Source organism: Eubacterium sp. AF17-7 (assembly GCF_003461285.1).
In the GTDB taxonomy this organism is placed as follows: domain Bacteria; phylum Bacillota; class Clostridia; order Lachnospirales; family Lachnospiraceae; genus Eubacterium_U; species Eubacterium_U album.
This window is the reverse complement of the sequence record NZ_QTWU01000011.1, coordinates 1-57671: the sequence shown is the minus strand read 5'-3', so window position 1 is coordinate 57671 and position 57671 is coordinate 1. Positions and strand designations below refer to the sequence as shown.

The 57671-nt window shown below is 32.1% G+C and carries 45 protein-coding genes and 2 tRNA genes (1 of these 47 running past the window's edge); 40 read left to right on the top strand and 7 right to left on the bottom strand.

What is annotated here, in order from left to right:
- On the bottom strand, nucleotides 1–635 hold the 5' portion of the coding sequence (gene rfbA / locus DWW96_RS09935; protein ID WP_117910291.1) for a glucose-1-phosphate thymidylyltransferase RfbA. Its footprint begins 262 nt before the window's first position; only the first 635 of its 897 coding nucleotides appear in the window; it begins with the start codon at nucleotides 633–635; its stop codon lies off the left edge, out of view.
- Between the two features lie 544 nt (nucleotides 636–1179).
- Nucleotides 1180–2361, bottom strand: coding sequence for a methyltransferase domain-containing protein (locus DWW96_RS09930; RefSeq protein WP_117910290.1), 1182 nt, complete (start codon nucleotides 2359–2361; stop codon nucleotides 1180–1182).
- 656 nt (nucleotides 2362–3017) lie between these two features.
- On the opposite strand from DWW96_RS09930, the gene DWW96_RS09925 reads away from it, so the two are divergent.
- Both DWW96_RS09925 and DWW96_RS09920 read left to right on the top strand, forming a co-directional pair.
- The gene (locus DWW96_RS09925) at nucleotides 3018–4154 is read left to right on the top strand and encodes a hypothetical protein (protein ID WP_117910289.1); all 1137 of its coding nucleotides are present in this window, start codon (nucleotides 3018–3020) and stop codon (nucleotides 4152–4154) included.
- Between the two features lie 43 nt (nucleotides 4155–4197).
- The gene (locus tag DWW96_RS09920; protein ID WP_117910288.1) at nucleotides 4198–5484 is read left to right on the top strand and encodes a glycosyltransferase; all 1287 of its coding nucleotides are present in this window, start codon (nucleotides 4198–4200) and stop codon (nucleotides 5482–5484) included.
- Between the two features lie 222 nt (nucleotides 5485–5706).
- On the opposite strand, the gene DWW96_RS09915 is transcribed toward DWW96_RS09920, so the two are convergent.
- Nucleotides 5707–6156 carry an Lrp/AsnC family transcriptional regulator gene (locus DWW96_RS09915; protein WP_022088922.1) on the bottom strand — a complete coding sequence of 150 codons (450 nt, stop codon included), beginning with the start codon at nucleotides 6154–6156 and terminating at the stop codon, nucleotides 5707–5709.
- Nucleotides 6157–6682: 526 nt separating this feature from the next.
- Between DWW96_RS09915 and DWW96_RS09910 the strand changes: the two genes are divergently transcribed.
- From DWW96_RS09910 to DWW96_RS09870, 9 genes are all read left to right on the top strand, one after another.
- Complete coding sequence (locus DWW96_RS09910; protein WP_117910287.1) at nucleotides 6683–8710, top strand: sodium-translocating pyrophosphatase; 2028 nt, start codon at nucleotides 6683–6685, stop codon at nucleotides 8708–8710.
- A gap of 364 nt (nucleotides 8711–9074) precedes the next feature.
- Nucleotides 9075–10205 carry a glycosyl hydrolase family 18 protein gene (locus DWW96_RS09905; RefSeq protein WP_117910286.1) on the top strand — a complete coding sequence of 377 codons (1131 nt, stop codon included), beginning with the start codon at nucleotides 9075–9077 and terminating at the stop codon, nucleotides 10203–10205.
- Between the two features lie 208 nt (nucleotides 10206–10413).
- Nucleotides 10414–11514 (top strand): hypothetical protein, encoded by a 1101-nt coding sequence (locus DWW96_RS09900; RefSeq protein WP_117910285.1) that lies wholly within the window; start codon nucleotides 10414–10416, stop codon nucleotides 11512–11514.
- Between the two features lie 74 nt (nucleotides 11515–11588).
- Nucleotides 11589–12584 (top strand): ornithine carbamoyltransferase, encoded by a 996-nt coding sequence (gene argF / locus DWW96_RS09895; RefSeq protein WP_117910284.1) that lies wholly within the window; start codon nucleotides 11589–11591, stop codon nucleotides 12582–12584.
- 111 nt (nucleotides 12585–12695) lie between these two features.
- Complete coding sequence (locus DWW96_RS09890) at nucleotides 12696–13841, top strand: exonuclease SbcCD subunit D (RefSeq protein ID WP_117910283.1); 1146 nt, start codon at nucleotides 12696–12698, stop codon at nucleotides 13839–13841.
- Nucleotides 13828–16614: an SMC family ATPase gene (locus tag DWW96_RS09885; RefSeq protein ID WP_117910282.1), complete on the top strand. Its 2787-nt coding sequence runs from the start codon at nucleotides 13828–13830 to the stop codon at nucleotides 16612–16614. The genes DWW96_RS09890 and DWW96_RS09885 overlap by 14 nt, the downstream gene beginning before the upstream one ends.
- Nucleotides 16615–16709: 95 nt before the next feature.
- On the top strand, nucleotides 16710–17363 hold the full coding sequence (locus DWW96_RS09880; RefSeq protein ID WP_117910281.1) for a DUF624 domain-containing protein: 654 nt from the start codon (nucleotides 16710–16712) through the stop codon (nucleotides 17361–17363).
- A gap of 86 nt (nucleotides 17364–17449) precedes the next feature.
- The gene (locus tag DWW96_RS09875; protein ID WP_117910280.1) at nucleotides 17450–19726 is read left to right on the top strand and encodes an EAL domain-containing protein; all 2277 of its coding nucleotides are present in this window, start codon (nucleotides 17450–17452) and stop codon (nucleotides 19724–19726) included.
- 334 nt (nucleotides 19727–20060) lie between these two features.
- Nucleotides 20061–21110 carry an aldose epimerase family protein gene (locus DWW96_RS09870; RefSeq protein WP_117910279.1) on the top strand — a complete coding sequence of 350 codons (1050 nt, stop codon included), beginning with the start codon at nucleotides 20061–20063 and terminating at the stop codon, nucleotides 21108–21110.
- 64 nt (nucleotides 21111–21174) lie between these two features.
- On the opposite strand, the gene galT is transcribed toward DWW96_RS09870, so the two are convergent.
- The 3 genes from galT to DWW96_RS09855 all read right to left on the bottom strand — a co-directional run bounded on the left by galT (nucleotide 21175) and on the right by DWW96_RS09855 (nucleotide 25027).
- The gene (gene galT / locus DWW96_RS09865; protein ID WP_117910278.1) at nucleotides 21175–22665 is read right to left on the bottom strand and encodes a UDP-glucose--hexose-1-phosphate uridylyltransferase; all 1491 of its coding nucleotides are present in this window, start codon (nucleotides 22663–22665) and stop codon (nucleotides 21175–21177) included.
- Between the two features lie 98 nt (nucleotides 22666–22763).
- Nucleotides 22764–23753, bottom strand: coding sequence for a UDP-glucose 4-epimerase GalE (gene galE, locus DWW96_RS09860; protein ID WP_022088911.1), 990 nt, complete (start codon nucleotides 23751–23753; stop codon nucleotides 22764–22766).
- A complete protein-coding gene (locus DWW96_RS09855; protein WP_117910277.1) occupies nucleotides 23750–25027 on the bottom strand; it encodes a galactokinase family protein in 1278 nt (425 codons plus the stop codon). Before DWW96_RS09855 ends, galE begins: the two co-directional genes overlap by 4 nt.
- A gap of 377 nt (nucleotides 25028–25404) precedes the next feature.
- Between DWW96_RS09855 and DWW96_RS09850 the strand changes: the two genes are divergently transcribed.
- The 21 genes from DWW96_RS09850 to DWW96_RS09750 all read left to right on the top strand — a co-directional run bounded on the left by DWW96_RS09850 (nucleotide 25405) and on the right by DWW96_RS09750 (nucleotide 47787).
- Nucleotides 25405–26412: a LacI family DNA-binding transcriptional regulator gene (locus DWW96_RS09850; protein ID WP_117910276.1), complete on the top strand. Its 1008-nt coding sequence runs from the start codon at nucleotides 25405–25407 to the stop codon at nucleotides 26410–26412.
- 12 nt (nucleotides 26413–26424) lie between these two features.
- Nucleotides 26425–27354, top strand: a complete 930-nt coding sequence (locus DWW96_RS09845) for a glycosyltransferase (RefSeq protein WP_022088908.1) — start codon at nucleotides 26425–26427, stop codon at nucleotides 27352–27354.
- 255 nt (nucleotides 27355–27609) lie between these two features.
- The gene (locus DWW96_RS09840; protein ID WP_117910275.1) at nucleotides 27610–29235 is read left to right on the top strand and encodes a glycosyltransferase; all 1626 of its coding nucleotides are present in this window, start codon (nucleotides 27610–27612) and stop codon (nucleotides 29233–29235) included.
- 104 nt (nucleotides 29236–29339) lie between these two features.
- Nucleotides 29340–30551: a hypothetical protein gene (locus DWW96_RS09835; protein WP_117910274.1), complete on the top strand. Its 1212-nt coding sequence runs from the start codon at nucleotides 29340–29342 to the stop codon at nucleotides 30549–30551.
- Between the two features lie 2 nt (nucleotides 30552–30553).
- Nucleotides 30554–31288: a hypothetical protein gene (locus DWW96_RS09830; RefSeq protein ID WP_022088905.1), complete on the top strand. Its 735-nt coding sequence runs from the start codon at nucleotides 30554–30556 to the stop codon at nucleotides 31286–31288.
- Nucleotides 31266–33158, top strand: coding sequence for a DUF2142 domain-containing protein (locus DWW96_RS09825; protein ID WP_158562684.1), 1893 nt, complete (start codon nucleotides 31266–31268; stop codon nucleotides 33156–33158). Before DWW96_RS09830 ends, DWW96_RS09825 begins: the two co-directional genes overlap by 23 nt.
- Nucleotides 33159–33214: 56 nt before the next feature.
- On the top strand, nucleotides 33215–34186 hold the full coding sequence (locus DWW96_RS09820; RefSeq protein ID WP_022088903.1) for a glycosyltransferase family 2 protein: 972 nt from the start codon (nucleotides 33215–33217) through the stop codon (nucleotides 34184–34186).
- A 157-nt stretch (nucleotides 34187–34343) separates the two neighbouring features.
- Nucleotides 34344–35126, top strand: a complete 783-nt coding sequence (locus DWW96_RS09815; RefSeq protein ID WP_022088902.1) for a glycosyltransferase — start codon at nucleotides 34344–34346, stop codon at nucleotides 35124–35126.
- A gap of 84 nt (nucleotides 35127–35210) precedes the next feature.
- A complete protein-coding gene (locus DWW96_RS09810; RefSeq protein ID WP_022088901.1) occupies nucleotides 35211–35708 on the top strand; it encodes an SseB family protein in 498 nt (165 codons plus the stop codon).
- A gap of 171 nt (nucleotides 35709–35879) precedes the next feature.
- On the top strand, nucleotides 35880–36173 hold the full coding sequence (locus tag DWW96_RS09805) for a hypothetical protein (RefSeq protein ID WP_022088900.1): 294 nt from the start codon (nucleotides 35880–35882) through the stop codon (nucleotides 36171–36173).
- A 129-nt stretch (nucleotides 36174–36302) separates the two neighbouring features.
- Nucleotides 36303–36851, top strand: a complete 549-nt coding sequence (gene spoVT / locus DWW96_RS09800; RefSeq protein WP_022088899.1) for a stage V sporulation protein T — start codon at nucleotides 36303–36305, stop codon at nucleotides 36849–36851.
- 265 nt (nucleotides 36852–37116) lie between these two features.
- Entirely contained in the window at nucleotides 37117–37389 is a 273-nt protein-coding gene (locus DWW96_RS09795; protein WP_022088898.1) for an HU family DNA-binding protein, read from the top strand.
- A gap of 234 nt (nucleotides 37390–37623) precedes the next feature.
- Nucleotides 37624–37866, top strand: a complete 243-nt coding sequence (locus tag DWW96_RS09790) for an RNA-binding S4 domain-containing protein (RefSeq protein ID WP_022088897.1) — start codon at nucleotides 37624–37626, stop codon at nucleotides 37864–37866.
- 210 nt (nucleotides 37867–38076) lie between these two features.
- Nucleotides 38077–38361, top strand: a complete 285-nt coding sequence (yabP, locus tag DWW96_RS09785) for a sporulation protein YabP (RefSeq protein WP_243003062.1) — start codon at nucleotides 38077–38079, stop codon at nucleotides 38359–38361.
- Nucleotides 38358–38825 (top strand): spore cortex biosynthesis protein YabQ, encoded by a 468-nt coding sequence (gene yabQ, locus DWW96_RS09780; RefSeq protein WP_117910271.1) that lies wholly within the window; start codon nucleotides 38358–38360, stop codon nucleotides 38823–38825. The genes yabP and yabQ overlap by 4 nt, the downstream gene beginning before the upstream one ends.
- Nucleotides 38762–39160, top strand: a complete 399-nt coding sequence (locus tag DWW96_RS09775; protein WP_117910270.1) for a septum formation initiator family protein — start codon at nucleotides 38762–38764, stop codon at nucleotides 39158–39160. Before yabQ ends, DWW96_RS09775 begins: the two co-directional genes overlap by 64 nt.
- A 490-nt stretch (nucleotides 39161–39650) precedes the next feature.
- Nucleotides 39651–41354 (top strand): SpoIIE family protein phosphatase, encoded by a 1704-nt coding sequence (locus DWW96_RS09770; RefSeq protein ID WP_117910269.1) that lies wholly within the window; start codon nucleotides 39651–39653, stop codon nucleotides 41352–41354.
- Between the two features lie 62 nt (nucleotides 41355–41416).
- The gene (gene tilS / locus DWW96_RS09765) at nucleotides 41417–42862 is read left to right on the top strand and encodes a tRNA lysidine(34) synthetase TilS (protein WP_117910268.1); all 1446 of its coding nucleotides are present in this window, start codon (nucleotides 41417–41419) and stop codon (nucleotides 42860–42862) included.
- A gap of 20 nt (nucleotides 42863–42882) precedes the next feature.
- Complete coding sequence (hpt, locus tag DWW96_RS09760) at nucleotides 42883–43404, top strand: hypoxanthine phosphoribosyltransferase (RefSeq protein ID WP_022088891.1); 522 nt, start codon at nucleotides 42883–42885, stop codon at nucleotides 43402–43404.
- Nucleotides 43405–43498: 94 nt separating this feature from the next.
- The gene (gene ftsH, locus DWW96_RS09755; protein ID WP_278286582.1) at nucleotides 43499–45307 is read left to right on the top strand and encodes an ATP-dependent zinc metalloprotease FtsH; all 1809 of its coding nucleotides are present in this window, start codon (nucleotides 43499–43501) and stop codon (nucleotides 45305–45307) included.
- A gap of 455 nt (nucleotides 45308–45762) precedes the next feature.
- The gene (locus tag DWW96_RS09750) at nucleotides 45763–47787 is read left to right on the top strand and encodes a glycoside hydrolase family 13 protein (RefSeq protein WP_117910266.1); all 2025 of its coding nucleotides are present in this window, start codon (nucleotides 45763–45765) and stop codon (nucleotides 47785–47787) included.
- A 474-nt stretch (nucleotides 47788–48261) separates the two neighbouring features.
- On the opposite strand, the gene DWW96_RS09745 is transcribed toward DWW96_RS09750, so the two are convergent.
- A complete protein-coding gene (locus DWW96_RS09745; protein WP_117910265.1) occupies nucleotides 48262–49104 on the bottom strand; it encodes a class B sortase in 843 nt (280 codons plus the stop codon).
- Nucleotides 49105–49285: 181 nt separating this feature from the next.
- On the opposite strand from DWW96_RS09745, the gene DWW96_RS09740 reads away from it, so the two are divergent.
- The 8 genes from DWW96_RS09740 to DWW96_RS09705 all read left to right on the top strand — a co-directional run bounded on the left by DWW96_RS09740 (nucleotide 49286) and on the right by DWW96_RS09705 (nucleotide 57445).
- Nucleotides 49286–49367 (top strand) — tRNA-Tyr (locus DWW96_RS09740).
- 19 nt (nucleotides 49368–49386) lie between these two features.
- A tRNA-Leu gene (locus tag DWW96_RS09735) sits at nucleotides 49387–49470 on the top strand.
- 437 nt (nucleotides 49471–49907) lie between these two features.
- A complete protein-coding gene (locus DWW96_RS09730; RefSeq protein WP_158562682.1) occupies nucleotides 49908–51662 on the top strand; it encodes a histidine kinase in 1755 nt (584 codons plus the stop codon).
- 92 nt (nucleotides 51663–51754) lie between these two features.
- Nucleotides 51755–53305 (top strand): response regulator, encoded by a 1551-nt coding sequence (locus tag DWW96_RS09725; RefSeq protein ID WP_117910263.1) that lies wholly within the window; start codon nucleotides 51755–51757, stop codon nucleotides 53303–53305.
- Between the two features lie 119 nt (nucleotides 53306–53424).
- The gene (locus DWW96_RS09720) at nucleotides 53425–54738 is read left to right on the top strand and encodes an extracellular solute-binding protein (RefSeq protein WP_243003061.1); all 1314 of its coding nucleotides are present in this window, start codon (nucleotides 53425–53427) and stop codon (nucleotides 54736–54738) included.
- Nucleotides 54739–54758: 20 nt separating this feature from the next.
- Nucleotides 54759–55643, top strand: a complete 885-nt coding sequence (locus DWW96_RS09715; RefSeq protein ID WP_117910262.1) for a sugar ABC transporter permease — start codon at nucleotides 54759–54761, stop codon at nucleotides 55641–55643.
- Between the two features lie 9 nt (nucleotides 55644–55652).
- Nucleotides 55653–56483 carry a carbohydrate ABC transporter permease gene (locus DWW96_RS09710; protein ID WP_117910261.1) on the top strand — a complete coding sequence of 277 codons (831 nt, stop codon included), beginning with the start codon at nucleotides 55653–55655 and terminating at the stop codon, nucleotides 56481–56483.
- Nucleotides 56484–57001: 518 nt separating this feature from the next.
- Nucleotides 57002–57445 (top strand): Rrf2 family transcriptional regulator, encoded by a 444-nt coding sequence (locus DWW96_RS09705; protein WP_117910260.1) that lies wholly within the window; start codon nucleotides 57002–57004, stop codon nucleotides 57443–57445.
- The last annotated feature ends 226 nt before the right edge of the window (nucleotides 57446–57671 follow it).

The following is a 57671-nucleotide window of genomic DNA, read 5'->3' as shown; positions in this document are numbered from 1 at the left end:
TCGTTGTTTTCTAAGTAGATTCTATTCAAATCAGTGATTTCTAATTCACCTCTAGCACTTGGCTTAAGGTTTTTAGCATATTCAACAACCTTATTATCATAGAAATAAAGACCTGTAACGCAGTAGTTACTCTTTGGCTGTGCAGGCTTTTCTTCTATAGAAATAGCCTTACCTTCTTTGTCAAATTCTACGATACCAAATCTTTCAGGATCGTCAACATAGTAACCAAATACTGTTGCACCTTTTCCACTTTCTGCATTTTCAACAGCAGCTTTTAAACGCTTCTTAAGTCCGTGACCTGCAAAAATGTTATCACCAAGAACCATGGCAACACAATCATCACCAATAAATTCTTCACCGATTACAAATGCCTGAGCAAGTCCGTCCGGGCTAGGCTGAACCTTATAAGAAAGGTTAACACCAAACTGATGTCCGTCGCCAAGTAATTCCTGGAAACGAGGAGTATCCTGTGGTGTAGAAATGATTAAAATATCACGAATGCCTGCATTCATTAAAACTGACATTGGATAATAAATCATAGGTTTGTCATAAATAGGAAGTAACTGTTTAGAAGTTACCATTGTGAGAGGGTAAAGACGTGTGCCTGAACCACCTGCTAAAATAATACCTTTCATAGTATATCTCCTTTGTTTAATCAAATTTTGCTTAAGTAGAATTTGATGATGATAAAATTATCGTAGCAATATCCGGTTGCACGATTTTTGCAACAATATTAGTTGATAAAATTTATCAATTCAACAATATTAGTTCGCACGATTTTAAATATCATAAAACATTCTACTTTGAAAGCAATAAAACTGTCTGACTCAAATGTTAAGTATATAATAAAAGGTGACGTAACGTCACCTTCAAGTATTTTTTTCAATTTTTTTGAAATTTAATAAAAAATTCATATTTAATTGCACTATTTTATGCAAATTTGATACATATGGTGCGATATTTTAGATTCTTGAAGCTATTATTTGCTAAGATTGTTCACTTATACCATAAGTAACAGTTATCTTTTACATTTTATTGAGTCTTATATCAGATTTCATAATTAAGGAAAAGAAATTTTATGCTTAGGGGTACAAAGTTGTACCCTTGTAAAACCTTAAGTTAACTTTAGGGTACAGAGTTGTACCCTAACTTATTTTTGTTTTTGCTAAATGCCATCATTTATTTCACGCAAACAAATATTCCGGCTTCTTTAGTGATATGGAAAGGTGTTTTTGTTCTCTGCTCGACAAAATCTTTGAATTCCTGATATTTGCTGAGAATATATTCATTCTGGTTTCCGTGACAGGACAAAATATATTCCATCAATGGCTCAGCCTGGTCAACCTCAAGGTAATCTTCGTAAGGCTTCATTTGAATAGAGTTAAAATGAAGTTTAAGAAAATCTTCACCATTATCAAGACCAAATTTTTCATAAAGTTTATTTGATGACAAATTTATACGGTTGTCAAAAGATTTGACAAGTTTGTCAATCTCACACATATGCTTATTTCCGTAAGTGCTACATATGAAACGACCGCCTTTCTTTAGAACTCTGTTGACTTCAGAGAGAGCAGTATCAATATTTTCACAGTAGAAAAGCACATGATTAGCAATTACAAGGTCAAATTCTTCATCTTTATATGGAATATTTTCGCAGTCAAATGTTCCAAAAGAAAATCGTGTGTCAGCAAGTCCGATAGCACGTCTGGTATCACGAATCATTCCCTGAGAAATATCAGAAAGATAAATGTTAATGTCAGAAGGTACTTTGTCCATATTTTGGGACCAAAGGGCTCCGCTTCCACAACCGATTTCTAAAACCTTCATGCACGGCTGAATGTTGTAATTGTCATAAAGCCAGTTAAACCAATGCTGCTCATTATGAGAGTATAAATTGTGCAAATTAATTCTTGCAGAAATATTAGAAGCATTCTGATACTGTGTTTTTATGGAATTTTCTGCATTTGTCAAATGAATAAGCTCTAACATCTGGCTCCAGTCAACATGATGTTCCTTTGTTAAGGCAGTTGTTGTGTCTTTAATCGCCTTCTCCACCATCTGCATTTGCTCGATTCTATCCTGAACAAGTTTAAGCTGCATATTCAATGAATTGAGAAGCATTTGCGAATTACTGTCGTCGATTGTGATTTCTCTGATGTCATCCAAAGAAAAACCAAGGTATTTGAGCAAAAGGATTTGCTGTAATCTAACCAAATCCTCATGAGAATAAAATCTTGCTCCGTAATCAGTAATATAAGTTGGTTTTAAAATATTCTGTTTATCGTAATAACGTATTGTTCTCACGGAAACATGTGCCATTTTGGCAAATTCCCCTGATGAATATAAATCATCTTTCTGCATAACAAAATCCTCTCGTTACCATATGTGTTATCAAAAATTTAATCTTGTGTAATCGTAACACAATTAGTAAAAAAACGCTATATTACACAGCAGTACAAAGCAAAATATACATCAAAATATAATTGGTAAAACGACATATTGCATAGCATTATAAAGCAAAATACACATCAAAATTTAATTAGTAAAAAAAACGCCATATTGTACAATGGTGCAACGTAAAAATTGTGCTTATTAATATTTGATATAATACCTTTAAAATAGTATAATTAAAGTATTATTTAACGTGTTAATTTTCTAAGTCTGTATTGAGAGTACAGATAGGAAAAATAAAATTTAAGGAAAGGATAAAATTATAAAAACGACCAAATGAATTATTTAGGTCAGATTACAAAATGAGATAAAATTATAGAAAAAATTTAGAAACGGATTAAAAAAATAAAAAGGATTAAAAAGAAAACTAAAGTAATATTAAATTTGAATTTAAGAACAAAATGAAAAACTAAAATATAAATTTATAGGAAAGACAAATAAAATAATTTTATGATTTGCAGTATGGCATAAAGTAACAAATTTATGACTGATAGTATGAAAATAACAAATACGGCAATTATGCAGGGAAAAATTACGGAAAATTTGTTGAAAAGAGGGATGTAGAGATGTTCGGGTATAAACAATTATTAAATTGTATATTTGCATCTGATGATGGAGGTGGAAGGTACCTCGTTTTTAATCAGAACGAAAATACATGGATTCTTCCGGCAGATAAATTGAAATTGGCGATTGAAATGTGTCAGCCTTATTCTAAGAAGGATCAGAAAAGAAGAGATTTAATTTTAACGGTAAAGGATGTTGGATTTGCGCTTCGCAAAATGGGAGTTGAGACAGTTAACTTATTGTTACAGCCACAGTTAAAAGAATATATAGACGGATTAGTTGGAACGGAAAATTATTATGTTGCAGCTTATATGGGAGATATTTCGTCTGAATTAAACCAAAAAGTTACGCTACAGATTTTTACGAATGAGAAGATATTGTGCTATTTGAGAATTTCTAATTCTTCTGAAGTTATTAATGTGATGAAGCACGAGATAGATATGATTGACTTTTTGCATGAAAAAGAAGTTGCAAACATTCCTGAAATAATAGATGCGTCTATTATTGGGGATTTGCATATTTTTGCACAAAAAAGCGAGAAGAAACTTTCAGAAAAAGTTAAACTTGAATTTGATGATAGGCATATGAAGTGTCTTAAAGACATTATGGACAAAACAAAGATATTATGTAAATATGAGGAGACAGATTTATATAGATTAATTCAGAAATTAAAATCCGAAATAAAGACAAAGTTCCCGAAAAATGAGGGAATGATATTACAGCATTCAATTAGAATTATAGAAAACCAGCTTAAAGAAACAGAGGATTATTATGCGGTTAGTCACGGTGATTTTTCGCCTTGGAACATTTATTATAATAGCAAAAAAGAAGTGTGCATGTATGACTTTGAGTATGCGCATTATGAGATGCCTGAATACGTAGATGCATTTCATTATTTAACCAAAATGTCTTTATACGGTTTGCAGAATGATGGCGACAAGACGATTGCCGTGTATGACAAATATAAAAAATTATTGTCACAGTACATAGATAAAGATACTGATTTTGTGTATTTATGTTATTTGATTGGCATAATCAGTTCTTATAGTACAAATGCGGCAGAAAAGTTTAGCATTTATGCATACAAATATTTAGATTGGATAGCAATTGTTTCTTATTTAAATAGTAGATTAGACTAATTGGGTTGAAAAATTAATTACAAATTATGAAAAGGAGAAAATAATGGGAGATAAGAATATTTTACTATTATTAGATAGGATGGAATTTTGTGCCCTAAATTCCACTGTATTAAGTTATGTCAAAAATATGGATAGGAATAAATTCCATTTTGATATATTAGTTGCAGCAAATCAATTAGGAAGTATGGAGAAGCAGTTTAGCAATGAAGGATGCAATGTATTTTGTTTATGTGCGAGTACTTCCGATAGAAAATTTAAAACTAAATTTGCAGAATTCATCCAGAAAAGAAATAAATACGATGTTGTACATTCTTTTTTGAAAAATGGAATGGTCGCTTTAGCTGTGGCAAAAGAAAATGAAATACCGGTAAGGATTATTAACTGTAGTGAAAATGACGTCGCTCATAATAGAAAAAATAATAAAAATGATGAAATCACACACATAGTCACAACAGGAAATAACAATCAATCGGATAATACAGCTGCATCCGGTAAAAAGAATGCTGATACGAATGAAATTAATTTGGATAATAATGGAAGTAAAAGTGTTAATCGGGAAATATCCGGAGTAGACCATGTTAACACAAATGCAGCAGTGACAAATGAAATCGATGAAGGTAATGAAGGCATAATGGTGCCGAATGAAAATAAAGAGGAAATTGTTTCTGTGAATAAGGCAGTTGATGTAATTGAATATGAGTTTAATTTAGATACTGCAAAAGAGTTTAGAAGTTCTCTTGGAATAGATGACAACCAGATTGTTTTTTTGCATATTGGAAATATAAGTGACCAATTTAATCAGGAATTTTCTATAGAAATATTTCGTGAATTAAGAGAAGTTAAAAATGCATGTCTTTTATTTATAGGTAATGAAGATAATAAGAAGGAAATAAATGAAATCAAATTCTTTAAAAAGTATGCTTCGAGATATGGATTTGAAGAAAGGTTGTATTTTCTTGGATCTATGGAAAACCTTGATAAAGCTTTATCGGCATCAGATATTATTCTGGCTCCATGGAAAAAGACAGCATTGTCAACAGCACTTTTGGCGGCACAGGCAAGTGGCGCTAAAATATTTGCATCAGATGTTTTAAGTGAAAAGATTAATGTTACGGATACAGTGCATTTTTTATCATTAAAAAAACCGGCACGTGCATGGGCGTGTGAGATTATGAATTTTATATTTAATGAAGATAAAAGAATTATAAGCACAAATAATCAGATAGAAAGCCGTAGGCATCTATCAGAGCATAATTGCAATATAATTTTAAGAAATGGATATGATATTATTGATAATCTAAAGAAGATAAATAGAATTTATGAACTATGAGACTAAAGTGGGATTTCTGAAATGTGTGATTAGAATAGGATCTCTGTAATTCGAGACTAAAGCAGGATTTCTGAAATGTAATTAAAAAATACGGCTGAATTTCAAAATAAAATTCAGCCGTATTTTTTGGAGATTCATAATAACTAAATCTCATATTACTATTAAAAAATCTAAAGCATCTAAGCTTTTATATTATCATTCTATAGCGATTAGTATTAAAAATTAGTCTGAAAGAGGAATTCCTCTGTGAGGTACAGATGTTGAGAAAACAATCTGAGTCTTTGTGCTTCCAAACTTCTGAAGTTCGCCGATAAAATGGTCAAGTTCTTCAGTGCTTTTAAACATTACTTCAATAAGCATTGCGTATTCTCCTGTTACGCAATTACATTCAATAACGTTATCACAGCTCTTTATGTATGGGTAGAAGTCTTTCTTCTGTCCCGGTTTTACTTCCAAATTAATAAATGCCTTAATATGATATCCTAATTCAGCAGGATTGATTATTGCATTGTAGCCTGTTATAATTCCGGCTTTCTCAAGACGTTCAATTCTTGCAGAAACTGCCGGGGATGAAAGAAACACCTGACTGGCTATTGCCTTAAGGGGGGTACGGGCATTTTCGTGAAGCAGTCTGATAATTTGTTCATCAATGTGATCAAGTTCATGTCTCATAGTAGTTCTCCTTTAATTTCATATTATTTTTCAGCCTGTTATTAATAAAGTTAAGTTTAAACTTTATTTTAACACAGATATTATAACACACACTTTATAAAAATTACAAAGGAAAATTTACTAAATAAAGAAAAAAGGAAGAAAAAGTTCATAAAAAAAGATCTAATAAAAAATAACTTAAAATAAAACAAATTGAAAAACTTTTTTAAGTAAAAATTTATGATGGAAATAAAACATATTTAATTAAGAAAGAAAACGTTCAAAAAAACTTTTGCACTTTTATTAGTGAAAAATTTATTGTGAAAAAATTAACAAAATACTTGATAAGTTTGAAATAAAATGATAATCTATTGAAATATTAATGGGGATTTGAAATAAAGTTTATTTTCTTAAATAAAAATTGCATATAAGTTAAATAAAACAAGTAAAAATACGATATAGTTAATTTTGTTAAATACTGGAAATGATAAACTTTATTAGCCTCAAAATTATTAAAAGAAAAATTGAAAACAGGAGGAAATTTGAAATGGAGAATTTGGTTTATTTAGCTCCAATAGCAGGTATTATTGCTTTAATTTTTGCAACATACAAAGCAGTAGTTATTGGAAAAGCTAAACCTGGAAATGAAAGAATGGTAGAAATTTCAGACGCCATTGCAGAAGGTGCTAAAGCATTTTTATATTCAGAATATAAGGTTTTAGTTATTTTTGCGGCAGTGCTTTTTATAGTTATTGGTTTTGGAGTTAGCTGGCTTACAGCCGTTTGTTTCTTAGTTGGAGCAGCTTTCTCAACTTTAGCAGGTTATTTTGGAATGACAGTTGCTACTAAGGCAAATGTTAGAACTGCAAATGCAGCTAAGGAAAGTGGTATGAATAAGGCTCTTTCAATTGCGTTCTCAGGTGGTGCAGTTATGGGCCTTTGTGTTGTAGGTCTTGGTATTGTAGGTCTTAGCGTTATTTTCATCGTACTTAATGCTACAACAGGAATTACTTCAGATTCAGTTAGTATTCTTACAGGATTTAGTTTAGGTGCTTCTTCAATCGCTCTTTTTGCAAGAGTTGGTGGTGGTATCTATACAAAGGCAGCAGACGTTGGTGCTGACCTTGTTGGTAAAGTTGAAGCAGGTATTCCTGAAGATGATCCAAGAAACCCGGCCGTTATCGCTGATAACGTAGGTGACAATGTAGGTGACGTTGCAGGTATGGGTGCTGACTTATTTGAAAGTTATGTTGGTGCTTTAGTTTCAGCAGTTACATTAGGTATTGTTACAACATTGGGAGACGCTACATCATTTATGACAGCTCTTTTCCCACTTGTTATTGCAGCAATCGGTATTCTTGCTTCTGTAATCGCAACTTTCTTTGTTAGAGGTAAAGAAGGGTCTGATCCTCAGAAGGCTTTAAATGCAGGTGAATATACAGCTACAGTTTTAGTAATTATTGCATCAGCAATTTTAAGCAAAGTTTTTTTCGGTGGATTTGATGCATTTATCGCAATTATTTCAGGTCTTATCGTTGGTACTATTATTGGTAAAGTTACAGAAATGTATACTTCAGAAAAATATAAGAGTGTTAAAGAAATCGCTGAAAGCTCTCAGACAGGTTCAGCAACAAATATTATCAGCGGTTTATCAGTTGGTATGAAATCAACATTTATTCCTATCATCATCGTTGCAATCGGTATTTTAGTTGCTTTCCATTTTGCTGGAATGTATGGTATCGCTCTTGCAGCAGTTGGTATGCTTTCAACAACAGGTATGACAATCGCAGTTGATGCTTATGGCCCAATCGCTGATAATGCAGGTGGTATTGCAGAAATGTCAGAACTTGATGAAAGTGTTAGAGATATTACAGATAAATTAGATGCAGTTGGTAACACAACAGCAGCAATTGGTAAAGGTTTTGCCATCGGTTCAGCAGCTCTTACAGCATTATCATTATTTGTTTCATTTGCTGAAACAGCAGGCATTACAAAAGAAGGAATCAACATCCTTGATGCTCCTGTAGTTGCAGGTTTATTCATCGGTGGCATGCTTCCATTTATGTTCTCTGCTTTAACAATGTCTTCAGTCGGTAAGGCAGCTAACAAGATGATTGAAGAAGTTCGTCGTCAGTTCAAAGAAAAACCGGGAATCCTTAAAGGAACAGAAAAACCTGACTACAAGACATGTGTTGGTATTTCAACACAGGCAGCTTTACATGAAATGATTATTCCTGGTGTTATGGCAGTAGTTGCTCCATTATTAATCGGATTCGTACTCGGTGTAGAAGCTCTTGGTGGTATGCTTGCAGGTGCACTTGTAAGTGGTGTTATGATGGCTATCTTCATGGCAAACGCAGGTGGTGCTTGGGATAACGCTAAGAAGTATATCGAAGGTGGTTTCGCAGGCGGAAAAGGAAGCGATGCTCATAAGGCAGCAGTTGTTGGTGATACAGTAGGTGATCCATTCAAGGATACATCAGGACCATCAATCAATATCTTAATCAAATTAATGACAATTGTTTCACTTGTATTTGCAGCAGTAATTGCTCAGTACGGCGGAATCTTATTCTAATTGAAGGTAATTAATAGAGTTAAACTGAAATTATGTCATAGACTAAATGACAGTTAATCGGATATCAGATAAAATATAAATAAATTAGGTTACAAACTATTATTAGTTTTAACAATACATTATTTTCTATAGGGAAAATCTTATAACTTTAGTATTACGAAAAAACAGAGGATGCGAGTTTATAACTTCGCATCCTCTGTTTTTTAGGGCTTAGACATGTGAAACAAAATAAAATATCCATTTCTCCTAAAAGTTGATACCTAATATATAGAAAATTAAATGGCAGTTTGCACCTTGTAGAAAGTGACACAAATATACTAAACAACATAAATTAGTATAAGTGGAATTTAGAAAGAGGTACCGTATGCAGATATATGTTGTGGAACCACTGGATACAGTTGATAGCATTGCAAATAAATTTGGAACACCGGTAGAAGAAATAATATTTGCAAATCAGCTTATTTATCCGTATAAATTAGCAGTTGGGCAGGCTCTTTTAGTTGAATTTCGACCAAATCAGTATAGAACAAGAAGAGTAATAAATGGCTATGCGTATCCTTTTATAAGTAATTATGTGTTGAGAGTAACTTTGCCGTATTTGTCAGGATTATATATTTTTTCGTATGGATTTACTAAGGAAGGGGAAGTTGTGTCTCCGGCTTTAGATGACCAGTGGATGATAAATGAAGCCTATGAAAATGATACCAAGCCTGTACTTACGCTTACTCCATTTGATGAAAATGGAGTATTTAGCAATAATTTGATTACAGCTCTAGTTAATAATGAGCAGGCAATTGAAAACCTGATAGGCAATTTGATTTATTTAATGAATGAAAAGGGCTTTGCAGGGCTTGATATAGATTTTGAATATATTTATAAAGAAGACAGAGATGCCTTCACAAGTTTTGTTGCAGAATGTACAAGACGAATGAATGAGTATGGAATTTGGGTGTCAGTGGCACTTGCACCAAAGACGTCATCTGACCAGAAAGGTTTGCTATATGAAGGAAAAGATTATGGTGGACTTGGTGCTGCCGCAAATTCAGTCCTTTTGATGACATACGAATGGGGTTATACTTATAGTTCACCAATGGCGGTGGCGCCTATTAATAAAGTCAGACAGGTAATTGAATATGCACTTTCACAAATTCCTGAGGCAAAAATCGATATGGGAATACCAAACTATGGCTATGATTGGACTTTGCCATATGAGAAAGGTGTGACTAAAGCTAAGACAATTGGAAATGTTGAGGCAATTCAACTAGCAATTAATAATGGCGCTACAGTACAATATGATAATGTGGCACAAACTCCATTTTTTAATTACACAATCGGAAATGAAATACATGAGGTATGGTTTGAAGATGTAAGGAGCATAAATGCAAAATTAAATTTAATTGATGAATACAATCTTAGGGGGGCAGCTTATTGGCAGATAATGAGATTGTTTAGGGCAAACTGGCTGCTTGTTGAAAGTAAGTTTGAGGTAAAATAAAAACTAAAATAGTAGTCTTTTTTTGTTTGCTACAGATATTAATACGTAGTATAATCTTTTTTATTAGTGAAAATTATTATGCTCTTAAAAATGAGATTAAGTAATAGGGCAGATGATTCCTTATTTAATGCAGGCAAAAAAATAGTTGTTTAATATAAGGAATGGTATTTTTTAATAATTAAGCGGAAAGGAAATACAGTTTAAAGAGATGAATGTGTTTATTAATTGTCTGGTATTCTTTTTTATTTATGCTTTTCTTGGATGGTGCGTTGAAGTTTCGTTTGTTGCAATTACAAGGGGAAAAGTAGTAAACAGAGGATTTTTGAATGGACCTGTTTGCCCGATTTATGGAGTTGGGATGGTTGGAATCCTATATGCACTAGAACCACTTAAGGATAATGCGATTGTGTTATTTATAGGTGGTGTGGTAATTTGTTCAGCACTAGAATTATTTACCGGCTGGATTTTGGATAAAATATTCCGTATGAGATGGTGGGATTATTCAGAAAATAGATTTAATATAGGTGGTTATATTTGCCTGGAGTTTAGTATAATGTGGGGCCTTGGAAGTATGATTATGGTCAATATGATTCATCCAATGATTTATGGTGTTATAAGTAAGATTCCGCCTATGGTGATATATGTTTTACTAGTAATATTTGCGGTAGCTTTTATTATTGATATACTTGTAACTGTTAAGGAAATTGTAGGATTTAAGAAGAGTCTTGGACAGCTTGAAAAGATTGCTGATGGGCTTAAAGATATTGGAGATCAACTTAAAGATGTGGTTGGAAATTCAGCAATTACAGTTTCTGAAAAGACAGAAGAAGGCAAAGAAAAACTTATTGAAGCAACAGCTGAAAGCCGTGAAAAACTGGCAGAGGCGACAGCAAGTAGTCGTGAAAAGATTGCAGAAGCGACAGCAAGCAGCCGTGAAAAAATCGCAGAAGCGACAGCAAGCAGCCGTGAGAAGTTGGCGGAGGCAACTGCTGGAAGCAGAGAAAAAATTGCAGAAGCTACGGCAAATGGAAAGGAAAAAATTGCAGAAGCAACAGCAAGTAGTCGTGAAAAAATTGCAGAAGCAACAGTTAACAGCCGTGAGAAAATTGCGAGTGCATATGAGACAAGCATTGTTGAATTAAAGAAACAGAAATTAGAAATGGAAGCTAAATATGCAGCTATGCTTCTTAAAGCACAGAAATTAGGAAAAAGACAGGTTAAAGCGTTTCCAAAACTTAGAGTTAGCGGCTCGACAGTTAGTGTCAGAGAAAGACTTACTGATTTAGGAAACAAGTTTGCTAGGAAATAACTTGCTGATATTATAAATATTCAATATAAAAACATAACAAAAATAATACAAAGACATAACATTAGGAGGAGAACATGAACATTAAAGGACAGTCATTTTTAAAATTATTGGATTTTACACCAAAACAGATTGGGGAATTTATTGATTTGGCAGCGCAGTTAAAGGCAAAAAAGAAAGCCGGAGAGCTCGTTGATGTATTAAAAGGAAAGAATATAGCAATTATATTTGAAAAAACAAGTACAAGAACAAGATGCTCTTTTGAAGTTGCAGCTCATGATTTAGGAATGGGAGTTACATATTTAGACCCAACAGGTTCACAGATTGGTAAGAAAGAAAGCATTAAAGATACTGCAAGAGTATTAGGAAGAATGTTTGACGGTATCGAATATAGAGGATTTGAGCAGGAAATTGTTGAACAGCTGTCAGAGTATGCAGGAGTTCCTGTATGGAATGGGCTTACAAATGAATTTCATCCAACACAGATTTTAGCAGATTTTCTTACATTAAAAGAAAAATTTGGAAAATTAGAAGGACTTAAATTTGTATACATGGGCGATGCACGTTATAACATGGGAAATTCGCTCATGGTCGGATGCGCAAAAATGGGAATGCATTTTGTAGCATGTGCTCCAAAAAAATATTGGCCGGCACAGGAACTTATTGATGAATGTCAGGCAGTTGCTAAAGAAACAGGAGCAACTTTAGAATTTATTGAAGACCCTATGGTTGCAACTAAGGATGCAAATGCAATCTATACTGATGTATGGGTTTCAATGGGCGAACCTGATGAAGTATGGGAAGAACGTATCAATGACTTACTTCCATACAGAGTGACAATGGATTTAATTAACAATGCTGATAAGGATGTTGTATTTATGCATTGTCTCCCTGCATTCCATGATTTAGACACAAAGATTGGCAAGCAGATTTATGAAAAATTTGGACTTACGGAAATGGAAGTTACAGATGAAGTATTTGAATCAAAACATTCAGTAGTATTTGATGAAGCTGAAAACAGAATGCATACAATAAAGGCTGTAATGGCTGCTACACTTGGTGCAGAATTTTAGTAAGAATGTGCCTGAAAAAATATAAAAATTTAACAGCACAATTATGGCAAATGTAACAACTCGAGTGGGATAACCTGCTCGAGTTGTTTATCAATAGGAATGGAGAAGTGAATGAGATTTTTACATCTTGCGGATTTGCATATTGGGAAAAGAGTAAATGGATTTTCCATGATAGAGGATCAAAAATTTGTTTTTGAACAGGTTTATAATGTAATAGAAAATGAAAAGATAGATGGAATTATTATGGCGGGGGATATTTACGATAAGCCGGTTCCGTCTGCGGAGGCAGTTAAGTTATTTGACGAAATGTTGACAAGACTCGTGTCTATCAATTTGCCGATTTTTGTAATAAGCGGAAATCATGACAGTGCTGAGAGAATAGGATTTGGTTCAGATATACTGTCTGCGGCAAAGGTTTATATGTCGAGAGTGTATAATGGCAATTTGCAAAAAATAGAATTAGAAGATGACTATGGCAAAATAAATGTTTATTTATTGCCATTCATAAAGCCGGCAACGGTAAAAAATATTTATAAAGAGGCTGAAATTAAAGACTATGATGACGCATTAGAGTGCGTTCTAAGTCAGGAAAAAATTGATGAAACAAAGAGAAATGTGATTGTGTCACACCAGTTTGTTACAGGTGCGATGAGAAGCGAATCAGAAGAAGTTTCAGTTGGCGGACTTGATAATGTTAGCGTTGAAAATTATGAAGCATTTGATTATGTTGCGTTAGGACACATTCATAGAGCTCAGCAAATGGGCAGGGAAAGTGCACGTTATGCAGGAACATTGCTTAAGTATTCATTCTCAGAAGAAAAACATAATAAGTCAATGACGATTGTTGATTTAAAAGAAAAAGGAAATATAGAAATTAAAGAAATTCCCGTAAAGCCGTTACATGATTTAAAGACAATTAAAGGAAAGTTCAGCAAAATAACAAGTGAAGAGTTTTACAAAGAATTAAAAAAAGAAGACTATTACAGAGCAGTGCTTACAGATGAAGATGATATTTTGAATGCAATAGGAAAATTAAAAAGCATTTATCCAAATCTGATGAGCATGGAATATGACAATACGCGAACACGTTCATATTCTGTTGTTGATAATGTTGAAACAGGAGAGACTAAATCTCCATTGGATTATTTTGAGGAATTTTTTGAAAAACAGAATGGACGGAAAATGTCAGAAAAGCAAAGGAATTACCTGTTGGAAATTTTAGGAGAAGCAAGGGAGGAAAGCCATGAGACCAATTAAATTAGTTATGTGTGGTTTTGGACCTTATGCAGACAAAACCGTAGTTGATTTTACATTATTAGGTGAAAGCGGATTGTATTTGATTACAGGTGATACAGGAGCCGGAAAGACGACTATATTTGATGCAATTTCATATGCTCTTTATGGAGAGGCAAGCGGACAGGTAAGAGAAGTGAAATCTCTTAGAAGCAAATATGCTGATGATGAAACGGAAAGCTATGTTGAATTAGAATTTGAATATAGAGATGAAAAATATAAAATCAGAAGAATTCCTGAATATATGCGTAAAGCAAAACGTGGGGACAAACTGGTTGTACAGAAGGAAGAGGCAGAATTATATTTTCTTACTAAGGACAGAGAACCAATTATAAATAAAAAGAATGTAAATGATGCAGTTACAGAAATTATAGGACTAGATAGAGGACAATTCTCTCAGATTGCCATGATTGCACAGGGAGATTTTATGAAAGTTCTGCTTACGGGAACTGATGAACGTAGTAAAATTTTAAGAAAGATATTTAATACAAATGAATATCTTGATTTACAGGAAAAATTAAAAAGAAAAAAGAATGAACTTAAGTTTAAGTATCAGGATATTGAGAAGTCAATCAAAAATTACATTGTAAGTGTTCAGTGTGGCAATGATGAAAATGATAAAGAAAAATTAAAACAGATTATTGATGACAACACATTTTGGAAGACAGAAGATATTAATAATTTTATTTTAGAACTTATTAATAAAGACAAAGATTTGTTAAAAACTTTAGAAGAAAATAAAAAAGAAGTTAATAAGAATCTTGAAAAAATTAATGAGACAATTGGTAAAACAGAAAATGTTTTGGCAGGTATGAAAAACAGTGAAAATAATGAAAATGAACTTGCTAAAGTATTAGAAGTTATGCCGAAGCTCTTAGAAGATTATAATTTGCAAAAAGAGACGGAAAGTGAACGCGAAAAGCTTGCAACTGAAATCGAGATAGAAAAACAAAAACTTGAAAGCTACAATGAACTTACTAAAGAACTTGAAAGTTTACATAACAGACAGGTAAATTTGATAAAATTAACAAATAAAGAAACTAAAATTAAAGACGATGTAGAAAATAATGAAAATAGTATTTTGATTTCTGAAAAAAGGCTTGAAGAAATAAAAGGCTGCGAAGTTGAATTTGAAAAATGCCAGAGCAGCATTAAGAGTGTTGAGGATAAGATAAATCTTTATTCTAATTTGAAAAAATTGTTTAAAAAATATGTTGAAGTCAAAGATGAGCATAAGTCTTTAAAGGAAAAATATGTGGAAAGCGTTAATGAGTATAATAACGCATCACAAAATTATGAAAGTCTTATGGCTAAGTACATGGATGCGCAGGCTGGTATGCTTGGACAAAATCTGAAAGAGGGAGAACCTTGTCCTGTTTGTGGTTCGACAAGTCATCCTCATATAACTGAGGCTAAAGATGAAATTCCGTCTGAGAAAGATTTGAAAAATGCTAAAAATCTTAGACAGAAAAAGGAAGAGAAAAGAAGTGAAATTTCAGGTAATTTGAGGGCGAAAATTACAGAAATCGATTCGTTGAAAGAAAGAATAGATGATGTAGTAAATGAAAATCCAAATGAATTTGCTGAAAGCATAGATGAGAATAGCTTTAATATTTTAGAAGAAAATACAAAGAAGTTAAACGATGATATAAAGAACTTAAATGTTAAAGCTAAAGAATTGTCAGATTTTAAAGAAGAGAAGAAAACAATTGAAGAAAATTTGCCTAAACTAAAGAACGAACTTGAAAGTAAAAAAACAGAAATTGTGGAAATTTCAAATAAAATAATTGAAGAAAATACTAATATTGCAAATGCAAATATCAGAATAGAAGAACTTCAGTCTAAACTTAAATACTCAAGTCTGAAAGAAGCAGAGGAATATATCAGCAGTTTGCAGGATAAAAGAAACAGGCTTATTAAGTTATTTGAAAAGGCAAGAGATAACTATGAAGAAGCAAAGGAAAGAAAATCCGGGCTTGAAAATGCGATAGCGGCTTTGAAAAATCAATTTAAAAATTCAAAGGTTGAAGATTTGGATGAATTAAAGGAAGAAAAGAAGCAGCTTCAAAGTATGGAAAAGGAACTTGGAAAGAGTGAAAAAGAAGTTCATTCACGACTGGATATGAATAAATTTGCAAATGAAAGAATTGAGAAGTGTATGGATGAAGCCGTGGAAGTAGAAGATAAGCTGCAGGTTGTTGGCAGTCTGGCGGATACATGCAATGGAACTCTTTCTTCGAAGTCAAGAATTACTTTAGAAACCTATGTCCAAATGGAAATGTTTGATAGAATTATAGTCAAGGCAAATAGCCATTTCAGGGATATGACTTCAGGTCAGTATGAGTTGAAGAGAAAGCGTGAAGCTGACAATAAGGTAAGCAAGAGCGGATTAGAGTTAAATGTTATCGATTATTATAGTGGAAGTGAAAGGGATATAAAAACTCTTTCAGGTGGAGAATCATTTAAAGCTTCTTTGTCGATGGCATTAGGTTTGTCTGACGAAATCCAGGCTAAGTCCGGAGGAATAAAGATTGATACATTATTTGTAGATGAGGGATTTGGATCATTGGATGGAGAATCGCTTGAAAGTGCAATGAGGGCATTAAGTTCGATTACAGATGTAGGAAGACTTGTAGGGATTATATCGCATGTATCAGAACTTAAGACCAGAATTGACAGGCAGATTGTGGTTACGAAAGACAAAGAGAAAGGAAGCAAACTTGAAATAATAAATTAAATGTAAATTGTGTTGATAGGGAATTCAGATTGACTATTAAAATTAGTGACAAATTTAAAACGAAAGGTGTGTAATAATACACAAAGGTAAAAATAGTGAAAAATATATTTGACAGTGAAGGAAAATTAATGACATTTTTAGATGGATTTGCAGATGTAATGGTTTTGGCAATATTGTGGGTAATTTGTTCTTTGCCAATAATTACAGTTGGCGCATCTACAACAGCATTTTACTCAGTAATGATGAAATTAGTTGTTGGTGAGGAGTCATATGTGGTAAGAAGTTTCTTTAAGGCTTTTAAGGAGAATTTTAAAATATCAACAATTGTATGGCTTATAATGGGAACAATCGGAGGATTAGTTTGTACAAGTCTTTATATTGTATTTAACTCATCTAAGGTAGGAAGCAAATTGTTTTATGCATTACCATTTTATTTGTTAGTACTCATTATTTATACAATGACGATTAATTTTGTATTCCCATATATCGCAAAATTTTATGATACTGTTAAGAGGACTTTAATGATTTCATTAATATTTTCAACAAGACATTTTCTTCAGTCAATTTTACTTATTATAATTGATGTAGCAATATTCATATTTGCTTTTAAGATTCCGGCGTTATTTATTTTATTCCCATTAATATCAGGATTTTGCCATGCAAAAGTATATCAAAAGATATTTGCTAAAATAATTGATGCAAGAGATGAAGAGAATAGTGAAAGTAATATGGTACAGGAATTAGATTAAAAGTGTATGTTTATATAGAGTAATGTGGTAAAATAAATACGGGTGAGAGTAAATTGAAACTATTAATTTACAAAGGGAGAATTTGAATGGGGAAATACATGATTATTCCATATATCTTATTGGGGGTAATGGATGTAAGGTATCTTAAATTAAGTTTAATACATAAAAATAGGACAGGAAAAAGCATTGCATTATTTATGGAGAGTAATCTTGTTGCAGTAATACTCGGAATTATAATGCAGGGTATTGGTTCGAATTTTATAGATAGCATTCTTATATGGCCATTTTATGCATGCTTTACATGGATGATATTGGCATTAATAGAATATGCATTTGAATATACAGGGTTAGGTAAAGCATTTGAATGCTTCAAATATATTAAAAGAGCTGTGTTTGTATTTACAATTGTGGATACTATAAATATGTTTATACATTCAATTATTAGAATTGAGAATGTAAGGATGAATAAAAGTGGTGTGGCTGCATGGCTTTATAATTTGGGATATGATGCACACATATTTATTACATATGTATTTGTCGCAGTTTTTATATTGTGCTTCATATACCGTATATTAAATTCGCCACGTATTTATAAGGTGAAATATATGCAGATATTAACATGCATGATAATTGTGTCCTGCATTAATATTGTAATGTTTCAGCTTAGATTGTGGGAGAATGTATCATTATTGTTTTATGGTATATTAGGTGCATTTGTTTATGAAATAACATTTCAATATAGTCATAAAGTTGTTAAGAACAGGGCACTGCAGAAAATTGCTGAGGAATCAGAACTGCCGATGGTAGTATTCGGCACAGATGATAGCATAATTGCCTATAATAAAGAAGCGGAAAGATTATTTGATAAATGCACACAAAAGTGTTCGCTTGAGGAATTTTGTAAAGCATATAATTTATATACACCTGCCGCGTTAGAGAAAACTTATCACAAAAAAATAAGTATTATGCATGAAGATAAGAAACTTTATTTTCAGTGTAAATATGGCGAATTATGTGAAAATGATAATATAGCATATGCAAAATACTTTGTATTTGAAGATATAACGGAAATAACAATCGTTAATTCTGTTATGAGATATTTGGAAACTCATGATGAACTTACAGGACTGTACAATATGAAGAGGTTCTATGAAAAAGTAAATGAGATAACAAATAAATACCCAGATGATAAATTTGCAATTATGATATTTAACATATCAAGATTTAAAATCGTAAACGATATGTTTGGAAGAAAAATGGGTGATGCCATTCTTAAGCAGATTTCAGAAAACTGTTTAGCGCAGTGCTCTGATAAAAGGGTATATGCGAGAGTGGAAAGTGATAATTTTATTACATTATGTCCTAAGAGTGATTTGGTAATAAAAGACCTTGAGAAGAAAAGAAATATAAAGGTTACTTATAACAACATCACATGTACTGTTCATATCAGATATGGAATTTATGAAGTAGATTATGATTCTAAAGTTGATGTTGGAACTATGTGTGATAGGGCAAGAATGGCGCTTGACTCTATAAAGAATAATGGAAATTGTGTTGCAGCAGTTTATAATGATAATCTTAGAAATAAAATTTTAAAAGAGCATATGTATAAAGAAGAACTTACAAGTGCCATAGAAAATGAAGATTTTAAAGTTTATCTTCAACCCCAGGTCAGATGCGAAGATGGATTGGTAAAAGGAGCAGAGGCTCTTGTGAGATGGGAACACAGAAAATTAGGATTAATTCCACCTGGAGATTTTATAGAGTTCTTTGAACAAAATGGCTTGATTACAGAACTTGATATGTATGTGTGGGAGAAAGTATGCCAGATTCTTAAACAGTGGAAAGAGGAAGGCAGAGATGACTATATTGCAGTAAATATTTCAATGAAGGATTTTTACATTATAGATTTATATAAAGTGTTTACAAATCTTATCGAAAAGTACGGAATTGATAAAAATAAGCTTAGACTTGAAATTACTGAAAGTGCATTTACTCTTGATTTAGAGAAAAATGTAAATGTAATAAAAAAACTTCAAATGTTTGGATTTATTGTAGAAATGGATGATTTTGGAAGTGGATATTCATCTCTTAATGCCTTAAAAGATATTCCGGTTAACATTATAAAGATGGATATGAGGTTTGTATCACAAACACAGGATCCTGCAAGAGCAGATACAATTATCAGAATGATTCTTGCCATGGCAAAAGAACTTAACATGGAAGTTGTTGCAGAGGGTGTTGAAACAGTTGAACAGGCTGAAAAGTTAAAGCAGTATGGTTGTTCGTATATTCAGGGATATTTATATGCAAAGCCTATGCCGGCAGAAGAATATCTTGAATTTGTAAAAAATATGAAGTAGGGAAATTTTAAAAGATAAAAGAAAATTATATATGGTAAACATTAAAATTTTAAATAAGTAAAAGAGTAGGGAAATCTCTAAGAATGTAAGAAAATTTGAAAGAAGAACAAGCAATTAAATAGTGAGGAATATTATACTTGATGAAAGGGCATTTGGCGCCGTCGGTTCAAATATTCGGCGCATAGTCCGGCTGAAACTGTAGGTTTCAAAGCCGGTCTGTGTGCTGAATGTTTAGAACTGCTACGAGCGACAAGCAGCGCGAGCGTCCTTTCAGGAAGTCTAATATTCCTCGCGTCCATAATTGTTGTAAAATTACAAGAATAAGGAGATTCAGATGAAGATTAGTGAATTTGGAAAAACAAAAAATGGGGAACAGACACATTTATTTACTCTTGAAAATAGCAATGGAATGAAAGTTAAAGTATGCGATTATGGTGCAACTCTAGTTTCATTAATTGTGCCGGATAAAGATGGAAAAGACACGGATATAGTTTTAGGCTATGATAATGTTGACCCGTATCAGGGCGCATCAGCTTTTTTTGGAGCAAATGTAGGTAGAAATGCCAATAGAATCAAAGGTGCAAGGTGCATAATTGATGGAGTTGAATACAATTTGGAAAGCAATGATGGTGACAATGGTAATAATCTTCATAGTGGTTCAAATTGTACAGCACTAAAAATGTGGAAAGCAATTTATGATGAGAATGTAAATGATAAGATTTCATTTGAAATATTAAGTAAAGATATGGAGCAGGGATTTCCGGGAAATTTAAAAGTGAATCTTACATACATACTTACAGAGGACAATGAATTGATTTTAAATTATAAAGGAACAACGGATAAAACTACAATTGCTAATTTCACAAATCACTCATACTACAATTTAAATGGCCATGATTCAGGTGAAGTATATGAGCAGAAATTAATGATAAATGGTGATTATTTTACTCCATTTGCCACAAACAATTCTATTCCTTCAGGTGAGATTAGAAGCGTAAAAGGTACACCAATGGATTTTACGGAAATGAAATCAATTGGGAGAGATATTGATGTTGAAGATGAACAGTTAAAATTTGGAACGGGATATGACCATAATTTTATGATAAATGGAAATGCTCATGAATTAAGACTGGCGGCAAAAGCCATCGGAGATAAGTCAGGAATTAAGATGGAACTTTATACAGATACACCGGGATTACAACTTTATACAGCTAATTTTGTATCAGATGAATCAGGAAAAAATGGAGCAGTGTATAACAGACGACATGCATTTTGTCTTGAACCGCAGTATGTACCGGATAATATCAATAATGATAAATTTGAGTCGGCAATTTTAAAACCTGATGAAGAATATAATATGAATATAAAGTTAAAGTTTTTATAAAAAGGGTGAGGCGTCTGCAGTAAAACTGCAGGCGCCTCGTATATTAAAAGAAAATTTGAAAGCTTTATAATGTATCAATAAATCTTGTGAAAGCTTCAAGACCTTCAGGTGTACACTTGTAAACACCAGCGTCTTCGAGAACTTTTACAAATACTTTTCCAATTTCTGATTCAAGAATGTTCATAACATTTTCAGATGTAATGTCATTATATTTTGGAAGAAATTCATCAACCCAGTCAGCATGCTTAGAAATAGATTCATTGCTTCGTATATCTTTTTTATTTACGATATAATCAGCTAATGTTTGTATTTCACCTTTAAGTCTTGAAGGTAAAACTGCAAGACCCATTACTTCAATAAGACCGATATTTTCTTTCTTAATATGATGAAGCTTTTCATGAGGATGATAAACACCAAGAGGATGTTCCTTTGTAGTAATATTATTTCGTAAAGCCAAATCAAGCTCATACATGCCATCCCTAAAACGGGCAATTGGTGTAATTGTGTTGTGTGGTTCACCATCTGTATTTGCATATATAAATGCATCCTCATCAGTATAGTTTCTCCATTTATTTAAAATATGAGAACCTAATTCTACTAATCGGTTGCTGTCTTTTGATTTCAATCTGATTACTGAAAGTGGCCAATGAAGAATTGAACAATCTACATCTTCATAATCTTTAACTTTAAAAGTCTTGATTGAATCAGCTTTTGCCATTGCGAATGTATAATGTCCGCCCTGAAAATGATCATGAGTTAAAATTGAACCACCTACAATTGGAAGGTCGGCATTTGAACCTAAGAAGTAGTGAGGCATTAATTTGATAAAATCGAATAACTTGATAAATGTTGCCTTTTCTATCTTCATAGGTGTGTGTGTGCCTGAAAATACAATACAATGTTCATTGTAGTAAACATAAGGAGAGTATTGAAATCCCCAGTCACAATCATTTATCTTTATAGGGATTATACGGTGGTTTTCTCTTGCAGGGTGGTTAATGCGACCTGCATAACCTTCGTTTTCCATACAAAGCTGGCATTTAGGATATGATACACTTGTGCTGTTTTTGGCAGCAGCAATAGCTTTAGGGTCTTTTTCAGGCTTTGAAAGATTGATAGTTATATCAATATCTCCGTACTCAGAAGGTACAACCCATTTTATATCTTTTTTTATTCTGTCGCGACGGATATAATTGCTGTTTTGAGAAAAATCATAGTAAAATTTAGTGGCATCTTCAGGAGATTTAGCATATTCCTTCCAGAAATTTTCTTGAACCTGTGAAGGACGTGGCATAATGCAGTTCATTAATTTTGTGTCAAATAAATCTCTGTAAGTTACGCTGTCTTCAATTATTCCTAATTTTACGGCTTCATCACAAAGAGCAACGAGAATATCGCCAAGGTTTTCTTCTTTGTCATCAACAGCCAAATCTGTATAATCATCTTTTCCAAATACTTCGAGGAGCAAATTAGTAGAATAAATTCTTTCACATTCAGGTATTAAGCCTGTGTTAATTCCATAATTAACTAATTTTTTTATATATAAATCTAACATATAACAACCTTTCTAAACTTTATATTTATGAATAAATATAAGTTTTAAGATATAATGCTAAGAACAGTTAAATCGCCTGTTAACATATAGTAGGAATTTTAATCTTCATATCCGTTTGGATGAGATTTATGCCATTTCCATGCAGTCTCAATAATTTTTTCAACATCAGGATATTCAGGCTTCCATCCTAAAACAGTCTTAGCTTTTTCACTTGAAGCAATAAGCTTTGAAGGATCACCGGCACGGCGAGCTTCGTATTTAGCAGGAATGTCTAAACCTGTAACTTTTCTTGCACTTTCAATTATTTCGTTTACCGTAAATCCAATTCCATTTCCAAGATTAAATACATCACTGTCATTTCCTTCAGCCAAATATTTAAGAGCAAGGATATGTGCCTGTGCCAAATCAGTAACATGAATATAATCACGTACACATGTGCCGTCTTTTGTATCGTAATCATTTCCAAATATAGAAATATAAGGACGTTTTCCAAGTGGAACCTGAAGTACAAGTGGAATCAAATGAGTTTCAGGATTATGGGCTTCTCCAATTTTTCCACTGATATGAGCACCGCATGCATTAAAATACCTTAATGCTACATAACGTAAATTGTGGGCTTTACTTGTCCATTTCATCATTTTTTCCATAGAAAGCTTTGTTTCACCATATGTATTTGTAGGTTCAGTTCTGTCACTTTCTAAAATTGGAATTCTTTCAGGTTCTCCATATGTTGCAGCAGTAGAAGAAAATACAATTTTATCAATTCCATGTTCAACCATGCTTTCTAAAAGAACCATTGTTCCGTATAAATTGTTATCATAGTATTTGAGAGGAACTTTCATACTTTCTCCAACCTGAGAGTTGGCAGCAAAATGAATAACTCCGTCAATTTTTTCTTTTGTAAATAAATCATCTAAGAAAGCTTTGTCTCTTATATCACCTTCATAGAATCTTGCTTTGGGATGAACAGCTGCTTTAAATCCTGTTTGTAAATTATCAACTACGACAACATCTTCACCTCTGTCAATAAGTTCATAAACCGTGTGAGAACCGATATATCCGGCTCCGCCTAATACTAAAATACTCATTGTACCTTCATACCTCCATATTTACGTATTTTTAAAATGTGACATGAGTCTGTGCCAAATATAGATTCAATAAATTTCTTATATTCAGGCACGGCCTCGTTTTTTACAAATGCCTGAATGGTTCCGGCAAATCCACCACCATGAACACGACATACGCCATTATCACCGAGAATATATTCGCTGGCAGCAAGGGCGATGCTTACAGGCTGATTTAAAGGTTCCTTATTTGCATAAATATTCTGCAAAAATTTATATGATGAATTTCCGGATTCCTTAACTGTATCAAGGAATTTGTGGAAATTATTTCCTATTAAAGCATTAACTTCAACTGATACACGTTTATTTTCAGTAAAGAAATGATATGCTCGAAGAACTCCTCTTGAAGAAGCTCCTGCCAATGCCTTAGGTATGTTACTGAAAAATTCATCAGGGTTTACGTCTCCAAGAACTTCTTTGTCAAATACTTTGGCAACTTCTTTCATTTCAGCAGGAATCAAAGCATAATCGTCAGTTAAATCTGCATGGCTACCCTTTGTATCAACAATACATAAACTATATCCTTCGTTTGTAATATCAAAATCAATTTTGTTTACAACAGGATGAGCAGGATCAATAAAATCAATGTTAACAAATCCACCAACGGAGCATGCCATCTGATCCATTAATCCACAAGGTTTTCCAAAATAAACGTTTTCTGCATACTGACTTATAATGGCAATTTCTACTGAAGAAATTTTCATATCATTATACAATCCTGAAAGAATTGTTCCGATAACAGCTTCAAATGCAGCAGATGAAGAAAGACCTGCACCAACTAATACGTCACTTGTAATGTATGCTTTAAATCCACCGACTTTGTATCCACGGTTTTTAAATTCATTAACAACACCTTTAATAAGCGCAACTGTTGTGCCTTTTTCTTCTTCAATAAGTTCTGTATTTGCAGTATCAATTGTAATAAGGTCATATCCTTCAGATACTAAAGAAATAATTCCGTCATCAGTTTTTTGTGTGATAGAAATGGCATCTAAGTTAATAGATGCAGCAAGAACCTGTCCGTGCTGGTGGTCAGTATGGTTACCGCCTACTTCAGTTCTCCCTGGAGCACTATAGATTTCGACCTCTCCTTCACCGAAAAGACTTTCAAATTTATCTAAAGCCTTAATGTATCTGTTGTTCTGGTATCCAATTAAAGATGAATCCTCGTAAATATCCATTAAAAGTGAGTCAAATTCATTTTTGCCAAATAATGATTTTAATTCGTTAATATTCATTTAAATCCTCCGTTAAAAAATAATCCGATTTGTAGTATTCAGAAATAAACAATATTTATAAGTAATCAGAATGAGTGGCTCTAATTAAAGCAAATTAATCTATAATCTAATTGCTGATATTAATTGTAAATTTGTTAGAATACTTTTGCTAATTTAAATATAAACTTTTGTTTACTAAAACACAATATAATTTAGTAAACTTATTTGATTTCCGTGTTTACCACTAAATAAATAACAGTAAAATAGTAGAAAATCACAATAAATCATATCTTTAATTAAAAAAAGATGTTATACTTGAAGCGGCGTCATTAAGAAATGGCGGAGTTACTAAGGAAAAAGTGACTAGGGACATAAATAAGATAAAGGTGGTATAGAGTATGGCTACAATCAAAGATGTGGCAAAATTGGCTCAGGTAAGCCCCTCAACAGTATCAAGAATTTTGAATGAGGATCCTACTTTGAGTACATCGCTTGAAACTAAGAAAAAAGTTATTAATGCAGCAAAGGAACTTAAGTACAACAAGAGTAAGAAAATGTCTAAAGCTATTTTTACATTGGGAATTATTCAATGGTTTTCTGAACAACAGGAAGCAAAGGATAATTATTATCTTAAGGTAAGAAGAGGAATAGAGGATTTTTGTGTTAAGAACTGCATTAATGTTGTGAGAACTTTCAAGTCAAATCCCAACTATTTAGAACAAATTGAAGATGCTGACGGAATTATTTGTATTGGTAAATTTAGCAACGAAGAAGTCGAAAAATTTATGAGCATTACAAAGAATATAGTCTTTTTGGATATGTCATTCCATGATTATAAGGCAACTACATTTTCACTTGATTTTGAAATGGCAGTTAATGAGGCACTTACATATCTTATAGAATTAGGCCATAAAGAAATTGCGTTTTTAGGTGGTAGAGAATTTCTGGGCGAAGAGAATGATAATGTAGTATATGAAGATTATAGAAAAAAAGCATTTATTAAATTCTGTGAGAAAAATGAGATAGATTACGATAAATATCTTATAGAAGGAAGATATTCCATGGAATCAGGATATCAAATGATGAATGAAATTCTAGAAAAAAAACAGTTGCCTACAGCAGTGTTTGCTGCAAGTGACCAGATTGCATTTGGTGCAATGAAGGCAATTAGAGAGCATGATCTTAATATTCCAGAAGATATTTCATTGATTGGATTTGATGATTTGGAAATGACAAGATATACGGCACCTGCACTTACGACACTTCATGCACCTGCATATGAAATGGGTCAGTATGGTGTAAATTCCTTATTTGCAGCATCAAATTTAGCAATCAAGACAACAATTAAAGTAAAATTACCATGTCATTTGGTTGTAAGAGATTCCTGCATGGCGATAAATGAATAAAGGAGAATTGGCATGAGTCAACCGAAAGTAAACATTTTGCTGGCAACGTATAACGGCGAAAAATTTTTGAAAACTCAATTGGACAGTCTTATTGAACAGACTTATGAAAATATTGATATATATGTAAGAGATGACTGCTCTACAGATAATACAGTTGAATTTATTAAAAATTATATCGAAAGCAATAAATCAGGTAAGAGGATAATTCTTTTAGAAAATAATGGAGTTAATTTACGACCTCCGAAATCATTTTACCAGATAGCAAGAGAATGTGAACCGGCAGAATATTATGCATTTTGCGATCAGGATGACGTATGGTACCCTGATAAAATTAAATGGGCGGTTGAAGAACTTGAGAAGAAAAAAGATACAAATAAACCTTTGGTTTATTTTTCAGCATATGATTATTACATGAGTGATGGAAGCTTTATCCGTCACTCGCCGGAGCAAAAAGAAAACATTGGTTTAACAGATGTTTTATACTGTACTCCTGCATCAGGATTTTTGCTTGTATTTAATCATGAAGCATGTAAACAATTTATTTTAGATGTAGACCCCGGAATAGAAATGCATGACAGATGGCTCATCAGATGTTGTGTATGTTTTGGTGATACGATTTATGATAAGCGTTTTACGGCTTCGCATATAAGACATACGGAAGCTGTTACAGCTGAGGATTCTAATACAATAGGTCTGTTAAAAGGATTCTTCCAAAAGGAAGTGTTTGGCCCTGCAAGCGTTGAAGCAAAACAGAACCTTATCTATTTTGCAAAAGTGTTTGAGGATAGATTGTCAAATGAACAAAAGAAGAAAATGGCATTATTTATAAAGAAAAATGGTCTTATAACACAGATTAGAAAAATATTTTATCCACATGCACTGCGTTCAAGAGTGCCGGGAGATATTGCCTTAAGAATTTTATTCGTTTTGGGACGAGCTTAAAATGATTTAGAACGGGCTTAGAATGATACAGGTATATTAAGTCCGTTTGTGAAAATTTGATTGTTGACTTATATAAATCAATATTAAGTTTATATTGATAAGTTAAGCAAAATTAAGGCATATATTTTAATAAAGTTGTTATTTTTCCCATATTAGTGTATGATTAATCAGTTGTCGATTGAATAGGAATGCCCAAGAAACTTTGGCAGGATAACTAACAGATGAATGTCTGTGAAATGAAAGGAAGAATTGGAAATGAATTTAAAGAATGGTATTGATCTCTTTAAACAGTATGGTTTACACGATTTCACTCTTAGATTTATGGAGTGGTTTGATACGAAGAAAAGAGACAGATATTATCAAAATAATATAGAAAAATTTTTACCTGGAGAAGATGAGTTAAACGAACAAAGAAAAGTGAAGTTTGAATATGCACCGTTAGTAAGTATTGTAGTGCCTGCATATGAGACTGCACCTGTTTTTCTCAGACAGCTTGTTGACAGTGTATTAGAACAGACATATTCAAATCTTGAATTATGTATCGCAGACGGAAGTAATACAACAATTGTTAAAGATACATTAAATGAATATAAAGATGAGAGAATCAGCTATATAAAATTAAGTAAGAATGATGGAATTTCAAATAATACAAATGAAGGACTTGATAATGCTAAGGGAGAATATATAGCATTGTTAGACCATGATGATTTGCTTACACCAAATGCATTATATGAAATGGTTAAGGAACTTAATGCACATGATAAAATTCCTGATATGGTTTATTCAGATGAAGATAAAATCGTAGCAGATACAGGAAAGCTAATTAATCCGGCATTTAAACCGGATTTAAACGAAGAATTTTTAAGACATACAAATTATATCTGCCACTTTTTAATGTTTTCAAGAGAATTGTTAGATAAAGTCGGTGGATTAAATCAGGAATTTGATGGGGCTCAGGATTTTGAATTCGTATTAAGATGTAACGGTGCAGGAGCTGACATAAAGCATGTACCAAAAATTTTATATCATTGGAGAATTCATCCTGATTCAACAGCAGCAAATCCAAACAGTAAATTATATGCTTTTGAAAATGGAAATAAAGCAATTAAAAAATATTTGACAGAAATCGGAGAAGACGGAACTCCGGCGCTTACTAAAGATTTAGGATTTTATAAAATTGATTATGATTTAAAAGGTGATTATAGCGTAACTGTTTTAGCTAATGATGAAAAACAGATTAATGAAATGAAGAAAAAACAGAGAGAAATGTCAAATCTTCATATTGAATATAAAGTTGTAAAAGGTCAGCTTTCAAAAGAAATGGAAGCAGTTAAGACTGAATACGTTGTGGTTGCAGATAATGATGCTATTCCTATGACAGACAATTGGGTAGAAGAATTACTTAAATACTGTCAGTGGAAACATGTTGGAATAACAGGTGTAAAATGCCTTAATAAAAATAAGAAAATTGAAAGCTGTGGACTTAATTATGACAGTAATGCAACTGTATCAAGTCTGTTTTATCATTTGCCTTCAATTTTTAGAGGATATTGTCATAGAGCAGACGGACCTCAGAATGTTATGGGTGTGTCTTTAAAATTGGTAATGTTTAGAACTAACGTAATTAAAGAAGTTGGTGGAATAAATGAAAAATTTAGTTTCCCATATAGAGATTTAGATGTTTGCTTTAAAATAGATGAAGCAGGTTATGATGTTATTTTAAATACTGATGTTCACGTAAAATTAGCAGACAATCTTAACTATAATGATGAAAAATCTCAGAAAGAGTTCAAAAAGGTCTGGGAAGATAAATTAAAGAAAGAAAACAAATATTACAATGCTAATTTAGTACAAAGTAATGGAAAGTTTATGTTTAAGTAGATTATAAGGTGGAAACAAAATGAGCAAAGTTCATTTTGATAAAAGTTTCTGATGAATGGCCACTGACCAAATAGATGGTGCAATACAGATTATAGGAGGAAAATATGAGTAAGCATAAGTTGCTTGTTGCAATATTTGCAGTGGGAATGACAGCTGCTGTTTTTGCAGGATGCTCAAATGAAAAAAACACTTCTAACGGAACTATTACAAGTGGAATAACGCTTTTTGGTAACAAGTATACAGGGAGTTATACAGGGGAACTTAATAATGGAAATCCTGAAGGAAAGGGCGTAATTGAAGTAGACGGTGATATAGTTTCTAAGGTTGAAGGAACGTGGAAAGATGGAAGCCTTGATGGAAAATGTACGATTACATATAGTGATGGTAGCATAGAAGAAGGCGACATGGTTGAGAATCGATTTGACGGAGAAATTACAAAAACATTTGCTGATGGAACATATAATGTTATGAATTATAATTCAGGGATTCCAAATGGTGCCATTAAGTATTATGACAGTAAGGGAACGTTAACTGATTATGATTGGAATTATGAACAGGTTCCAATTAAAAAACTAATTTCGCAGGTAAAGGACGTAAAATACTCACAATTAATATATTATCCTGATAATTATGTTGGAAAAATGATAAAAGCTACAGGTACGGTGGAGTCTGTTTATGAAGCTAAAATAAATGCATATATAACAATTAAGGATTCTGATGGAAAAATTTATGTTTGCAAATGCAAAAACATGAAAGTATTTAATGGCAGACAGTCTATTTCACAGACATATAAAGTCGGAGATGAAGTTCAGGTTTATGGATATTTATTAAAAACTGATATGTATACACATTTTAATGACGATAAGAGTACAAAGTATAATCAGTACACAGGTACATTGCCATATGTAGAAGTTGTTTACAGTTACGACGTAAATGCAGGAGAATTTAATCCGTTAAATCCTTCGTATACATATGAAGATGTTGCAAAGAATCCATATGGCTATGCCGGAATGAAAGCAAAAGTCAATGGAAAAGTTAATTATATAGAACTTAACAATAAGAAAAATACGGCTACTATAAAGTTAGAAGTTGGGGACAAACAGTTTTATTATGTTAATTTTAAATATAACAAAAAGACAAAAGTGCTTCCAGCTATAAATGATGAAATTACAATTGAAGGTAAATATTACGGCATTTACAAAGAAGAATATATTAAAAACGTAGATGATATTGGACTGGTAGATGACGATGATATTGAGTATAGATATGAGGTATATCCTTATATTAATGCTAAAAATGTTATAGAGAATAAATAATAATGGGTAAAAGTATGCTTAATAAATATAATAAAAATCTTAGTATTATAATTTTAGGGATTGCATTGGTTGTCTACATTTTATTTATGGCTGTTACCGGAAGGGTTTTTGATGTAGGCAAATCTACAATAGCGGCAAATACAAACGAAGATACAGAGTATACGGTTGGACGTATTTCTAATGACAGGGAATATTCCATAGTTGTAGACAAGAAGGTTAGCAACCTTAAAAGCATTTCTCTTAAGATAAAAGATTTAAGAGAAAAATATACGCAGGAAAAAAGAAACAATGGAATTATTTCCATAAAGTTTTATGATAATGAATCAGGAAAAGTTCTAGGCGAAAAAGAGTTAGAAGTTCAGGATATTATGTTAACATCATATTATGCTGAAGAATCTTCAGACAGCTCAGTTGTATATTCAAACATAGAATGTCACGATTTAAAAATTAGTGCTGATTCGTTAAAAATTGTTGTGAAAGGCAAAAATATTCCACAGGACAGTGAACTTGTTATTTATGGTAACAGACAGGATAAAATTGAAAATTTAGCATCATATGATGATGATATGCAGATAAGTGGAAATATTTTATGTATTGTAGTTGAAGGAAGAAAGAAAATTTCTACAGATTTTTTGTGGGGATTAGTATTGATTGCCTTTATAGGAATTACAGTTAATTTTCTTAAAATGAAAGCAAATGCCAATGGAGGGTCTAATGGTAAAAAGAATAACAAATAAAATACCGAAGCCTTTAGCGTATGCAATTGTATTATTTCTAATTGTTGTGTTAACGTTTGTAATCGAATTTTTTGGCTTTAATTTTAAGAGTATAAGATATGGACTTAAAGATACAACTTTTACTAATTTTACAGTTAAAAATAACTCAATTGAAGTTAAGTTAAAAAAGACTACTTACATAGGAAAGGTACAGATATATGGATTATCAGAAGAAAATAAAATAATCCATTACAGTTTTGAAGTTACTACTGTATCGTCTTATGGAAAAGAAAATAAAAAAGGATATAATGACATATTGTATCCTGAATTAAAAACAGGGGTGACTTCTGTAGGGGAATACGGAAACAAGATTAAAATTGATGTTCCTAAAGAATACGTGGACTGTATAAAAGCAGTTAAGATTAAAAATTCATTTACACCTAACAAATATAGAATGTGCTTTATATTTTCAGTACTTGTGATGCTTGCAATGATTATTTTATGTAAGGATATTCTTAGAAAAAGAATAGAGCTGTTCTTCGTTGTATCAGGTTTTTTAATCGGAGTATCATTAATTTATTCTACAGGCGCAACACCGTTTACATGGGATGAAGAAACACATTTTAAGGCCGTATATGAAAATGCCTACGGAGATTTAGTAGATAACACGAGTGCAGTTGTTAAGTATGAGGAAAAAGTAGGAATTCCTGCATATAACACTTTGGAGGAAAAAAATCTCGTAGACCAATACATGAATGCTAATGATAAAAAAGTAATTTCAAGAACAAATAAGGCGGTTGCAACAAATTATACTGCAGTAGCATATATACCTCAGATTCTTGGAGCAAAAATTGCAAGAGCACTACATTTAAGCTTTTCTAATATGCTGATGCTTATTAAATTTATGAATTTAATTGTATATCTTGTTGTTATGGCGATTGCAATAAAGATGACAAAAGTATGTAAATATGCACTTGTTTGTATAGCATTAATGCCTACAAGTATTTTACAGGCAAGTTCTATAACATATGATGGCTTTGTTTTATGCTTTGTTTCACTTGGAGTTGTATTGCTGATAAATGAAATTATTAGTGATGAAGAAAAGATAAATACAAAGTTATTAGTAGCCGGAATGGTTGCAATTACAGTGGGAAGTTTATCTAAGATGGTTTATGCACCATTAGTTATGCTTGCACTATTTATTCCTAATAGAAAATTCTCAAGTAAAAAGAGTGTAATCTGGTTTAAACTTGGAATATTGGCTGTATGTGGATGGATGCTTACAACATTTGTGTTGCCAACAATAGCAAGTATGATTTCACCGGATGTTACGGCAACTGTGGATATCAGAGGTGGAGATACAAACTCAGGAAGTCAGATTGGAAACATTATTGGACAGCCATTTAATTATGCAAAAGAATTGTTATCAAGTATATTTAGTTTTGAAAACTTTGGTATTTCAGCTGAGACAAGAGACCCATATACAATTGGTAATTTAATGCTTATGAATTATGGCGGAACAGTTGTAGGACCGGATAAATTTGCTTATGTAATAATGGCACTTATTATGCTTTTGATTTGCAAAAATAAAGAAGAAAAGTCTCTTAATGTAAAAACAAAATTAGGTGTTTGGGGACTTATCTTTATTATTGTTGTATTGATTTGGACAGCGATGTATCTTGCATTTACACCTGTAGGACAGACGGCTATAGTAGGGGTACAGGCCAGATATTATCTTCCGATATTGTGGCTGGCTATAGTGGCTGCATATAATGGAAAATTAAGCATTAATATGACAAAAACAGGCTACGCCCGATTGCTTACGGGAATTATGACATTTATAACTGCATATGGACTTTTGACGGTATTAATCGTTCAAAAGCTGGCATAGAAGGAAAGGCTTTTACAAAATCTGATTTTGTAAAGCCTTTTTGAGAGGTTTGGGAAATGGATAAAAAAGTATCAATTGTAATACCTGCATATAACAGTGAAAAATATATAAAGGATTGTATTTTGTCACTACAAAGGCAGACATATAAAAATATAGAAATTATAGTTGTTAATGATGGTTCGAAGGATTCAACATTAGAAATATTAAATGAACTTGCAAAAGAATATAATAATTTAATTGTTCTTACACAGGAAAATCATGGGATAGCTTATACAAGAAACAGAGGAATTGAATTTGCCACAGGTGAATATCTGATGTTTATGGATAATGATGATTCCATGAAAGAAGACTGTATAGAAATGCTGTTAAGCAGAATTTTGGAAACTGATGCTGATATGGTAATTGGTGGATACAGACGAATTACTCCTGAAGGAAAAGTTTTAGAGGAAATGATACTCACAAAAGATGAATGGGCAAAGTTTAGAATGATAAGTCCTTGGGGACGTATTATGAAAACGCAATTTGTCAGAGAACATAATCTTAAATTTGGCGATTATAAAATGGGAGAGGATTCATATTTTAATGTTACAGCTTACGGCGAAAGTGACAAAATCATAACAACAGATTATGTGGGTTATAATTGGATTTACAGAGATGAGTCGGTTTCAAATACAACTCAGAAAAAAGTGACAAATTCTCCAATTCCTTTTCTTGAAGGGTTAATAGAGAGAAATAAAAATCAAAAATATATGAAACCTAAAATGTTTGAGTATTTTGTTATAAAATATGTTATCTGGAATTTGACCTTTATATGTAAACAGAGTACTAAAAAAGAAATGTCAAAAGCGTATACAGAATATTTTAACTGGTTATCCGGGAAGATTCCTGATTATAAGAAAAATCCTTATGTGGGACTTGGAAAGCCTAAAGGTGAAACAGTTTTAATAAGACTAATTGTAACTATATTTTGCAAAATGCCAAAGAGCATAGTAATATGTATAATGATGCTATATAAAAAGATTGTATAAATAGAGAGCAACAGAATTAGAAAAATGGGAACAAACAATGTTAAAGTTTAGTAATCATGAATAATAAGCAATGATATAGTTTGGTAAACCAAAATAATAAACAATAGCAGAGCAAAAAAACTTAGTAAATAACAACAGAGTTTTTAGGAGAAGAAAGATGAAACATTCATTTGTAATATGTGCATACAAAGAAAGTCCTTTTTTAGAGGAATGCATACAGTCATTAGAAAAACAGACAGTAAAAAGTACAATTAAAATGGTTACTTCAACACCTAATGAGTATATTGCTGATATGGCAAAAAAACACAATATAGAACTGATAGTAAACGAAGGTCAGGGAGGAATTGTCCAAGACTGGAATTTCGGATATAAACAGATTGATACTCCTTATGTGACAATTGCACATCAGGATGATGTATATTTTCCAGAGTATACAGAAACTTTATTAAAGGAATTTGAAAGAAGCAAACATCCTTTGATTTTCTTTACAGATTACTGGGAACTTAGAAATGGTGAATATGTTAAAGAAAACAAATTACTTAAAGTTAAAAGAATCATGCTTATACCATTAAAGACAAGATTGTTTTTTAACAGCAGATTTGTAAGAAGAAGAATATTATCATTTGGATCACCTATTTGTTGCCCTTCAGTAGGATATGTCAGAGCAAATTTGCCGAATCCTATTTTTGAAGTTGGATTTAGAAGCAATGAAGACTGGCAGGCATGGGAGAAACTTTCTAAACTTAAAGGAAGCTTTATTTATTGCAAAAAGCCATTAGTGGCACATAGAATACATGAAGATTCAGAAACATCAGCCATTATTGCCGATAATAAAAGAAGCGATGAAGATGAAGTTATGTTTTCAAAATTCTGGCCTAAATTTATTGTTAAGATATTAGTAAAATTTTATGCTAAAGGTCAGGATTCTAACAATATGTAATTTATTAAAGAGTGGAAGGTTCAATGAAAACGTTAGTATATTGTTAGGATTTTAATTATGTGATTCATTGAGGTTATAATATAAATGAGTAAAAAGATAAAAAATAATTTGCCAGATGATTTGAATGGTTCACAGGATAATTTAGAAAATGTGAGAAAAGATTTAAATTCGGATAATATGAAAGATGAGGGCTTAAAGGATAATATTAAGATTGAAAATGCGATTGCAGCATTGCAGCAGGAAAGCACTCAGGAAATGTTAGCTCATACTTTAACAGTTATCCGAAGAAGAATGAAGGAAAAAGGCAGATTAATTATTGCGGTTGAGCCACCTAAAGCAGATGGGAATTTGAATATTCAGGCAATTAAGACAGATGATGGAAGAATGTGGTGGATGGCGTTTACAAGTTTTGATGAGGAAGTTAAAGGAAGCGGTAGTGTAATGTCTACTTTTATGAGTGACATTGACAGCTTATTTGTGACAGCCTTAAAAACAGATGGAATAAGTGGAATTATAATTAATCCGTGGAACAAAACAATAATGCTTGATAAGAGATTGATAAGTATTATTATTGGAAAATAATATGATGCCAGGTTCAAAAGGCTTAAGCCCACATAAGCTTGCTCATAAAGGAGTAGGATTATAGGAGTGTGCAGTATGAACAATCTGTAGTCATCAAAGTAAGGGACTTTTGACCACAACGTCATAATTTTAAAGAATTATAAATATAACAAAATTTAAGAGGTGATAATTATGTCAGAAATTAATAGTATTGATGTAGAAGAAGATCAGTTTGCGTATCGTTATGATACACAGCTTTTGATTGACAGAAGAGATAAAGATTTAGATGAGGATGAGATATCAGAGTACATAACAGAACATTTTGAAGGTAACTGTCTTATCGCAGTAGGAGATGAAGATTTGATTAAAATTCATTTCCATACAAATGAACCTTGGAAAGTTTTAGAATATTGTAACTCAATTGGAGAAATTTACGATATTGTAGTTGAAGATATGATTCGTCAGTCAGCAGGCTTACAGGGTTAGAGTAAAATTAAGAATATTATCTTAAGTTTTCCACATACTAACTCCATAACTTAAATTTAGCAAAATAGGATTTAATTACATTAAAGAAAAATTAAATTCTTTAAAAGATTAGTTATGGAGGATAATAACATGAAAGCGACAGGTATCGTACGAAGAATCGATGAATTGGGGAGAGTTGTTGTTCCAAAGGAAATCAGAAGAACTTTAAGAATAAGGGAAGGTGATCCTTTAGAGATTTTTACAAATAGAGATGGTGAGGTCATTTTAAAAAAATATTCACCAATTGGAGAACTTGACAATTTTGCAAAACAATATGCGGAAGCGTTAGGGCAGACATCAGGCCAAATGATTATGATTTGCGACAGGGATCAGGTTGTTGCTGCATCAGGTGGAGCTAAAAAAGAAAACATAGGAAAGAAGATAAGTAAGGATGTAGAAAACTTAATAGATGAACGTGAAGTCTTTACAACTCATAATAGTTTAAAAAAGGGGATAGCTATCATTGAGGAAGGTGAAGAACCATCTATGGGTGAAGTAATATATCCGATTATCTGTGAAGGAGATGCAGTTGGTGCGGTTGCAATAATTGGAAAAGACATAAAGAATCCAATATCGGTAACTGAACAAAAGTTAGCGGCAGTTGCAGCAAATTTTTTAGGAAAGCAAATGGAGTCTTAAATTTAAACGGGTAAAAAATACAATTAAAATGACAAAATTTTGTGCTAAAAAAAATAAGTCGTAAAAGTTCGAAAAAAATAAAAAAAATGTTTTATGAAAAATGCACATAAAATTTGGCTGAAATCCCCTTAAAATAAGCAAATTACCTTGACAAAGTAAGGGTAAATGATGTATAAAGTTTATTGAAGTACGCGAGGAAAACGTATATTACAGGAACACATGAAATTAAAGTAGTTTCTGAACTAATTTTTAGGAGGATATAAACATGAACAAGACAGAATTTATCGCAGCAGTAGCTGAAGAAGCAGGATTATCAAAGACAGACGCAGCAAAGGCTGTTAAGGCTTTTACAGACGTTGTAACAGAAGAAATGAAGAAGGGTGAAAAAGTACAGTTAATCGGATTTGGTAACTTTGAAGTTTCTAAGAGACCAGCTCGTGAAGGTATCAACCCTGCAACAAAGGAAAAGATCACAATTGCTGCAGCTAATGTACCTAAGTTCAAAGCAGGTAAGGCTTTAAAAGAAGCTCTTAACTAATTTAAAAGAGTAAATATATAAGTGATTTTAAGGGCTTTTGTTATCAAAAGCCCTTTATTTTATACTACTTTTTAATCAGGAAGTTTAGAAATAAATTATAAAATAATTAAATTTACAAAAAAATATAAGATTTGTAATTAATAATGTAATTGTGCAAAACAGAAAAGATATCCGGTTAATGAATATAATAGCAGAAAAAAGGATATCTAATTAACAACAAAATCAGGAGGAAACATGAGAATAGATAAATACTTAAAAGTATCAAGAATTATTAAAAGAAGAACAGTAGCTAATGAAGCTTGTGATGCAGGAAGAGTAATAGTAAATGGAAAACCTGTAAAAGCTTCTTACGATGTTAAGATTAACGATGTAATTGAAATTCAATTTGGACAGAGAACGGTTAAAGTTCAGGTATTAAATTTGAATGAAACCGTAAAAAAAGAAGAAGCTACAGAAATGTACAAAGATTTGACATAAATTTAAGATAGTATACAAATATAAATGTACTAATGCATCTAATAAAAGAGTGGCTAAATTAGCCCATACAGAAAATATTTGATAGAAATATAAACTTAGATGTTTGGGTCAAAAGCTCTAGCTTTGATACCTACGGATTGTTTTTTTAGTTAGTATAAATAAAAAAAGAGTTTCATATATTTATGTAAGTATAGCTATGTGGGTGATTTAGTGGAGAATGATAATATTTCCAAAGCTCATAAACTTATGATGCTTAACAGGAAATCAATGGAGATTACAGGGGTCGAGGATGTTATTTCTTTTGATACAAAAGAGGTATTACTTGAAACGACAATGGGAATTCTGACTATTAAAGGTGAGGATTTAAAAGTAAATAGGTTAAGTATAGAAAAAGGGGAATTAGAGATTGAAGGAACTGTGGACAGCATGGAATATTCTGAAATCTCATCATATAAAAGAAAAAAAGAAAGCATGCTTAAAAGGATGTTTAAATGATTAAAGATGAACTTATTTTGCTTTTTACTTCACTGTATTGCGGAATAATATTTGCAATTGTATACGATGCTATAAGGATAATAAGAAATCTTATTAAACCACATTTTATTAGAGTGGTTATTGAGGATTTTATATATTGGATATGTGTAGCTTACATATTTTTTAGTATGTTGATTAAAAAAAATTACGGAAATTTAAGATGGTATCCTATATTTGGAATGCTTTTGGCAATGGCAGTTTATGAAATAATAGTAGGAAGAAAATTAGTGTTGAAAATTTCGAAAGTTTTGGAAAAGATAATTAGGACTTTGTTAAAACCATTGAAAAAAGCAGGGAAACGAATTAAACTAAGAAAGACGAAAATAAAAGAAAAGTTTGCAAAAGGAAATAAGGTGAGTAGATGTCGGAAAAAAGAAAGCCACAGGAAAGCATGCAACGCAGACAGCAAAACGGACAACAGGTAAGAAAACCAAGGAAAAGCACTGCTACTTCCAGAGTGAGCAGAGTAAGTAAGAGTAAGAAAAGAAACGATAACAGAGGCATGATAGTTGGAATAAGCCTTGTAGTTATTATGTTATGTGCTATTTTACTTGTACAGACGTTTAATGCATATGGAACGTTATCAGATTTAAAGAAACAGAAAAAAGAACTTACGCAGGAATATAATGACCAATTAGAATTATCAGATGAATTAAAAGAAAAAGAAGACTACGTTAAGACAGACGAATATATAGAAGAAATGGCAAGAAAGATGGGATTAGTGTATCCGGATGAAGTAATCTTTAAGCCAGAAGACTAAAGCTATAGGAAATAAGTAAGAAAGCGATTTACGAAGTAAATTTTCCTAAATACAAAAGAAACTAATTTTAAAGATGTTTATATTAATATAATAAAAAATTAATTTTTAAAGAGATTTATTTTCTATATAATTAAAAAAGAAACTGATTTTAAAAGTATATGGAATTAATAGTTATAAGATAATTTAACTTTTTGCATTTACTTTAAAGGTCAGCTTCTTTTTTTTGCTCGTATTTGGACAGATTAAAAAGTCTTTTATTTACTTATGAGTAAGCTCATGTTTGTATAATATACTTGATGTTTATATGAATTTGGCTTTAACCCGCTTATGAACAAATTCATGTGAACTTAGACCTTTTGACCAGGGCGGTCTATAAAAGTTTAAAAGGAAAAAATGTCAAAAAGTCTAATGAACATAAGGTTATGATTCGACAATTTTGGATATTGACATCCGATATACTGTTGTCAATAAAAAAATGGAGGATTGATTAATGACGCAAAAGGTATTGAAACCATTATTTTTACTTATGATATCCTGGGCAGTAACAGGAATTACATTTTTTGGCTGTAATCCTATAGCTTTGGCATGGTATAGTGCGGGAAACATATTGCCCGTATTTGGAGTAGTGATAGCACCGGTTATGGCAGGGGGAATATATTTTTATCAGGGATTTTTGCCAATGTGCAAGTATACAATGATAATTTTGATGACATATGTGTGTATTAATTTATATAAGAAATGGGCAAAGAATCCAAATCCGTTTATTTTGGCAGGAATTTCGGTTATGACAATGGTTGTTATGGAGGGAGCAGATTTTTATATGAATAATATGGCGTCGCTTCATTGGAGTACATTTAAAATGCTTACATATATTCCGATAATAATGCTTAACTGGTCAACAACCATAATATTTACATATGGAATAAATAAATTTATGGTTCAGAAAAAATTATCGCCAATAGATGATGGTATGCAAAATGTAGATGCGGAGCAGGTGTTAAAAACGGCGAAAGCTTTTAAGGGAATAGCTTCTAAAATGCAGTATATAAACAGTGAGTATAATGAAAATTTTCAAAACGAATATTTGGAAAATCATATAAATGAGTGTGTGTGTAGCGGATGTGCGAATAGTGAAATACAGTATATGGAAAGGGCAAGGCTTAATTATTTGTGGTTTAGCAAAATGGTGGAAACGAGGGAAGCCATGGCATCACAATTCAATGAAGTAAGTAAAATCGTGGAAAAATTTTTGAGGCCGGCAATTAGTGAAGATTTACTTACAGACAGAATGGCAGAAAAAATACAACGAAAATTCAGAGAGAAAAAAATATATGCAAAGAAAATAAGGGTGGTGAAAAATGAGAAAGAATATATAGAAGTAGAGTTTTACGCCAAAAAGAAGAAGAGGGCAAAAGCTACGGTTAGAATGATGACGGATATAATAAGTCGGGTGGTTGGCAAAAAGATGAGAATGGTAAACTTAGAATATGGAAATATACCATTAGAATATGGAAAATTTCAGTTATTAGAGGAGGTGAATTTTCACACATTACAGGGGAGTGCAAAAACAGTTAAAAGAAATGAACAGGTTTCAGGGGATAATTTTACGTATCTTGTGTTAGATAAAGGGCAGACATTTATGAGCATATGCGATGGTATGGGCTCAGGAAGTGTTGCAAATGAGTATAGTGGAATCATAATTGATTTGTTGGAACAGTTTATGGACAGTGGACTGAATGAAAATACAATATTAAGGCTTATTAATTCGGTTTTGCTGACAAAAAGTGGATGGGATATTTCTACTACGGTCGACATGGGAATGATTGATCTATATTCGGGAACATGTAGATTTTTGAAGTCAGGTGCTGCATGCACGTTTATAAAAAGAGGGAACTGGGTAGAATGTATAAAGTCAACATCTTTACCAATAGGAGTTTTAAATGAGGTGGATGTTGAGACTATAACTAAAAAATTGTATGACGGTGATTTTGTAATAATGATTTCAGATGGAATAGTGGAATCATTGCAGTGCGATGATAAAGAAAAGGAGATGGCAAATGTGATAATGGATATAGAGAGTAATAATCCAAAAGAAATGGCACTTATTATTATGAATGAGGCGATAAAACTGTCGGGTGGAGTGCCAAAAGATGATATGACGGTTCTTGTGACAGGAATATGGCGAAAGCATTAAAACAAGAGTATCACATAAATTATTGATTTAAGGTATTTTATGACAATCAAAGTAACAGACAGATGAAAATATTAAACGATTTAACCGGGTTGTTTGACTTTAGAATAAGCATACAGTATATTAAAAATATGATAAAGAAAGTATTGAATTTTATTAAAGAAAACAATATGCTGCAAAATGGAGACAGCGTCGTTCTGGGAGTATCCGGAGGCGCTGATTCCATTTGTATGCTATATGTACTAAAAGAAATAAGCAAATTTATTAATTTAAAACTTGTAGTGGTTCATGTACATCATCATATCAGAGGCAAAGAAGCAGATGGAGATATGGAATATGTTAGAAAAATTTGTGACAAAGAGCATATTCCGTATGAAATTTTTCACATAGATGCTAAAAAAGAGGCAATAGCCAGAGGAATGTCAGAGGAGGAGGCAGGAAGAGTCTGCAGATATGAATGTTTTGCAAAAGTGCAGGAGAAATATAATGCAAATAAAATATCGGTGGCACATAATTTGAATGATAATAGTGAAACTATTTTGTTTAACCTTTTTAGAGGAACCGGAATAAAAGGAATTTCGGGTATCCCTATGCAGCGTGATAACATTGTAAGGCCACTGCTTTGTGTATCAAGAAAAGAGATTGAAAAATATCTTGAAGAAAATCATATATCATATAGGACAGATAAAACAAATTTTGAAACAGAATATAGCAGAAATAAGCTTAGATTAGAATTGATTCCGTATATAAAAGAAAATATAAATAAAAAAGCTGAATATAATATTGTAAATGCCGGAAAAATGTTAGGAGAAATAGAAGATTATTTAGAGATTGAAACAAATAAGACATATGATGAATATGTAGACGAAAATGAAGAAGGAATATTCATCTCATTAAAGGCTTTTGAAATTCATCCGGCTATAGCAAAAAGGATTGTCAGAAAAGGAATTGAGAAAAAAGCAGGAAAATTAAAAGATGTAACGGCGGCGCACGTTGAAAGTATTATAAATTTGGCAAAGCTTGAAGTGTCAAAGTCAGTTAATTTGCCTTATAATATCAAAGCAATAAAAAAGTATAAGGGAATTCTACTTTCGGATTTATCCGATATAAAAAATGAAAAAATTAAGGAGATTCCAATTATTGTAAATAATGAACTTATAAACGAGAATCCGTACAATGGAAAATTTAAAATAGACTTCGAAAACAACGGATTTTCAGTAGATGATATACAGGAATTACTGTATACTAAATGGATTGATTGTGATAAAATAGGTTCGTTAACCTTACGGAATCGTAAAGAGGGTGATTACCTTGTAGTAAATGATTTCGGAAGTAAAAAGAAACTGAAAGAATATTTTATCAATGAAAAAATTCCTAAAGAAGATAGAGATAAAGTATTACTATTGGCCGATGGAAATCATATAGTGTGGATAGTCGGATATAGAATGAGTAGTTACTATAAAGTCAACAGTAATACTAGAAACATAATTAAGATTGAATTTTATAATTAAAAAACAAAGGAGAGAAGAAAATGGCAAGTCATATCGAGGAAATGATTAGTGAAGAACAAATTGATAAAAGAGTTAGAGAGATTGCAAAGCAGATTAGCGAAGATTATAAGGGAAAATCTGTTCGTCTTATCTGTATCCTAAAAGGAAGCGTTTTTTATACATGCGAATTAGCAAAGAGAATATCAATACCGGTAACTCTTGATTTTATGAGTGTATCAAGTTATGGTTCAGGTACTGTAAGTACAGGTGATATTAAAATCAAAAAAGATTTGGACCATGATATAGAAGGATTAAATGTAATTGTTGTTGAAGATATCATTGATTCAGGCAATACATTAAACAAGTTAATACCGTTGTTAAAAGAAAGAAAGCCTGCAAGCATTGCAGTAACAACACTTCTTGATAAACCATCAAGAAGAGAAGTAGATGTTCATGTTGATTATACAGGGTTTGAAATAGAAGATAAATTTGTAGTAGGCTATGGGCTTGACTACGACCAGAAGTACAGAGACTTACCTTTTGTAGGCGTTGTTGAAGAGTAATTTAATATTCAAAAAAATTTGCCTCCGATTAAGATGACGGATGCGTGAAATTTTACTGACAGCGATACAAAATACTACCATAGGAGGTGAAAAATTGAAGAATAGTTCAAGAGGATTTAGAATTTACTTTATAGTTATAGCATTAATGATTGTAGGTATGTATGCATTTTCAATATTTTCAACGAAAGACAGTGATTATAAATATAATGATTTTATTACTGATTTAAAGGCTGGAAATGTATCAGAAGTTACAATCAGACAAAATAATGAGGTACCATCAGGAAGTATTGTTGTTGTTTTATCAAAGGATAAATCAAGAAAAGTAGTATATGTAACAGATGTAAATAAAGTAATTAGTGATATAGATGAAATAGATACAGATGTTAAGCCTACAGTTACTGATGTTGCAGGTGATAATTCATTGATGATATCAATTATACAGGTGCTATTAATGGCAGGTGTTGTAATTGTTATTATTATGGTTATGAATGGTAGTGCCAATGCAGGCAATGCAAAAATGGCTAACTTTGGTAAGAGCCGCGCAAGACTTGTACTTGATGTTAAGAATATTAATTTCTCAAATGTCGCAGGTCTTATTGAAGAAAAAGAAGAACTTGAAGAAATTGTAGATTTCCTAAGGAATCCTAAAAAATATATAGATTTAGGAGCAAGAATTCCAAAGGGTGTTTTATTAGAAGGCCCTCCGGGAACAGGTAAGACATTATTAGCAAAAGCTGTTGCAGGTGAAGCTAAGGTGCCTTTCTTTACAATTTCAGGTTCTGATTTTGTGGAAATGTTTGTAGGCGTAGGTGCTTCCAGAGTAAGAGATTTATTTGCAGAAGCAAAGAAAAATGCACCATGTATTATATTTATCGATGAAATCGATGCTGTTGCCAGACGAAGGGGAACAGGAATGGGTGGTGGCCATGATGAACGTGAACAGACATTAAACCAGATGCTTGTAGAAATGGACGGATTTGGTGTTAATGAAGGTATCATTGTTATGGCAGCTACTAACAGAGTAGATATTCTTGATCCGGCTATTTTAAGACCGGGACGATTTGACAGAAAAGTATTAGTAGGAAGACCTGATGTTGTAGGCAGAAAGGGAATACTTGAAGTTCATGCAAAGAATAAGCCGTTAGGCGAAGATGTTGATTTGGAAAAAATCGCACAGATTACATCAGGATTTACAGGAGCTGATTTGGAAAACCTCTTAAATGAAGCGGCTATTATTGCAGCAAAATCTGACAGAGCATTTATTATTCAGGAAGATATTGATAAAGCACTTATTAAAGTTGGGGTTGGAAAAGAAAAGAAGAGTAAAATTATTTCTGACAAAGAGAAACGTATTACAGCTTATCACGAAGCAGGCCATGCAATTTTATTCCATGTATTGCCTGACGTAGGACCTGTTCATACGGTTTCAGTTATTCCAACAGGAGCAGGAGCAGCAGGTTATACAATGCCATTACCTGAAAAAGATGAAATGTTTGATACAAAAGGACATATGATTCAGGAAATAATGGTAAGCCTTGGTGGAAGAATTGCAGAAGAAATAATTCTTGATGATATTACAACAGGAGCATCTCAAGATATTAAACAGGCAACTGCAATGGCTAAGGCAATGGTTACAAAATATGGATTTTCTGACAGATTAGGTTTAATAAATTATGATAACGATTCTGAAGAAGTATTTATTGGACGTGATTTAGCACAGTCAAAAGGATATGCAGAACATACAGCATCAGTAATTGATGAAGAAGTAAAAAATATCATTGATACATGTTACAAAGATGCTAAAAAAATTATCGAAGATCATATGGAACAATTACAAAAATGTGCTCAAATGTTGATCGAAAAAGAGAAGATAAACCAACAGGAATTCGAAAGTATTTTTTAACAAAAGTAATAATGACTAATAAAAATGTTTTAAAAAACAAGAAATTGTGTAAAATACTAATAAAAAACAATAATAAACAATAATAAATTGTGCAAAAGATAAAAAGTGTTGTTATCGGTAACAAAACGCTTTACAACAGTTGATTTTATGCTATAATAATTATTGTAAAACCCCCCAATACATTATATAGTTTTTTTTGCTACACCCCAAAGAAAAAACGAATACCTTCTCCGAAAAGGACAGCAGTAGCAGCTGTCCTTTTTGTTTGTATAAAAATAAATAGCACCAATTTATGCAAATATGTAATATAATTTAGTGAGTAGGTTTGGAATAAGATATTGAATAATATATGAAATAATATATATGACAGTTACAAACAGATAGTTGAAAAGTAATGTTTATTTCCTGATTTTTTTTTAGGAAATTTTATATAGTTTTATATTTAGGAGAACAATATGAACCATAATAGAAATTCTATTTTTCATGACGGAACAGAACAGTTTTGCAGATACAATAAACAGACAGATAAATATAGCTTTATACTTCGCGTAGGCCATAGAATGGCAAATGAAGTATATATAATTATTGATAATGAAAGAATTCAAATGACATCATGTTATCAGGATGAAATATTTGAGTATTATACTGTAAGAATTCACCTTGAAAACAGATGTTATAGATATAGATTTGAGATAGATGGAAATGAAATCCTGTTTTACAATATAGCAGGAGCTGATACAAGCTACTCAGATGTTTATGACTTTTCAATAACACCCGGATTTAATACACCGGATTGGGCAAAAGGTGCAGTTATGTACCAGATATATGTAGAACGTTTTTGCAACGGAGATAAAACAAACGATGTTGAAACAAATGAATATGCGTATATTGGAAAAGGCGTAGAAAAAATTGAAGACTGGTATGAAAATCCGGCAGCAGACGATACCAGACAGTTTTATGGTGGTGATTTACAGGGAGTTATAGATAAGATGGATTATTTGGAAAAATTAGGCGTAAAGGCTATTTATTTTAATCCGTTGTTCGTATCTCCTTCAAACCATAAGTATGACACACAGGACTATGATTATATAGACCCTCATTTTGGAAAAATAGTTGTTGATGAGGGGGATGTATTAAAAGATGGAGAGACAGATAATTCAAAGGCAACAAAATACATTTCAAGAGTTACAAATAAGAAAAATCTTGAAGCAAGTAACGAATTGTTTATTGAATTAGTAGAAGAGGCTCATAAACGTGGAATTAAAGTGATTATTGACGGCGTATTTAACCATTGTGGCTCTTTTAACAAATGGATGGATTACGAGGAAATTTATAGAGAAGAGAATGGCTATGAGAAAGGTGCATATATTTCTCAGGACAGCCCATATAATTCTTTTTTTAAATTTAATGGCGGTCAGTGGCCTCACAATTCAACATATGAAGGATGGTGGGGATTTGATACTTTGCCAAAACTTAATTATGAAGATAGTGAAAAGTTGCAACAGTATATTTTAGACATTGCAAAAAAGTGGGTTTCACCTCCTTATAATGTTGATGGATGGAGATTAGATGTTGCAGCTGATTTGGGACATAGTGGTGAATTTAATCATGAATTCTGGCGTAAATTCCGAAAGGCAGTTAAGGAAGCAAATAAGGATGCAATTATTTTAGCAGAACATTATGGCGAAGCGGGAGAATGGCTAAAGGGCGACCAATGGGATACGGTAATGAATTATGATGCGTTCATGGATCCTGTAAGCTGGTTTTTAACAGGTGTTGATAAACATTCTGACAATGTAAAACCGGAACTTAAGGGAAATGCCCACAGCTTTAATGATGCAATGAAATATCATATGGCGCAATTCCAGAATCAGTCGTTATTAGTGGCAATGAATGAATTGTCAAATCATGATCATTCAAGATTTATGACAAGAACAAACGGTATGGCTGGAAGAATTGCAACTGCAGGAGCAGAAGCGGCAAATGAAAATGTAAAGAAAGCCATATTTAAACAGGGAGTCGTAATGCAGATGACTCTGCCGGGAGCACCAACATTGTATTATGGGGATGAAGCCGGCGTGTGTGGATGGACAGATCCGGACAACCGAAGAACATATCCTTGGGGCAAAGAAGATTTTGAATTAATCGAATTTTACAGAGATATGATTTTTATACACAATCATTGCGATGAATTGAAGAAAGGTTCTTACAAGCAATTAGACTGGGGCAACAATTATTTAAGTTATGGACGATTTGATGCATTAAATGGCACAGTAACAGCTATCAATACATCAGACCATGAAATCAATGTGAAAATTCCTGTTTGGCAGTTAAACATTCCAAATGGAAACGTAATGGAACGATTAATGGAAACATCTGAGGAATTGTATAATGTGGGTCGAATTCCGGTAATGGTAGAAAATGGTGATATAGCAGTTACCATTCCTGCATGTAGCGCGGTAGTTTATAGAACAAAATAGATGTGTGTAATAACCTTATTGACGGGGCAAATGATTATTTAGTAGTTTATAGAACAAAATAGATGTGTGTAATAACCCCCAATATATAGATGCATGGAAGAAGCATAAATTATATAAATGTGTAGAATAGACATATATTTTCAGTTAGCAGAAATTATATAAATGTGTAGAATAGACATATATTTCCGGTTAGCATAAAATTATATATACGTCAATTAAAATCTAAAATAAATAATAAAATATAAATTATAGAATATAAAAATGAACCTGTATATTTAAGATAGTGTTTGGCAGAATGTAATTTTGTCAAATATTGAAAATCTATAGGTTCATTTTTATTTGTTGTTCTTTGTTAAGAATAATCTTTGTCAATCATAGTGGGAGTCTGGGTTTATTTGTAAGATTTGATTTAGAGTTATAATGTCATTGATATTGCGCTTCAATGCATGCACAATTAGTTTTATATAACTATACCTAGTCTGTAACGTCATCTTTAATAAATAGTCCATTTACAATATATCGTGTATTACTTTTTCCTGAAGTACATGTGCTAAGTGTTAATATTTTACTGTCCTGAGTTAAAGCTACATCTTTTCTAACATTTGCATTAGAAACGCTTGGATTAAGAGTTGTCTTGAAATAGTCCATTCGCACCTGAATATCCGAAAAATCAAATGCTTTTAAAATATGAGTATCATCATAAACATAAGCTGAGTAAACTCTGTATGTTAATTTGTGACTAGGTGTATAAACATAAAAATATTCATGTTTATCAAAGAAGTCTTTTTTCTCGAAATAATGTAAGTGTGCAAACATTGTGCCGTTTAACATATTATGACCATAAAATACAGTTACGGGGTCAGTGAAATCAGTTGAGTTTATTTTTTCACTATATATACAACCTGAAAATTCATAATTTCCTTTTTCATTATGTGTAAGATAAAAGGAATCATCTTTAGAATCATCAGATTGCGCAACCGGCAATTCAATTTTTGTACCGGGAATATATATGTATGCATAAATATCTTTGTTTGTTTTAGCAATCTTATCCCAATCATATGGATTTATGATTGAGTCATCTTCATTATCATTCATGCTGTCAGAGTTATTGTTGATAGCTGAATTATTGTTAGATTTATTTGACTGAGATGTTGCATTAGTTTTCTTGTATTCTGTTGGATTTTTGCCACTGGAAAAATACATAAATATATATGTTCCTGCCACAGAAAAAGCGAGCATCGCAACAATCAAAATAGCTATTAAAAGATTTCGCTTCTTCATGGATTTCTTATTTCTCGAAGATGAAAATTTCACCATTGTTAAATTCCTCTCTTAATATATAAATAGCCAATTTCATAATATAGACAAGTATATGACTTGGAAAAAAGGATGTCAATTATGCGGTATCTGATGGTGCCTAATTTAGCTTGATTTAGTAGAAAAAATGGTTGCGTAAATAAAAAAATTATGGTATAAATATTTATTGTTGGAAACAAATGGGCAGATTCCCGAGTGGCCAAAGGGGACAGACTGTAAATCTGCTGGCAACGCCTTCGAAGGTTCGAATCCTTCTCTGCCCATTATTTATTCAACGGGTTCGCCGGCGTGGCGGAACTGGCAGACGCGCAGGACTTAAAATCCTGTGGTAGCAATATCGTACCGGTTCGATTCCGGTCGCCGGCATATATATGTGCGAAGCAATGAGTCCACATACACAAAAAAAGAACAGGTTCTTTAGAAAGCTAGTTTTCAGAAAGAACCTGTTCTTTTTTTTTTTGATGCGGCGAATGCCGCATCAGCGAGATGGAAATTATATTGTCTGCAATCCTTTATAGAAAAAGAGGTTGCAGGCATTTTTGTTTTACAATAAAAAATAGTAAATATTTACATTTTGGCCCTAATCATTTACTATAAAAGGAGGGTATTTGTTATATTGGACATGGAAATGTTCATGAACTTTATATAAGTTAATTTGCAGTTATAGGTTTATAAAGTATGTTTATGTATATGAGTGAAACAGCATAAATATTATAAAAAATTATAAGTACTAAAAAACGACAGATGAAGTTCATAAACAATTTTTAAAGAAAATTGTAATATAATGTATGGTGGAGAGAAAAGTGTATAAATTATTAAAAAAATGGAAAAAAGCAAAGATAAGAACGCAGATTATTCTGACTTATATTGCGGTTCTTTTATTGTCATTTATAATGACGTTTACATTAATTTCAGCTGTAAACGGAAGATATACGAAAATTGAAGTTGGTAAGGCAGGAGTGCAGACAGTAAATGCACTTCAGGGAAATTTAGCGCTTATTTTTGATAATGTAACTCAATTTTCAACACAGATATATTTTGACGATATCGTACAGGATTCTTTAAGACAAATAAATTCAGAGAATATTAATTTGAATTATCAAAAAAACATAACAAAGAGTTTGTTTAATATGATATTATCCGGAGAATACATTTCCGGAGTATATATATTTGATAAATATAATAATTGTTATAATTCTTATAAGAGACCACCAAAAAAAATAAATAAGCAAATCCAGGATACAAATTGGTATAAGGAAATGCAGCAAGCAAATGGAAACGGATTTTTCTATAACGGAAGCGATGGAACAATAGAATATTATGCACCTAATGATTATCTGTGCTATGTAAGACAGATTGTAGATAAGAGAGATTATAAACCTTTGGCTACACTTCTAATAACTTTTGATGATTTAGTATTGCAGGACTATTTTAATCAGGTTAGTAATGATTACAAGAATCAGTTCTACATAGTTGATTCGAAAGGAAATTATATTATTGAGCCTCAAGACAAAAAGCGTGATTTTAAAAAGTATACAAAAATTGCAAAAAATATGTCTAAGGAGTACATGGAAGTAAATAATAAAGACGGAAAAAGTGTTGTTGCAAGTCAGGATATAGGAATACAGGATTGGAAACTTATCGGAGTATTTTCAATGGATAACATTACATCTTTAGCTCCATACTATTCGACAGTGATAGTGGTAATTATGTGTTTAAATGTTGTATTTGTATTTATATGCTCAATGTTACTTACATATCTCATATTTAAACCACTTGCAAAAGTAGAAAAACATATGAAAATAGTTGAAAACGGTGAATTTGTGACAATGCCTGTTGTAGAAAATGATAATGAAATCACAAGCCTTAAAAAAGTATTTAACCATATGATTTTGTCTGTTAAATCTTTAATGAAAAAGGTAAAGGATGAAGAAAGAATTATTGCAAAAGGCAAGTTAGACATAATACAGGCGCAGATAAATCCACACTTTTTATATAACACTTTAGATGCGGTTTCGGCATTAGCATTAATGGAGGAAAATGAAAAATGTTTCCAGATGACGCAGGCGTTAGGAAATTTTTATCGGAACAGTCTAAACAGTGGACTTGATTATATAACAGTTGAGGATGAAATAAGTAGTATCGAAAGTTACATTACAATATTAAACATGAGATACGACAATCAGATAAAAGTTAATTATGAAATAGAAGAATCGGTAAAAAAAGAGAAAGTTCTTAAACTTTTACTTCAACCTTTAGTGGAAAATGCAGTACATCACGGATTAAATGGAGAAGAGGGAACTGTAAATATAAAAGTATTTGAACAGGATGATGAAATAATATTTATTGTATCTGACGATGGGGTTGGAATGAGTGAAGAAAGAATACAGGAAATAATGGAAGGTAAATCTGTTACTGGAAAATCGGGATTTGGACTTTATAGCTTAATACAGAGAATAAAGTTAATGGATGAAATAGAGAATCCAATGATAATTCAGAGTGAAATAGGTGTTGGAACAGAAATAATTGTTACTGTAGGTAAGATAAAATCAGAGTAAGATTTGCAATAGTGTAAATGTACAATCAGACAAAATAGTATAAATGTAAAGTGGAAATACATTAAATTAAGCAAAAAATCGGAGAAATAATTATGTTAAATGTATTGTTGGTGGATGATGAAAAATTAGAGAGGGTTTTAATTCGCAAAGGATATAAATGGGAAGAAAATGGTTTTAAGATTGTAGGGGAAGCAGCGTCCGGAAAAGAGGCATTGGAATATATAAATTATCATGAGGTGGATATTGTGGTGACTGATATTAATATGCCGGGAATGGATGGCCTACAATTTACTGAAGCACTATTGAAAGCACATCCTAAATGCAGGGTTGTAATTGTAACAGGATTCAGGGAATTTGAATATGCAAGAAAAGCTATCAATTTAGGTGTTGACGAATTTCTTTTAAAGCCAATTAACATAAAAGAAATAAGTGAAGTGATGGCTAAATTAAAAGAGGAGATTAACCAGAGAAACAAAGAGGCTACAGAGGTGGCTAAATTAAAAGAAAGCATGGAGAATAATTATGACATACTAAAAGAAAGTTTTCTTTTAAGGCTTGTTGAAAATAGAATAGATGAAGAAGAAGCAGTGAAAAAAATGGATACATATAACTGCAAAGAACTTCTTGATGGTTGTGTATGCATAGATGTAAAAATTAAAGATAATCAGGAAGAGGAAAATTATAAAAAAGTTTATGAATTAGTTCAAAATCAAAATAACGACAATATGATTTCGTTTGTTCATTTTATGCATAATATAATAATTTATTTTGTAAATAAGGATTTAGATGAATGCATTAATTATGCAGAAGCATTGCATAAAAAATTAAATAAGATTGGAATAACTGCAACCATCGGAATAAGTGGTGAAAATATAGGATTTTGTGGCATTGCATCGGCATATGGTCAGGCAGATAAGGCACTTGGAGTTTCAGTTTTGCTTGGAAGAAACAGAGTGGTTACATATTCTGAATACCAGGAGGTTATGAAGCAAAATAATTCTAAAATAGAACTTGACTGGGATAAATTTGCGGAAGCTATAAATAATTGCAGGGAAGAAGAAATGCTGAAATACATTAAAGATTATATTGAAGTAATTAAAAAAGGCAAGATAGCTGATGAAGAATATTTAAAACTTATGACAATGACAATTATTTTACGTGCAGGTTCGACTCTTAATAAGTATGGAATAAATTTGTATCAGTTAATAAATGAAGAAGATGTTTTTAAGGATGTAAGAGCGATTAGAAGTGTTACAGATGCCTTAGAATGTGCCAAAGGATATATTAAAATTGTTTATGAATATCATAATCAAAAAAAATCTAAACGTAATAAAAATGTTATAGAAGATGCTTTAGAGTATGTTAATAGAAATTTATACAATTCAGAACTTTCATTAAAGAAAGCGGCGACAGATTTATATACAAATGAAAGTTATCTAAGCAGGGAATTTAAGAAGGCATATGGAGTAAGCTTTATAGAATATGTATCCGAAAAGAGAATAGAAGCAAGCAAAAAAATTCTTAAACAGACTGATTTAAAAGTGTATGAAGTTGCGGAAAAAGTTGGGTTTAAAGATTCACATTATTTCTGTATTTGCTTTAAAAAGCAGACAGGAAAGACAGTAAAAGAATACAGATGTTAATAAAAAAGGTTAAAAATTTATAGTAAAATTTTTAACCTTTTTTAGTCAAAATATTAAATTGAGATAGAGAATCTGATTAAGTATACTTTGAATATCAAATAAATTGAGGAGGATTTATAATGAGAAAAAATTTATTTAAGAAAGTGTTGGCGCTTACTTTAGCTTCAACAATGGCATTCTCAATGGCAGGATGTGGTAGCAAAGGTGGTAGCAGCGATGCTAAAAATGACGACGGTACAATTACATTAAATGTATGGCATCAGTGGTCAAATGATACTAATGAACTTAAGGGCAAATATGAAGAGGCAGTTAAAGCTTATGAAAAAGAAAATTCAGGTGTTAAGATTAAGACAGAAACTTTGGATACAGAAGCTTACAAGACAAAGATTAACGCTGAATTTGCCGGAGACGCAAAAGGAATCGACGTATTCTATTGGTGGGGTGCAGGTACAGCAAAGAAGTTAGTTGATGCAGGAAAAGTTATGGCATTAGATGACTATGTAACTGATGATGTTAAGTCAAAGATTTTAGAAGGTTCAACATCAGCATTTGAATTTGATGGAAAATTATATTCAGTACCAATGTTTTCATGGTATATGACATTATTCTGTAACAAGACAATGTTTGACAAGGCAGGAGCTACATTACCAACTACATACGATGAATTAGTAGATGCAGTTAAGAAATTAAAGAAATTAGATGGTGTTACACCAATGGCAGCAGGTGCTAAAGACGGATGGAATGCAGCATTCGTATATCAGGCATTAGCTTTAAGAGAAGTAGGTGCAACAGGCGTTAACGAAATGTTATCAGGAAACAAAGAATTCGGAGATGAAGGATTCAAGAAAGCAGCACAGAAAGTAAGTGATTTATATGAAATGGGAGCATTTGGTGACAATCCTTTAGAACAGGGAAATGATGACGCAAATGCAGCATTTGAAAATGGAAAAGCAGCTATGAGACTTATGGGAAGCTGGTTTGCAAACAATGTATACACAGACGATGCAGCAACAATTAAACCTGAAGAAGTAGTAGCATTAAAGATTCCAACAATCGCAGATGGAAAAGGTGAAGCAACAGATTACTGTGGTGGATTCGTTGAATCATTCTGGGTTAACAATAACACTAAATACAAAGAAGAAGCAGCTAAGTTCTGTATTTACATTAATGAAAAAATGGGCGTAGCTTCATATGAAACAGGATCAGGATTCAGTGGATGGACAACTCCTGCAGATGAAAGCAACTTAAACCCATTATTTATCCAGATTAAAGATTTATTAGCAGAAGGAAAACAGGGTGTACTTGCTTGGGATACATCATTAGAATCAGAACCGGCAGCAGTACATAATGAACAGGTTCAGACATTATTTGCAGATGGTGCAGACATTGATGCATTTATAGATGAACATAAGGCAGCTATTAACGGTAAATAATAAGTGAGGCAGGTAGTGTTATGGAAAAAATGCTTGGAAATAAGAAATACATATTAATATTTATATTACCGGCGCTACTATTGTTTTTAGGATTTACCTTGATTCCATTAGTTACGTCAGGAATTTACAGTTTTTTTGAATACAATGGAATTGGAACAAAAACCTTTATTGGTATAAAAAACTACATACAATTGTTTACTGAAGACAGATATTTCCCACTTGCAGTAAAGAACTCTTTGATTCTTGTAGTGGCATCAGTATTTATTCAGTTACCTATATCATTAATTTTAGCTTTGGTATTATCAAGAGGAGTGAAAGGCGATGGATTTTTCAGAACTGTATATTTTATCCCGGTTGTAATATCAAGTATGGTTATAGGACAGTTGTGGCTTAAAATGTTTAATAATGATTACGGTGTAATTAACACCGTAATCAGATACTTCAATCCTAAATATGAGCACTCCTGGCTAACAAAGGATGCTTTTATGACGGTTTTAATTCCGTCTATATGGCAGTACATAGGATATCATATGATTATTTTCTATGCAGGTATAAAGTCTATTTCAACAGACTATTATGAAGCAGCTCAGATAGATGGAGCGTCAACGTTGCAGGTTCATATGAAAATTACATTACCTTTACTTGTTCCGGTAATAAAAACATGCGTAATATTTGCAATAACCGGATCATTAAGAGCCTTTGACCTTGTTTATGTTATGACAGGTGGAGGTCCAAACCACATAAGTGAAGTTCCCGCTACGCTAATGTACAATAATTTATTTAGAAAAGGTTTGTATGGATATGGAAGTGCACAGGCGTTCTTTATAGTAATAGAGTGTCTCATATTTACATTTATAGTTAACAGAATATTTAAAAAAGCAGAGCAGAATGTTTCAGCAGTATAGGAGGGCACAATGAAAAAGAAAAAAATTATGGGAGCAATAAAATTTGCTATCTTATTATTAATTGCTTTAACTCAGTTGTTTCCACTATATTGGCTTATAACATTTTCGTTAAAAAGCAACACGGAAATATTTGGTGAAAATGTAATTGGACTTCCTCATGTATGGAGATGGGATAATTATGTGACAGCATTGAGTTCATCAAATTTAATCAGATATTTCCTTAATTCAGTATTTTATTCAGTGGTTACGGTAGTAGCAGCAGGAATAATTTCATCAATGGCAGCATATGCCATTTCAAGAATGATATGGAAATTAAGAAACCTTGTATATGGGTTATTTATGATTGGAATTATGATACCAGCGCAGGCAGCATTGTTACCATTGTTTCAGATTTTAGATAGACTGGGACTTAAAGGTGGATATTTAGGATTGTTAATTCCTTACATTGCCGGAGCGCTTCCTATGAGTATAATGATTCTGGTAGGTTTCTATAAAGGAATTCCAAGAGAAATGGAAGAAGCGGCTTATATTGATGGATGCGGAATTTTTAAATGTTTTATACAAATCATATTCCCAATGGTTAAATCAGCCATTGCAACAGCTTCAATATTTACATTCTTAGGAACATGGAATGAATTGATGTTAGCAAATACATTTGTTGACAGTGATGAGTTCAGAACACTTCCTGTAGGTATTATGTCACTTGCCGGACAGTATTCGACAGAATGGGGATTAATTGGAGCAGGTATGGTAATTGCAACATTGCCAACAATTATTATCTACTTCTTCTTGAGTAAGCAGGTACAGGAAAGTTTGGTAGTAGGTGCAGTAAAAGGATAAATTAATTTATCCAAATAATTTTATGGATGCAGGTATTGTGAAAGTGTATTACACAAAACAATCCGTAAGACATCTTATTAACACAATGTTATATAATTAGTATTGATAAACATATCAACTAGAACTCTCAATAGTTTGTTTATCATACCAATTAATTATATAGGTTATCATTAATAATTGTTATGTCAATTATTACTAATAGTTTTCTTTTTTACGGTACTACCGCTTTACAAATGTAGATTTGTGAAGCGGTAGTTTCTTTATGGGTATAAAAAGAGTAGATTTGGAGTCTGTTAGAAAGATGCTTAAAAGATAAAACACTAAATGCTTCTTAATTCCTATTGAAAAAGTATGAATTATGCTCTATAATACATTTATATTATTAAAGATAAAAGATGCCTGAGAAGTATTTGACGTTATAATTGTTGCAATTTTAATTAACGATTACGCAAAATAAATTTATATTATAAATTTAGGCATCTGTTAAATAATGAAAACTAATAGGAGATGTAAATATAATGAAAATTTCTACAAAGGGAAGATATGCATTGAGATTAATGCTTGATATTGCAGAACATTCGGAGGGAAATACACCGGTAAGTATAAAAGATATTGCAAAGAGACAGGAAATATCTGATAAATATTTGGAACAGATTATTTCAGTTTTAAATAAAGCCGGCTATGTAAGAAGTACAAGAGGACCTCAGGGTGGATATTTATTAAAGAAAAAACCGGAAGAATATACAGTAGGAATGATTTTAAGATTAACAGAAGGCTCATTAGCTCCTGTTGCATGTGTGGAAGATGATGCAGAACCATGTGAAAGAATGACAGGATGCGCAACTGTTAGAGTATGGCAGAAGATAAATGATGCAGTAAAAGATGTAGTTGATAATATTACATTGGCAGATTTAGTTCAGTGGCAGTTAGAAGAAAATCAAACAAATGACTATTGTATTTAATCTAAATTAAATAAATACAACATAAAATAAGTGGAGCAGATGAAAAGCGTCTGCTCTTTATATATGTGATTCATAATAATTCGGTTAAAAAACCGGAGCGTTTGTACCGATTCCATTAGTTAATTTAACAATTGGAGGCAGGTATAAATGCTCCGACTTTTTTATTATAATAAGAGAGTGTGAAAGTTTTTCTGTAAATTAATATTTAAATATAATTAATAGGCCT

What these genes read in the sequence shown, in the direction of transcription:
- DWW96_RS09770 (WP_117910269.1), top strand. Translation starts at nt 39,651, where the DNA reads ATGACGCAAAAGGTATTGAAACCATTATTTTTACTTATGATATCCTGG.
- DWW96_RS09820 (WP_022088903.1), top strand. Translation starts at nt 33,215, where the DNA reads ATGGATAAAAAAGTATCAATTGTAATACCTGCATATAACAGTGAAAAA.
- DWW96_RS09845 (WP_022088908.1), top strand. Translation starts at nt 26,425, where the DNA reads ATGAGTCAACCGAAAGTAAACATTTTGCTGGCAACGTATAACGGCGAA.
- tilS (WP_117910268.1), top strand. Translation starts at nt 41,417, where the DNA reads ATGAAAATATTAAACGATTTAACCGGGTTGTTTGACTTTAGAATAAGC.
- hpt (WP_022088891.1), top strand. Translation starts at nt 42,883, where the DNA reads ATGGCAAGTCATATCGAGGAAATGATTAGTGAAGAACAAATTGATAAA.
- DWW96_RS09710 (WP_117910261.1), top strand. Translation starts at nt 55,653, where the DNA reads ATGAAAAAGAAAAAAATTATGGGAGCAATAAAATTTGCTATCTTATTA.
- DWW96_RS09750 (WP_117910266.1), top strand. Translation starts at nt 45,763, where the DNA reads ATGAACCATAATAGAAATTCTATTTTTCATGACGGAACAGAACAGTTT.
- DWW96_RS09885 (WP_117910282.1), top strand. Translation starts at nt 13,828, where the DNA reads ATGAGACCAATTAAATTAGTTATGTGTGGTTTTGGACCTTATGCAGAC.
- DWW96_RS09840 (WP_117910275.1), top strand. Translation starts at nt 27,610, where the DNA reads ATGAATTTAAAGAATGGTATTGATCTCTTTAAACAGTATGGTTTACAC.
- galT (WP_117910278.1), bottom strand. Translation starts at nt 22,665, where the DNA reads ATGTTAGATTTATATATAAAAAAATTAGTTAATTATGGAATTAACACA.
- DWW96_RS09810 (WP_022088901.1), top strand. Translation starts at nt 35,211, where the DNA reads ATGAGTAAAAAGATAAAAAATAATTTGCCAGATGATTTGAATGGTTCA.
- DWW96_RS09915 (WP_022088922.1), bottom strand. Translation starts at nt 6,156, where the DNA reads ATGAGACATGAACTTGATCACATTGATGAACAAATTATCAGACTGCTT.
- DWW96_RS09870 (WP_117910279.1), top strand. Translation starts at nt 20,061, where the DNA reads ATGAAGATTAGTGAATTTGGAAAAACAAAAAATGGGGAACAGACACAT.
- argF (WP_117910284.1), top strand. Translation starts at nt 11,589, where the DNA reads ATGAACATTAAAGGACAGTCATTTTTAAAATTATTGGATTTTACACCA.
- DWW96_RS09835 (WP_117910274.1), top strand. Translation starts at nt 29,340, where the DNA reads ATGAGTAAGCATAAGTTGCTTGTTGCAATATTTGCAGTGGGAATGACA.
- DWW96_RS09725 (WP_117910263.1), top strand. Translation starts at nt 51,755, where the DNA reads ATGTTAAATGTATTGTTGGTGGATGATGAAAAATTAGAGAGGGTTTTA.
- DWW96_RS09875 (WP_117910280.1), top strand. Translation starts at nt 17,450, where the DNA reads ATGGGGAAATACATGATTATTCCATATATCTTATTGGGGGTAATGGAT.
- galE (WP_022088911.1), bottom strand. Translation starts at nt 23,753, where the DNA reads ATGAGTATTTTAGTATTAGGCGGAGCCGGATATATCGGTTCTCACACG.
- spoVT (WP_022088899.1), top strand. Translation starts at nt 36,303, where the DNA reads ATGAAAGCGACAGGTATCGTACGAAGAATCGATGAATTGGGGAGAGTT.
- DWW96_RS09705 (WP_117910260.1), top strand. Translation starts at nt 57,002, where the DNA reads ATGAAAATTTCTACAAAGGGAAGATATGCATTGAGATTAATGCTTGAT.
- DWW96_RS09855 (WP_117910277.1), bottom strand. Translation starts at nt 25,027, where the DNA reads ATGAATATTAACGAATTAAAATCATTATTTGGCAAAAATGAATTTGAC.
- DWW96_RS09790 (WP_022088897.1), top strand. Translation starts at nt 37,624, where the DNA reads ATGAGAATAGATAAATACTTAAAAGTATCAAGAATTATTAAAAGAAGA.
- DWW96_RS09720 (WP_243003061.1), top strand. Translation starts at nt 53,425, where the DNA reads ATGAGAAAAAATTTATTTAAGAAAGTGTTGGCGCTTACTTTAGCTTCA.
- yabQ (WP_117910271.1), top strand. Translation starts at nt 38,358, where the DNA reads ATGATTAAAGATGAACTTATTTTGCTTTTTACTTCACTGTATTGCGGA.
- DWW96_RS09795 (WP_022088898.1), top strand. Translation starts at nt 37,117, where the DNA reads ATGAACAAGACAGAATTTATCGCAGCAGTAGCTGAAGAAGCAGGATTA.
- DWW96_RS09815 (WP_022088902.1), top strand. Translation starts at nt 34,344, where the DNA reads ATGAAACATTCATTTGTAATATGTGCATACAAAGAAAGTCCTTTTTTA.
- DWW96_RS09905 (WP_117910286.1), top strand. Translation starts at nt 9,075, where the DNA reads ATGCAGATATATGTTGTGGAACCACTGGATACAGTTGATAGCATTGCA.
- DWW96_RS09925 (WP_117910289.1), top strand. Translation starts at nt 3,018, where the DNA reads ATGTTCGGGTATAAACAATTATTAAATTGTATATTTGCATCTGATGAT.
- DWW96_RS09745 (WP_117910265.1), bottom strand. Translation starts at nt 49,104, where the DNA reads ATGGTGAAATTTTCATCTTCGAGAAATAAGAAATCCATGAAGAAGCGA.
- DWW96_RS09805 (WP_022088900.1), top strand. Translation starts at nt 35,880, where the DNA reads ATGTCAGAAATTAATAGTATTGATGTAGAAGAAGATCAGTTTGCGTAT.
- DWW96_RS09900 (WP_117910285.1), top strand. Translation starts at nt 10,414, where the DNA reads ATGAATGTGTTTATTAATTGTCTGGTATTCTTTTTTATTTATGCTTTT.
- DWW96_RS09890 (WP_117910283.1), top strand. Translation starts at nt 12,696, where the DNA reads ATGAGATTTTTACATCTTGCGGATTTGCATATTGGGAAAAGAGTAAAT.
- DWW96_RS09775 (WP_117910270.1), top strand. Translation starts at nt 38,762, where the DNA reads ATGTCGGAAAAAAGAAAGCCACAGGAAAGCATGCAACGCAGACAGCAA.
- DWW96_RS09920 (WP_117910288.1), top strand. Translation starts at nt 4,198, where the DNA reads ATGGGAGATAAGAATATTTTACTATTATTAGATAGGATGGAATTTTGT.
- DWW96_RS09850 (WP_117910276.1), top strand. Translation starts at nt 25,405, where the DNA reads ATGGCTACAATCAAAGATGTGGCAAAATTGGCTCAGGTAAGCCCCTCA.
- DWW96_RS09825 (WP_158562684.1), top strand. Translation starts at nt 31,266, where the DNA reads ATGGTAAAAAGAATAACAAATAAAATACCGAAGCCTTTAGCGTATGCA.
- DWW96_RS09830 (WP_022088905.1), top strand. Translation starts at nt 30,554, where the DNA reads ATGGGTAAAAGTATGCTTAATAAATATAATAAAAATCTTAGTATTATA.
- DWW96_RS09715 (WP_117910262.1), top strand. Translation starts at nt 54,759, where the DNA reads ATGGAAAAAATGCTTGGAAATAAGAAATACATATTAATATTTATATTA.
- DWW96_RS09930 (WP_117910290.1), bottom strand. Translation starts at nt 2,361, where the DNA reads ATGCAGAAAGATGATTTATATTCATCAGGGGAATTTGCCAAAATGGCA.
- DWW96_RS09910 (WP_117910287.1), top strand. Translation starts at nt 6,683, where the DNA reads ATGGAGAATTTGGTTTATTTAGCTCCAATAGCAGGTATTATTGCTTTA.